General features: G+C 73.0%; 49 protein-coding genes and 1 tRNA gene (2 of these 50 running past the window's edge). 32 read left to right on the top strand and 18 right to left on the bottom strand.

The window, feature by feature from the left end:
- The 10 genes from ACFYSC_RS05340 to ACFYSC_RS05295 form a co-directional block, all read left to right on the top strand.
- Positions 1–862: the 3' portion of a ribose-phosphate diphosphokinase gene (locus ACFYSC_RS05340; RefSeq protein ID WP_362931030.1), read on the top strand. 116 nt of this gene lie to the left of the window's left edge; only the last 862 of its 978 coding nucleotides appear in the window; its start codon lies off the left edge, out of view; its stop codon occupies positions 860–862.
- Positions 863–1112: 250 nt separating this feature from the next.
- Positions 1113–1739 carry a 50S ribosomal protein L25/general stress protein Ctc gene (locus ACFYSC_RS05335; protein WP_389956975.1) on the top strand — a complete coding sequence of 209 codons (627 nt, stop codon included), beginning with the start codon at positions 1113–1115 and terminating at the stop codon, positions 1737–1739.
- Between the two features lie 74 nt (positions 1740–1813).
- Complete coding sequence (pth, locus tag ACFYSC_RS05330) at positions 1814–2410, top strand: aminoacyl-tRNA hydrolase (RefSeq protein WP_389956971.1); 597 nt, start codon at positions 1814–1816, stop codon at positions 2408–2410.
- Positions 2411–2513: 103 nt separating this feature from the next.
- Positions 2514–3962 (top strand): exopolysaccharide biosynthesis polyprenyl glycosylphosphotransferase, encoded by a 1449-nt coding sequence (locus tag ACFYSC_RS05325; protein WP_389956969.1) that lies wholly within the window; start codon positions 2514–2516, stop codon positions 3960–3962.
- Positions 3959–4726 (top strand): 3'(2'),5'-bisphosphate nucleotidase CysQ, encoded by a 768-nt coding sequence (locus tag ACFYSC_RS05320; protein ID WP_389956966.1) that lies wholly within the window; start codon positions 3959–3961, stop codon positions 4724–4726. Before ACFYSC_RS05325 ends, ACFYSC_RS05320 begins: the two co-directional genes overlap by 4 nt.
- Positions 4727–4745: 19 nt before the next feature.
- Entirely contained in the window at positions 4746–5660 is a 915-nt protein-coding gene (gene cysD, locus ACFYSC_RS05315; protein ID WP_389956963.1) for a sulfate adenylyltransferase subunit CysD, read from the top strand.
- A gap of 98 nt (positions 5661–5758) precedes the next feature.
- Positions 5759–7021, top strand: coding sequence for a sulfate adenylyltransferase subunit CysN (gene cysN, locus ACFYSC_RS05310; RefSeq protein ID WP_362931042.1), 1263 nt, complete (start codon positions 5759–5761; stop codon positions 7019–7021).
- Positions 7022–7384: 363 nt separating this feature from the next.
- Positions 7385–8407 (top strand): sulfotransferase, encoded by a 1023-nt coding sequence (locus tag ACFYSC_RS05305; protein ID WP_389956960.1) that lies wholly within the window; start codon positions 7385–7387, stop codon positions 8405–8407.
- Complete coding sequence (locus tag ACFYSC_RS05300) at positions 8404–9483, top strand: glycosyltransferase (RefSeq protein WP_389956958.1); 1080 nt, start codon at positions 8404–8406, stop codon at positions 9481–9483. The genes ACFYSC_RS05305 and ACFYSC_RS05300 overlap by 4 nt, the downstream gene beginning before the upstream one ends.
- Positions 9484–9572: 89 nt before the next feature.
- Positions 9573–10316, top strand: coding sequence for a WecB/TagA/CpsF family glycosyltransferase (locus ACFYSC_RS05295; RefSeq protein ID WP_389956955.1), 744 nt, complete (start codon positions 9573–9575; stop codon positions 10314–10316).
- Positions 10317–10480: 164 nt separating this feature from the next.
- On the opposite strand, the gene ACFYSC_RS05290 is transcribed toward ACFYSC_RS05295, so the two are convergent.
- The 8 genes from ACFYSC_RS05290 to ACFYSC_RS05255 form a co-directional block, all read right to left on the bottom strand.
- The gene (locus ACFYSC_RS05290) at positions 10481–12106 is read right to left on the bottom strand and encodes a sigma-70 family RNA polymerase sigma factor (protein WP_389956952.1); all 1626 of its coding nucleotides are present in this window, start codon (positions 12104–12106) and stop codon (positions 10481–10483) included.
- Complete coding sequence (locus tag ACFYSC_RS05285; protein WP_389956949.1) at positions 12107–13834, bottom strand: ricin-type beta-trefoil lectin domain protein; 1728 nt, start codon at positions 13832–13834, stop codon at positions 12107–12109. It abuts the gene before it with no gap.
- A 219-nt stretch (positions 13835–14053) separates the two neighbouring features.
- Positions 14054–14959, bottom strand: coding sequence for a sulfotransferase (locus ACFYSC_RS05280; RefSeq protein WP_389956946.1), 906 nt, complete (start codon positions 14957–14959; stop codon positions 14054–14056).
- Positions 14956–16524, bottom strand: coding sequence for a lipopolysaccharide biosynthesis protein (locus ACFYSC_RS05275; protein ID WP_389956943.1), 1569 nt, complete (start codon positions 16522–16524; stop codon positions 14956–14958). The genes ACFYSC_RS05280 and ACFYSC_RS05275 overlap by 4 nt, the downstream gene beginning before the upstream one ends.
- Positions 16512–17369 (bottom strand): sulfotransferase domain-containing protein, encoded by an 858-nt coding sequence (locus ACFYSC_RS05270; RefSeq protein WP_389956940.1) that lies wholly within the window; start codon positions 17367–17369, stop codon positions 16512–16514. The genes ACFYSC_RS05275 and ACFYSC_RS05270 overlap by 13 nt, the downstream gene beginning before the upstream one ends.
- A gap of 73 nt (positions 17370–17442) precedes the next feature.
- Entirely contained in the window at positions 17443–18516 is a 1074-nt protein-coding gene (locus ACFYSC_RS05265) for a hypothetical protein (RefSeq protein ID WP_389956937.1), read from the bottom strand.
- Positions 18513–19850 carry a hypothetical protein gene (locus ACFYSC_RS05260; protein WP_389956934.1) on the bottom strand — a complete coding sequence of 446 codons (1338 nt, stop codon included), beginning with the start codon at positions 19848–19850 and terminating at the stop codon, positions 18513–18515. The genes ACFYSC_RS05265 and ACFYSC_RS05260 overlap by 4 nt, the downstream gene beginning before the upstream one ends.
- Positions 19844–20788 (bottom strand): Wzz/FepE/Etk N-terminal domain-containing protein, encoded by a 945-nt coding sequence (locus ACFYSC_RS05255; protein WP_389956931.1) that lies wholly within the window; start codon positions 20786–20788, stop codon positions 19844–19846. Before ACFYSC_RS05255 ends, ACFYSC_RS05260 begins: the two co-directional genes overlap by 7 nt.
- 554 nt (positions 20789–21342) lie before the next feature.
- Between ACFYSC_RS05255 and ACFYSC_RS05250 the strand changes: the two genes are divergently transcribed.
- The gene (locus ACFYSC_RS05250; protein ID WP_389956928.1) at positions 21343–22437 is read left to right on the top strand and encodes a hypothetical protein; all 1095 of its coding nucleotides are present in this window, start codon (positions 21343–21345) and stop codon (positions 22435–22437) included.
- On the opposite strand, the gene ACFYSC_RS05245 is transcribed toward ACFYSC_RS05250, so the two are convergent.
- From ACFYSC_RS05245 to ACFYSC_RS05235, 3 genes are all read right to left on the bottom strand, one after another.
- Positions 22321–23274, bottom strand: coding sequence for a sulfite exporter TauE/SafE family protein (locus ACFYSC_RS05245; RefSeq protein ID WP_389956925.1), 954 nt, complete (start codon positions 23272–23274; stop codon positions 22321–22323). The genes ACFYSC_RS05250 and ACFYSC_RS05245 overlap by 117 nt on opposite strands.
- Before the next feature lie 30 nt (positions 23275–23304).
- Positions 23305–24552, bottom strand: coding sequence for an adenylyl-sulfate kinase (cysC, locus tag ACFYSC_RS05240; RefSeq protein WP_389956922.1), 1248 nt, complete (start codon positions 24550–24552; stop codon positions 23305–23307).
- 101 nt (positions 24553–24653) lie between these two features.
- Positions 24654–25382 (bottom strand): methyltransferase domain-containing protein, encoded by a 729-nt coding sequence (locus tag ACFYSC_RS05235; protein ID WP_362931072.1) that lies wholly within the window; start codon positions 25380–25382, stop codon positions 24654–24656.
- Positions 25383–25544: 162 nt separating this feature from the next.
- Between ACFYSC_RS05235 and mfd the strand changes: the two genes are divergently transcribed.
- From mfd to ACFYSC_RS05165, 14 genes are all read left to right on the top strand, one after another.
- Positions 25545–29114: a transcription-repair coupling factor gene (gene mfd, locus ACFYSC_RS05230; RefSeq protein ID WP_389956918.1), complete on the top strand. Its 3570-nt coding sequence runs from the start codon at positions 25545–25547 to the stop codon at positions 29112–29114.
- A gap of 122 nt (positions 29115–29236) precedes the next feature.
- The gene (locus tag ACFYSC_RS05225) at positions 29237–29857 is read left to right on the top strand and encodes a SurA N-terminal domain-containing protein (protein ID WP_389956915.1); all 621 of its coding nucleotides are present in this window, start codon (positions 29237–29239) and stop codon (positions 29855–29857) included.
- Between the two features lie 161 nt (positions 29858–30018).
- A complete protein-coding gene (locus ACFYSC_RS05220) occupies positions 30019–31047 on the top strand; it encodes a MazG family protein (protein WP_389956912.1) in 1029 nt (342 codons plus the stop codon).
- 77 nt (positions 31048–31124) lie between these two features.
- Positions 31125–32402 carry a phosphopyruvate hydratase gene (eno, locus tag ACFYSC_RS05215; RefSeq protein WP_389956909.1) on the top strand — a complete coding sequence of 426 codons (1278 nt, stop codon included), beginning with the start codon at positions 31125–31127 and terminating at the stop codon, positions 32400–32402.
- A 131-nt stretch (positions 32403–32533) separates the two neighbouring features.
- Entirely contained in the window at positions 32534–32950 is a 417-nt protein-coding gene (locus ACFYSC_RS05210) for a septum formation initiator family protein (RefSeq protein WP_389956907.1), read from the top strand.
- Positions 32947–33552 carry a DUF501 domain-containing protein gene (locus ACFYSC_RS05205; RefSeq protein ID WP_389956904.1) on the top strand — a complete coding sequence of 202 codons (606 nt, stop codon included), beginning with the start codon at positions 32947–32949 and terminating at the stop codon, positions 33550–33552. Before ACFYSC_RS05210 ends, ACFYSC_RS05205 begins: the two co-directional genes overlap by 4 nt.
- Complete coding sequence (locus ACFYSC_RS05200) at positions 33549–34520, top strand: exopolyphosphatase (protein ID WP_389956901.1); 972 nt, start codon at positions 33549–33551, stop codon at positions 34518–34520. The genes ACFYSC_RS05205 and ACFYSC_RS05200 overlap by 4 nt, the downstream gene beginning before the upstream one ends.
- Positions 34521–34696: 176 nt before the next feature.
- Positions 34697–36082 carry a hypothetical protein gene (locus tag ACFYSC_RS05195; protein WP_389956898.1) on the top strand — a complete coding sequence of 462 codons (1386 nt, stop codon included), beginning with the start codon at positions 34697–34699 and terminating at the stop codon, positions 36080–36082.
- Between the two features lie 241 nt (positions 36083–36323).
- The gene (locus tag ACFYSC_RS05190; RefSeq protein ID WP_389956895.1) at positions 36324–37121 is read left to right on the top strand and encodes a uracil-DNA glycosylase; all 798 of its coding nucleotides are present in this window, start codon (positions 36324–36326) and stop codon (positions 37119–37121) included.
- Positions 37122–37290: 169 nt separating this feature from the next.
- On the top strand, positions 37291–38607 hold the full coding sequence (locus tag ACFYSC_RS05185) for an NAD(P)/FAD-dependent oxidoreductase (protein ID WP_389956892.1): 1317 nt from the start codon (positions 37291–37293) through the stop codon (positions 38605–38607).
- A 169-nt stretch (positions 38608–38776) separates the two neighbouring features.
- Positions 38777–38849, top strand: a tRNA-Leu gene (locus ACFYSC_RS05180).
- Positions 38850–39112: 263 nt separating this feature from the next.
- The gene (locus ACFYSC_RS05175) at positions 39113–39895 is read left to right on the top strand and encodes a Bax inhibitor-1/YccA family protein (protein ID WP_389956889.1); all 783 of its coding nucleotides are present in this window, start codon (positions 39113–39115) and stop codon (positions 39893–39895) included.
- A gap of 287 nt (positions 39896–40182) precedes the next feature.
- Positions 40183–40410, top strand: coding sequence for a DUF4287 domain-containing protein (locus tag ACFYSC_RS05170; RefSeq protein WP_179826446.1), 228 nt, complete (start codon positions 40183–40185; stop codon positions 40408–40410).
- 68 nt (positions 40411–40478) lie between these two features.
- Positions 40479–40889, top strand: a complete 411-nt coding sequence (locus ACFYSC_RS05165) for a PPOX class F420-dependent oxidoreductase (RefSeq protein WP_389956886.1) — start codon at positions 40479–40481, stop codon at positions 40887–40889.
- A 54-nt stretch (positions 40890–40943) separates the two neighbouring features.
- On the opposite strand, the gene ACFYSC_RS05160 is transcribed toward ACFYSC_RS05165, so the two are convergent.
- The 3 genes from ACFYSC_RS05160 to ACFYSC_RS05150 form a co-directional block, all read right to left on the bottom strand.
- Complete coding sequence (locus ACFYSC_RS05160) at positions 40944–42164, bottom strand: acetyl-CoA C-acetyltransferase (RefSeq protein WP_389956883.1); 1221 nt, start codon at positions 42162–42164, stop codon at positions 40944–40946.
- A gap of 252 nt (positions 42165–42416) precedes the next feature.
- Positions 42417–43787 (bottom strand): PQQ-binding-like beta-propeller repeat protein, encoded by a 1371-nt coding sequence (locus tag ACFYSC_RS05155; RefSeq protein ID WP_389956880.1) that lies wholly within the window; start codon positions 43785–43787, stop codon positions 42417–42419.
- A gap of 52 nt (positions 43788–43839) precedes the next feature.
- Positions 43840–44811: an SGNH/GDSL hydrolase family protein gene (locus ACFYSC_RS05150; protein WP_389957933.1), complete on the bottom strand. Its 972-nt coding sequence runs from the start codon at positions 44809–44811 to the stop codon at positions 43840–43842.
- Positions 44812–44951: 140 nt separating this feature from the next.
- On the opposite strand from ACFYSC_RS05150, the gene ACFYSC_RS05145 reads away from it, so the two are divergent.
- On the top strand, positions 44952–46322 hold the full coding sequence (locus ACFYSC_RS05145; RefSeq protein ID WP_389957930.1) for a cystathionine beta-synthase: 1371 nt from the start codon (positions 44952–44954) through the stop codon (positions 46320–46322).
- A 34-nt stretch (positions 46323–46356) separates the two neighbouring features.
- Here ACFYSC_RS05145 and ACFYSC_RS05140 read toward each other — a convergent pair whose 3' ends face one another.
- Complete coding sequence (locus ACFYSC_RS05140; protein WP_389956877.1) at positions 46357–47616, bottom strand: sensor histidine kinase; 1260 nt, start codon at positions 47614–47616, stop codon at positions 46357–46359.
- Positions 47617–47752: 136 nt separating this feature from the next.
- Between ACFYSC_RS05140 and ACFYSC_RS05135 the strand changes: the two genes are divergently transcribed.
- Positions 47753–48016 carry a hypothetical protein gene (locus ACFYSC_RS05135; protein WP_389956874.1) on the top strand — a complete coding sequence of 88 codons (264 nt, stop codon included), beginning with the start codon at positions 47753–47755 and terminating at the stop codon, positions 48014–48016.
- A 139-nt stretch (positions 48017–48155) separates the two neighbouring features.
- Positions 48156–49295: a cystathionine gamma-synthase gene (locus tag ACFYSC_RS05130; RefSeq protein ID WP_362931107.1), complete on the top strand. Its 1140-nt coding sequence runs from the start codon at positions 48156–48158 to the stop codon at positions 49293–49295.
- A 190-nt stretch (positions 49296–49485) separates the two neighbouring features.
- Here ACFYSC_RS05130 and ACFYSC_RS05125 read toward each other — a convergent pair whose 3' ends face one another.
- A complete protein-coding gene (locus ACFYSC_RS05125; RefSeq protein WP_389956869.1) occupies positions 49486–49956 on the bottom strand; it encodes a hypothetical protein in 471 nt (156 codons plus the stop codon).
- Positions 49957–50363: 407 nt separating this feature from the next.
- Between ACFYSC_RS05125 and ACFYSC_RS05120 the strand changes: the two genes are divergently transcribed.
- Entirely contained in the window at positions 50364–50786 is a 423-nt protein-coding gene (locus tag ACFYSC_RS05120; RefSeq protein WP_362931111.1) for a DUF6292 family protein, read from the top strand.
- Positions 50787–50796: 10 nt separating this feature from the next.
- Here the strand turns inward: ACFYSC_RS05120 and ACFYSC_RS05115 are convergent, their stop codons facing one another.
- Both ACFYSC_RS05115 and ACFYSC_RS05110 read right to left on the bottom strand, forming a co-directional pair.
- Positions 50797–52746 carry a VWA domain-containing protein gene (locus ACFYSC_RS05115; protein ID WP_389956865.1) on the bottom strand — a complete coding sequence of 650 codons (1950 nt, stop codon included), beginning with the start codon at positions 52744–52746 and terminating at the stop codon, positions 50797–50799.
- Between the two features lie 132 nt (positions 52747–52878).
- Positions 52879–54276: a sigma 54-interacting transcriptional regulator gene (locus ACFYSC_RS05110; RefSeq protein WP_389956862.1), complete on the bottom strand. Its 1398-nt coding sequence runs from the start codon at positions 54274–54276 to the stop codon at positions 52879–52881.
- A 151-nt stretch (positions 54277–54427) separates the two neighbouring features.
- Here ACFYSC_RS05110 and ACFYSC_RS05105 point away from each other — a divergent pair, with 151 nt between their 5' ends.
- From ACFYSC_RS05105 to ACFYSC_RS05095, 3 genes are all read left to right on the top strand, one after another.
- On the top strand, positions 54428–55618 hold the full coding sequence (locus ACFYSC_RS05105; protein ID WP_362931117.1) for an FIST N-terminal domain-containing protein: 1191 nt from the start codon (positions 54428–54430) through the stop codon (positions 55616–55618).
- Positions 55619–55627: 9 nt separating this feature from the next.
- The gene (locus tag ACFYSC_RS05100; RefSeq protein WP_389956859.1) at positions 55628–56782 is read left to right on the top strand and encodes an ROK family protein; all 1155 of its coding nucleotides are present in this window, start codon (positions 55628–55630) and stop codon (positions 56780–56782) included.
- A 104-nt stretch (positions 56783–56886) separates the two neighbouring features.
- Positions 56887–57400, top strand: partial view of a LysE family translocator gene (locus tag ACFYSC_RS05095; RefSeq protein ID WP_389956856.1) — the 5' portion only. Its footprint extends 119 nt past the window's final position; the window shows 514 of its 633 coding nt (coding positions 1–514); its start codon is at positions 56887–56889; the stop codon falls past the right edge of the window.

Raw genomic sequence — 57400 nt, 5'->3', positions numbered from 1 at the left:
CCTGCGTGACTTCGCCAACGGCGAGATCTACGCCCGCTACCTGGAGTCGGTCCGGGGCTGCGACGCCTTCGTCATCCAGAGTCACACCGGTCCGATCAACCAGTGGATCATGGAGCAGCTGATCATGGTGGACGCGCTGAAGCGCGCCTCCGCCAAACGGATCACCGTGATCATGCCGTTCTTCGGCTACGCCCGCCAGGACAAGAAGGGCCGCGGCCGCGAGCCCATCACCGCCCGCCTCATGGCCGACCTGTTCAAGACCGCGGGCGCCGACCGGCTGATGTCCATCGACCTGCACACCTCGCAGATCCAGGGCTTCTTCGACGGCCCGGTCGACCACCTGTTCGCCATGCCGGTGCTGGTCGACTACCTCAAGGACAAGCTCGACCTGGAGACCACCACCGTCGTCTCGCCCGACACCGGCCGCGTCCGCCTGTCGGAGCGCTGGGCCGACACCCTCGGCACCCCGCTGGCCTTCATCCACAAGCGCCGCGACCTCGACGTGGCCAACCAGGTGAAGGTGAACGAGGTCGTCGGCAAGGTGCGGGGCCGTACCTGCGTGCTGATCGACGACATGATCGACACCGCGGGCACGATCTGCAAGGCCGCCGACGCGCTGTACGAGCAGGGCGCCACCGACGTGATCGTGGCCGCCACGCACGCGGTGTTCTCCGACCCCGCGGTGGACCGGCTGAAGAACTCCGGCATCTCCGAGGTGATCGTCACCAACACCCTCCCGCTGGAGGAGGAGAAGAGGTTCGACAAGCTCACGGTCCTGTCGATCGCCCCGCTGATCGCCCGCGCGATCAGCGAGGTGTTCAACGACGGCTCGGTGACCAGCCTCTTCGAGGGCGACACCTGATCCTCCCGGCACACCGCCGTCCCCGCGGTGCCTGATCGACCCTCCCCGGTACACCGCCGCACCCCCTGCGACACCCCCGTGAGACCCCCGCGAGACCCCGCCGAGGCGGCGACCCGAGCCTCGGCGGGCCGAACCCGGCCCGTGTGCCGGTAGGCTGTTCGGGTCGCGCGCGCTCGTAACGCCTTCCGCTAGGGCGGGTGAGGGGGAGCGCGCCCTTCAGAATCCATCGAAGATCCCTAGGAGATCCGTCGTGGCCGAAGTAGTCATCAACGCCGAGCCGCGCGCCCAGTTCGGCAAGGGCGCCGCTCGCAAGATCCGCCGTGAGAACAAGGTCCCCGTCGTCCTGTACGGGCACGGCACCGAGCCGCTGCACCTCACGCTCCCGGGCCACGAGCTCCTGCTCGCCCTGCGCACGCCGAACGTGCTGATCCGCCTCAAGGGCGCCGCCGACGAGCTGGCCCTGCCCAAGGGCGTCCAGCGCGACCCGATCAAGGGCTTCCTGGAGCACGTCGACCTCCTCCTCGTCAAGCGCGGCGAGAAGGTCACCGTCGAGATCCCGGTCACCACGGTGGGCGAGGTCGCCGACGGCGTCCTCGACCAGCAGCTCGTCTCCATCGCGATCGAGGCCGAGGCGACCCACATCCCGACCGGCGTCGAGGTCGACGTCGAGGGCATGGAGGTCGGCACCCAGGTCACCGCGGGCGACCTGAAGCTGCCCGAGGGCGCCACCCTCATCGCCGACCCGGAGACCCTGGTCCTGCACGTCACCACCGCCGCCGCCCCCATCGAGGAAGAGGCCGCCGAGGGCGAGGCCGAGGCCGCCGCCGAGGGCGAGGGCGAGACCGCCGAGGCCGCGCCGGCCGAGGCCGCCGAGTAGTTTCATCTGCTAGACCTTGTCAGGGCAGCCCGCGACCGGGCTGCCCTGACGCGCATGTGGAAGGGGCGCCGACCATGGACCGCTGGCTGGTCGTGGGTCTGGGGAATCCCGGGCCGGAGTACGCCGGTAACCGGCACAACGCGGGCTTCATGGTGGCCGACGAGCTCGCCGCCCGCATCGGAGGACGGTTCAAGGCGCACCGGTCGCGCGCCGAGGCCCTGGAGGGGCGCGTGGCGGGCGCCCCCGCCGTGCTGGCCAAGCCGCTGTCCTACATGAACCTCTCCGGCGGCCCGGTCAAGGCCCTCGCCGACTTCTACAAGGTCGACCCGGCCCGGGTGATCGCCGTCCACGACGAGCTCGACATCCCGTACGGCGCGCTCCGCGCCAAGCTCGGCGGCGGCGACAACGGCCACAACGGGCTGAAGTCGATCACCAAGTCGCTGGGCACCCGGGACTACCTGCGGCTGCGGTTCGGCATCGGCCGCCCGCCCGGCCGGATGGACCCCGCCGCCTTCGTCCTACGCGACTTCGCCACCGCCGAGCGCAAGGACCTGCCGTTCCTCGTCGACCGGGCCGCCGACATGGTCGAGTCGCTGATCACCTCCGGCCTGGAGGCCACCCAGAACGACTTCCACTCGGGTGACCTGAAGCTCTCGGGCCCGCCCAGATAGTCATCCGGGCGGCGCGCGTTTCGGCCTTCGGCCGCCGCGCCCCCTTCTCCCTCGGTAACATCCGGTGACCATCGGTCGCCGATCGACTACGCTGGGGGAGCGTGTGCGCGAGGTGAAAGCCGTCCCGACCGGTCCGGGATCGACGTCGGCGTCCCGCCCGCGGGCGCCCGCCTGGGCCCGCCGCCACCGGGCGTACACCGTCGCCACCGACCTCCTCTGCTCCTCCGTGGCCGGCCTCCTCGCGCTGTTCGCGCGCTCCGGGGAGAGCGGCCCGGACGTCACCCCGTACGTCGCGCTGAGCGCCGCGCTGCCGCCCGTCTGGGTGTGCGCGGCCGCGCTGAACCGCGCCTACGAGCCCCGCGTGGCCGGCCTGGGGCCCGAGGAGTACCGCCGGATCGCGCGGTGCGGGCTCGCCCTCGCCGTCGCCCTGGCCTCCGGCGCCTACCTCGCCCGCACCGAGACGGCCCGCGGCTACGTCGTCCTGGCCGTCCCACTGGCAACGGCGCTCGCACTCCTCGGCCGGTATGGCCTGCGCCGCCGTCTGCGGCGGATGCGCGAGCGGGGCCGGTGCGCGCGCCGGGTCGTCGCGGCCGGACGCCGGCCCGCCGTCGCCGAGCTGATCGGCCTGCTCCGCAGGGAGCGCCGCCACGGCATGGAGGTCGTGGCGGCGTGCGTGCCGTACGACGGAGGAGACGACGTCGAGGGCGTCCCCGTCCTCGGAGACCTGTCCGACGTGCCGCTCGCGGTCGGGCAGGCCGCGGCCGACACCGTGGCCGTGCTCGCCTGCCCGGAGCTGGACGGCACGGCGCTACGCAGACTCGCCTGGCGGCTGGAGCGGACCGGCGCCGACCTCGTCGCCGCCCCGGCGCTGCTGGAGCCCGCCGGGCCGCGCACCGGGATCCGCCTGGCGGCCGGGGTGCCGCTGCTGTACGCCGAGCACCCGCGGATCACCGGCTCCCGCCGGGTGCTCAAGGCCGCCTTCGACCGGGCCGCGGCCGCGGCGCTGCTCGCCGCACTGCTGCCGCTGCTCGCCGGGCTGGCGCTGGCCGTCCGGGCGTCGAGCCCCGGGCCCGTCCTCCTGCGGCGGCGCCGGGTGGGCCGCGACGGCGCGGAGTTCACCCTCTACACCTTCCGCACCATGGCCGGCGGCGCCGAGCGCGGACGGGTCGGCCTGCGAGGGGACGGCCGTGCCGTGCCGTACGCGATCCGGCACGACCCGCGCCTGACCCCGCTGGGCGCGCGGCTGCGCCGCCGCTCCCTGGACGAGCTGCCGCAGTTGCTCAACGTCCTGCTGGGCCACATGTCGCTGGTGGGACCGAGGCCGCCGCTGCCGGAGGAGGTCGCCCGGTACGACGACGACGTCCGCCGCAGGCTGCCGGTCAAGCCCGGGATGACCGGCCTGTGGCAGCTCACCGGGCGCCCTGACATTCCGTGGGAGGAATCAGTACGGTGGGAGCTGCGTTACGCAGAGAACTGGTCCCTCACGCTGGACCTGCAGATTCTCTGGAACACATGGGCAGCCGTCGCGCGAGGAACGGAGCTTGCTGAATGACGATCCGGGACGACCACGTTCTCGCGGCGGATCTGGCGGCCGAGGCGGGTGAGAGGCTGCTGGCCCTGCGCGCCGAGCGGGGGTTCGGCGACCCCGCGGTCCTGCGCAAGGAGGGCGACACCGCCTCCCACCTGTTCCTGATGGACGCCCTGGCCCGCTCGCGCCCCGGCGACGCCGTGCTGTCGGAGGAGGCGACCCGCGAGGAGCGCCTCGACCCCCGCCGCCTGGCGGCCGAGCGGGTGTGGATCGTCGACCCCCTCGACGGCACCCGCGAGTTCGCCGAGGAGGGCCGCTCCGACTGGGCGGTCCACGTGGCGCTGTGGGAGCGCGGCGTCCTGACGGCCGGCGCGGTCGCGCTGCCCGCGCAGGGCCGCACCCTGTCCACCCTCGAACCCCCCGTACGGCCGGCGCCCGCCGCCGGGGCCAGGCCGCGGATCGCGGTCAGCCGCACCCGCCCGCCGGAGTTCGTCCGGGCCCTCGCCGAGCTCGCCGGGGCCGACCTGGTGCCGATCGGCTCGGCCGGCGCGAAGATCTCCGCGGTGCTCACCGGTGAGGTCGAGGCGTACGTGCACGCCGGCGGGCAGTACGAATGGGACTCCGCCGCGCCGGTCGCCGTGGCCCTGGCCGCGGGGGCGCACGCCAGCCGGATCGACGGCTCGCCGCTCCGGTACAACCAGGGAGACCCCTCACTGCCGGATATCCTGGTTTCCCTACCGGAACTGGCGCCAGCGTTGCTTGCCGGCATCCGGGACCTGCACCGATAAGCACCGCTAGGAGAGTCTGATGCTCCAGTGCGACTACACCACGTCGCAGCTCGACGTCCTCGAGGCAGAGTCCATTCACATCATGCGTGAGGTGGCGGCCGAGTTCGAGCGTCCCTGTCTCCTCTTCTCAGGCGGTAAGGACTCCATCGTCATGCTCCGCATCGCGGAGAAGGCGTTCTGGCCGGCGCCGATCCCCTTCCCCCTGCTGCACGTCGACACCGGGCACAACTTCACCGAGGTCATCGAGTTCCGCGACCGCCGCGCCGCCGAGCTCGGCGCGCGACTGATCGTGGCCAGCGTCCAGGACTCGATCGACGCGGGCCGGGTGACCGAGGAGACCGGCCGCCGGGCCTCCCGCAACCGGCTGCAGACCACCACGCTGCTGGACGCCATCGAGGACGGCGAGTTCGACGCGGTCTTCGGCGGCGCCCGCCGGGACGAGGAGAAGGCCCGCGCCAAGGAGCGGGTGTTCTCCTTCCGCGACGACTTCGGCCAGTGGGACCCGAAGAACCAGCGCCCCGAGCTGTGGAACCTCTACAACGCGAAGATCCGCAAGGGTGAGCACATCCGGGTGTTCCCGCTGTCCAACTGGACCGAGCTGGACATCTGGGACTACATCCGGCGCGAGGGCATCGAGATCCCCTCGATCTACTACGCCCACACGCGCAAGGTGTTCGAGCGTGACGGCATGCTGCTGGCCGAGAGCGAGTTCATCACCCGCGACGAGGACGAGCAGATCTTCGAGGCCGTGGTCCGCTACCGCACGGTCGGCGACGTGACCTGCACCGGCGCCGTCCAGTCCACCGCCGCCACGGTCGAGGAGATCATCGACGAGATCGCCGCCACCCGGATCACCGAGCGCGGCGCCACCCGCGCCGACGACCGGGCCTCCGAGGCGTCGATGGAGGACCGCAAGCGGGAGGGGTACTTCTAAGTGAGCACGGTTCCTTCCCGGCCGGCCCGCGCGGCCCGGCAGTCCCTTCCCGCGCGGCCCTCCCGCGCACGCCGTACGACCTCTGGAGAGCGGTTCTGATGGACATCCTTCGCTTCGCCACGGCGGGCAGCGTCGACGACGGCAAGTCGACCCTCATCGGACGGCTGCTCTTCGACTCCAAGGCGATCTTCGAGGATCAGCTGGAGGCGGTCGAGCGCACCTCCCGCGACCGCGGCACCGAGTACACCGACCTGTCGCTGCTCACCGACGGCCTGCGCGCCGAGCGGGAGCAGGGCATCACGATCGACGTGGCCTACCGCTACTTCGCCACGCCCAAGCGGAAGTTCATCATCGCCGACACCCCGGGGCACATCCAGTACACCCGCAACATGGTGACCGGCGCCTCCACCGCCGACCTGGCGATCGTCCTCATCGACGCCCGCAAGGGCGTTCTGGAGCAGTCGCGGCGGCACGCGTTCCTCACCACGCTGTTGCGGGTGCCACACCTGGTGCTCGCGGTGAACAAGATGGACCTGGTCGACTACTCCCAGGAGCGGTTCGAGGAGATCCGCGAGGAGTTCACCGCGTTCGCCGCCAAGCTGAACGCCCCGGACCTGACGTTCATCCCGATCTCGGCGCTGCACGGCGACAACGTGGTGTCCCGCTCGGAGAACATGCCGTGGTACAACGGCTCCTCCCTGCTGCACCACCTGGAGAACGTGCACATCGCCTCCGACCGGAACCTCGTCGACGTGCGCTTCCCGGTCCAGTACGTCATCCGGCCGCAGCGCGCCACCGATCCGGCCCTGCACGACTACCGGGGATACGCCGGGCAGGTCGCGGGCGGCGTGCTGAAGCCCGGGGACGAGGTCGTGCACCTGCCGTCGGGGCTGAGCACCCGCATCGCCTCGATCGACACCTTCGACGGCCCGGTGCAGGAGGCGTTCGCGCCGATGTCGGTGACGCTCCGCCTGGAGGACGACATCGACATCTCCCGCGGCGACATGATCTGCCGGCCCAACAACCAGCCGCAGGTCACCCAGGAGCTGGAGGCGATGGTCTGCTGGATGACCGACGCCGTCAAGCTGGCGCCGCGTGCCAAGCTGGCCATAAAGCACACCACCCGCACCGCCAGGGCGCTGGTCAAGGACCTCCACTACCGGCTCGACGTCAACACCCTGCACCGCGACGAGGAGGCCGGCTCCCTCGGGCTGAACGAGATCGGGCGCGTCTCGCTCCGCGTCACCCAGCCCCTGTTCGTGGACGACTACGCGAGGAACCGCCTCACCGGCGGCTTCATCCTCGTGGACGAGGCCACCAACAACACCGTCGGCGCGGGGATGATCACCGACGCCCGTTAGGGCCTGTCCCGGACGCCCGTCAGGGGCCGCCCGGGTGGTCGCGACCGGAGAAACGATCCGCCGGACGGGATCCGGCGCCGTGACCGGGCGGGCACGGGGAGGCCACCGGGCCCGCCCGGTCACGGCGCCGGGTTCGAGGTGTCGGAGGATCAGAGGGCTTCCGGTCCCGGCACCGGGTTCCAGGGGTGCCGGGCGGTCGAGGTTTTTCCGGTTACGGCGCCGGGTCGCGTCCCGCGGATCATCCGTGGGACGCGACCCGGCCCGGCGCGTCCCAGGTAGATCCTTTGTCCTTTCCGCGATGGCGCGGTAACCCTCCGCATTATTATGTGCACGTTCCGTATCCGACGGGTAAGGATTCGTGCCGTGCCTGACAAGCCGCCTCCCGCCCGGGTCGTCTTCCTCGGCGGTCTCGGCCGCAGCGGGACCACCCTGCTGGAGCGCCTGCTCGGCGAGGTCCCCGGCGTCGCGCCGCTCGGCGAGGTCGTCCACCTCTGGGCCAGGGGCGTGCTCGCGGACGAGCCATGCGGCTGCCGGCGGCCGTTCAGCGCGTGCCCGTTCTGGCGGGAGGTCGGCGAGCGCGCGTTCGGCGGCTGGCCGGACGACCTCGCCCGCCGGATGCTCCGGCTCGGACGCCGGGTGGACCGCACCCGGCGCGTTCCCGAACTGGCCCGCCGTCTCGCCGGGTCCACGGGGTCCGCGGGACCGGCGACGTTCGCCCGGTCCGTGACGCCTCCGGTGTTCCCGGGATCCGTGCCGTTAGGGGAGTCCGCGGAGCTCACGGCGTCTCCGGAGCTCGCCGAGTACGCCGCGGCGCACCGTCGCCTGTACGACGCGGCGGCGGAGGTCTCCGGCCGGCCCGTCGTGGTCGACTCCAGCAAGCACGCCTCCACCGCCTTCTGCCTCGCGGCCGCCGGGCTCGACGTGCACGTGGTGCACGTCGTGCGCGATCCCCGCGCGGTCGCCCACTCCTGGCGCAGACGGGTGCCCCGCCCGGAGGACGGCCGGCCGATGACCCGCTGGTCGCCGGCCCGCACCTCGCTGCACTGGCTCGCCCAGAACCTCAGCCTGGAACTGCTGGCACGCGGCGGCGTCCGCGTCACCCGGGTCCGCTACGAGGACCTGCTCGACGCCCCCGCCGCCACCCTGGGCCGCGTGGCCGCGGAGGCCGGTCTCGCGCCCCGCCTCGACTTCCTCTCCACCTGCCGGGCCGATCTCTCTCCGGCCCACACGGTCTCCGGCAACCCCGTGCGCTTCACGGTCGGCCGGATCCGCCTGGATCCCGACGACGGCTGGCGCACCGCCGCCCCGCCGCGGCACCGGCGCCTGGTCGCAACGCTGACCTGGCCCCTCATGGTCAAGTACGGCTACGACAGGAGATCGGCGTGAGCCCATCGGTGGGCGTGGTCATCCCCACGCGGGGACATCGGCCCGACCGGCTGCGCGCCGCGATCCGTGCCGCGCTCGGCCAGGACCATCCCGGTCCCCTCGAAGTGGTCGTCGTCGTCGACGGCGGCGACCCGGCGGCGGTCGCCGACCGTACGGCCGACCTCCTGGCCGCCCGGAACCCGGCCACCCTGGTAGGGGACACCCGGCCTCCGGCAGGGGCCGTCCGCTGTCCGGCCGCCTCGGAAGGAGATGCCTGGCGTCCGGCCGTCTCGGGAGAGAGTGTCCGGCGTCCGGCCCCCACGGGAGGGGACGCCCGGGATCCCGCCGTTTCCGCCGAGGAGGCGCCGCGCCGGGTGCGGGTGACGGCCAACCGCCTCAGCCCCGGCCTTCCGGGGGCCCGCAACACCGGCATCGCGGCGCTCGGCACCGACCTGGTGGCCTTCTGCGACGACGACGACGAGTGGGCGCCCGGCAAGGTCGCCGCCCAGGTCGGCGCCCTGGAGGCGTGGCCCGGCGCGGAGTTCTCCAGCTGCGCCATCGAGGTCGAGTACGGCTCGCGCCGCGTCACCCGGCTGGCCGGGACGGCCGCCGTCACCCGGGCGCACCTGCTGCGCTCGCGGATGGTGATGGTCCACTCCTCGACGTTCCTGTTCCGCCGGGGCGCGTTCTGGGCCGACGAGAGCGCCCCGGGGGGCCAGAACGAAGACTGGGACCTCGCGCTGCGCGCGGCCGCGCGTCACCCGATCGCGCATGTGGACCGTCCCCTGGTGCGGGTGCGCTGGGGCGGTTCCGCGTACGCGACCCGCTGGGCCGACCGAATCGCCGGGCTGGAGTGGATGCTCGCCCGGCACCCCGATCTGGTCGTGGATCCGCGCGGCGCGGCGCGGGTCTACGGCCAGCTCGCCTTCCACCACGCGGCCCTCGGCCGGCGGAGGGAGGCGGGCCGCTGGGCCCGGCGGGCGTTCACCGCGCACCGCGGTGAACCCCGGGTGCCTCTCGCACTCGCCGTGGCCGCGGGCCTGGTGTCGGCCGCGAGCGTCCTCGGGGCGCTCCACCACCTCGGGCGCGGCATCTGATGGCGCTCCGGACCGTCCAGGAGGCGACGCGCGTCCCGGGGCGTCCATGGCCCGGCGACGACCACGGACGGACCCGTCACAGGGTGCGCGTGGCGGGCCTCCCTCTCGACCCGATGACCGAGGGGGAGGTCGTCGACCACGTGGTCGGCGCGCTGAAACGCGGAGAGGGCGGCCACCTCGTCACCCCCAACACGGACATCGCCTGGACCGCCGCGCGCGACCCCGGGGCGCACGAGATCGTCGAGCGGGCCGACCTGTCGGTCGCCGACGGCATGCCGCTGGTGTGGGCGGCCAGGCTGCTCGGCACGCCCCTGCCGGCGAGGGTCGCCGGGGCCGACCTGATCTGGTCGCTGTCGGAGGCGGCCGCCTTCTACCGCTACCCCGTCTACCTCCTCGGCGGCCCGCCGGGGGCGGCCCGGCAGGCGGCCGACCGGCTGGTCCGCCGTCATCCCGCGCTCGTCGTCGCGGGCACGCAGGCTCCGCCGTACGGGTTCGAGGCGGATCCCGGCGGCCACGACGGGATCAGGGAGGCGCTGGTGGCCGCCGCGCCCCGGCTGGTCTTCGTCGGGCTCGGCTTCCCCAAGCAGGACCGGCTCATCGCGCGGCTCCGGGACGACCTTCCCGGCACCTGGTTCGTGGGGTGCGGCTCCGCCATCGCGTTCACGGCCGGTACGGTCCCCCGGGCGCCGGTGTGGATGCGGGAAGCGGGTCTGGAGTGGTTCTTCCGCCTGGTCCACGAGCCCGGCCGGCTGGCCCGCCGCTACCTCCGCAACGACCTGCCCTTCACACTCCGGCTCCTGGGCTCCTGCCTCCTGCGCCGCCTCTTCTCCTGAAGGGCCCGCCCACCGGACGGTCGCGACGTCCGGTTGCCGGTGGACGGCCGGACCCGAACCGCTCCGGAGCGCCGTGGGCGCCGCCCGGCGCGCCCACGGCGCTCAGCAGTCCACGAGGGTGACGCGCTGATCGGCGGAGCCGCGCCGCCCCGCACTTGCACGGCTCAGCCATCCACGAGGGTGACGCGCTGATCGGCTGAGCCGGTGTAGGGGCCGTAGAGAATGAACGCCGTCGGCGGACGCTTGCCGGCGAACTCCTCGCCGAGGGACAGCGCCTTGCCGGAAGGGACGCTCACCAGACGGCGCACGCCGTCGCTGAAGGCCGGGCGGTGCCAGAGCTGGGCCGGCGCGGAGGCACACGGCCTGATCCGGACCGCGAGCATGCCGCCGCCGTTGAAGGCGACGGTGTCGTACCGCTCGCCGGCGGACAGGCAGCGTCCGCTGACGAGGTTGACGAGCTGGAACCGCTGGGTCCCGCCCCGCGTACGCCAGGCCGTACGTGGGTCGGCGCACGGCAGCGCCGCCACCAGTCCGCTCGCCACGCCGACGCATCGGCCCGCGTGGGCGATCCGGGTGCCCGGCTGGGAAGTGGGCTCGCGGGGAGACGGCGACGCGGATCCCTGTGTCGTCACCCGGGCGGTGGGGGTTCTCTCATGAGCGGGTGCCCGGGTCCTCGCGCGGGTGGATTCGGGCGGCCGGGTCCTCAGGCGGGTGGGTTCCGGGGTGGATGACGAGCCCGGCGCGGGAGCGGTGATCCGCGTGGGCGGGGAGGGGGCCGGGTCCGCAGGCGAGCCGAACACGGCCACGGTCACGGCCACGGCGGCGGCGATCGCCGTCACCCCCGACACGGGGATCACCCAGCCCGGCGCCCCGGCTCCCTTCGACGCGGCGACCGGCGTCCCGGTCGGTGTCCCGGTCCCCAGCCCGGCTTCCGTCCCGGTCGGTGTCCCGGTCCCCACCGCGCTCGATGTCCCGGCCTCCGCCGCGCCCGGCACCCCTGTGCCCGCCGCGCCCGGCACCCCTGTTCCCGCCGCGGTCCACCTACCCGCCCCCGCTCCCAGGGCGAGCGGAAACAGGGCGATCGGCAACGCAGCGCGGAGTGTGGTGTTGAGGTCGAGCAGCTCCGCGTGCGCCCGGGCGCAGCTCGCGCAGGACTCCAGATGCGCGCGCAGCGCCCGCGGAGGGCGGCCGTTCCCCCTGCGCACCACCGCCGCCAGCGGCTCGGCGTACTCCTGGCAGCGGGGCGACGCGCCGGACACGTACGCGGCCAGATACGCCTTGCGCAGTCCCTCGCGGGCGCGGAAGGCCAGCACGCCGACGTTGCCGGGGGTGACGCCGAGGATCTTCGCGACCCGATCGGGCTCCTCGTCCTCGATCAGGGTGTGCCAGAGCACGGTCCGCCAGCGTGAAGGCAGCGAGCGGTAGGCGCGGGTCACGAGATCGTCCGGCGGCTCCGGCGCGTTCGTCGTGAGATCGTTCTCGCGGAACTCGTCGGTCAGGACGAACCGCTGATCGGAACGCGCCCATTCCGCCGCCGTGTTGCGGACCACCGCGTACAGGTAGGGACGCCAGTCGCCGGTCGGACCGGCCGGGCCGTTCCGGACGGTTCGCAGAGTCCGCGCGAACGCCTCGCTGGCCAGGTCCTCGGCGGTGTGCGGGTCCCGGCACAGGCGGCGGGCGAAGGCGATGACGGCCGGGTGGTGCCGCTCGTACAACTCGGAGACGGCACGGTCGTCACCGGCCCTGACCATTCGCGTCAGGGCCGGGTCGTCAGTGTCCGGTTCGATCACTTACTTGAGTGTAAATTTGGCGGAATTCTTCTGGTACGCAGCCTTGGCGTAGACGCCGGTGTGCTTGGCGGAGAGGGCGACGAGCCGGGTGGCCCTCGTGGTCGCACTCCTCAGCGTGACCGAGCCGCCTGCCTTCTCCAGCGACCAGCGCTGCCCCTTGGCGGCCCCGCTGCACCTGACCAGGACGACCGGACGCTTGCCGCCGCTGACCTCGCCGAGCGCCATGCAGCGGTTCTGGCGGCGCAGCTGCACGTGCTCGCCGACCGTCACGACGTTCCACGTGGCGCCGCAGGCGCCGAGGCGTACCCTGGTGCCGGACGAGGTCAGGCAGGTGCCGTACGTGCTCCTGAACCGGACGCTCCGGCCCCGCACGGGAGTCTCGGCGGGGACGGGGGTGGGATCGATCGACTCGACCGGTCCCGATGTGACGGCCGGCTCCGGAGCGGAGGTCGGTGTCGCGGTCGGCCTGGTGGTCGGCGTCCCGGTCGGGCCGGTGGTCGGCCGCGACGTGGCCGTCGGGGCCGGGGAGCCCGGCCTGGTGGGCGAGGAGGCCAGGCCGCCCAGCAGTTCGGCCACGAACTCGCCCTTGCCGTCACGTACCACCGCTCCGCCGTCACGGTCGTCCTTGACGGTCAGTTTCCCGCCGGCGCGAGCGGCGAAATTGGTCCTGTCCTGACCGGCCTCCGGCAGCCACTGCTGCGCCCTGTCCTTCTTCGCGCACGGACCGGTCACGACGGTGTCCGCCATGGTGAGACAGCGGCCGTTCGCCGCGTTGCGGATCGTGAGGTACCCGTCGTCGTCGATGCCGCGCTGCCACGTCTGCGCGGCGCCGTCCGTGCACGCGCGCTGCACGACCTGCGTCGCGCTCCCGTCGAGGCATCTGCCGCCGTCCACCACCCTGATGCGGAACCGCCACACCGGGCTCGGCTGGTCCTGGATCAGGTACGGGCTGAACGCGACGTTCCTGATCTTTTCCAGTTCCGGCTGCCGTACGGGCGTCGGCTCGAAGTACCGGAAGTCGTCGATCCGGCACGAGTCGAGGTGGTAGTTGGACGCGGGGTCGCTCGTGCACTCCTTCCGGGTGCCCATGTTCCGGCAGACCGGGTCGTTGCCGTTCACGCCGCCCCCGTCGCAGTGCGAGAGCCCGAAGCTGTGGATCAACTCGTGGGTGAGCCCGGCCTCGCTCCAGCACCAACGCGGAAGGATGACGTTCCCGGTGCTCAGACCGGCGTTGGCGCCGCCGCCCGTGCAGGAGTCCGTGATCTCGTTGTCCCTGACGAGGTACAGCGGCTTGACCCGGTTGGTCTGCCAGAGCGTCCGCACCAGGGCCGGCTGGGAGGCGAGGTTCTCCGCCATCGCCTTGCCCATCTCCGCCCGGTTGCGGCCCTTGGTGAACGGCAGCTTCGCCACCACCGGACGGCAGTCGCCGTCCTGCACGAACCGGATCCGCCGGGAGACCCCGAACCGCTCCGCGCTGGAGTCGACCGTCTGGTCGGTCTCCCAGATGGTGTTCAGCAGGGCGGCGCTGTCGGCCTCCCAGGCGTCCTGCCCGGGTTGGTGGACGTAGATCGGCAGCACCCAGCCCTTGTCCTTGGTGTCCACCCCGTCGCAGGCGAATCGCGACTGGGCCGCCGGAGCCGCTGCCACCGCGGGCGACGGCACGGCCAGACCCGCTCCGCCCATCGACGACAGCAGCACCGCTATGAGGATGAATCTCAACCTGCTCAATCCGAACTCCTTTCGTTCACAGAGGAAGGAGTCCGGCCGCTCGCCCCGATTACGCGGTTTCAGAAATTTCCCGGCCTCGTCGTGGTTTCGTGGCGTCCGAGGCGGCCGCACGCGTGACGCGGGAGCCGGTAGGGGCGTCGCCACCCGGGACGACGACCGCGCTCTCCGGCTGACCGGTCGCGCCGGTCATGACCGGCTGTACGGCCGGCCGTGCGCGGATCAGTGGGCGGCCAGCCGCCTGACCCGGTGGGCCTCCTCGCGGCTCAGCCGCGCCTCGGCCGCGGACGCCGCCCGCCGGGAGTCCATCGGGCGGTATGCGGTACGGGACAGGCCGCTCCAGGCGAAGCCGCCGCCCGGCCGTCCGGCGGGTGCGGTGCAGGCACGGGAGATGCGACGCTCGGCGCGGGGGGACCAGGTCAGGCCCGCCCAGTCGTACAGGCCGCGGAAGCCCCGCACCGGGTCGGCGGCCAGCTCCTCATAGCTCACCAGCAGGATGCCGGGATGCCGCGCGGCGAGGGCGGCGGCGACGTCCCGGGCCGCCCGCCACAGGGCGACGGTCGTGGTCACGGGGTCCCGGCAGTCCGCCAGCGGGCGCAGCTCCGCCAGGCACGGATGGTCGCGGACCAGCAGTGGCTGCCCGAGCAGCTCGCGGGGACTGACGGCCCAGCCGAGCCGCCGCCAGCTCCCCACCAGTCCCACCGGGTCGCGGAGCAACAGGATCACCCGGCAGCTCAGCCGCTCGGCGAACCAGCCGGCCGAGAACAACGCGAAGGGGTCGTCCAGCAGCGCCCGCCGTCCGGCCAGCCTGCCCAGCGTGAACGCCGTGCCGTACCGGACCAGCCGCGCCAGGTCGTACGGCGAGCGGTTGCGGCGCAGCTCGGCCAGGAAGCGGTAGCGCAGCGCGACGGTGCCGGAGAAGGCGCGCAGCCAGGCCGCCTCGTTGTCCGGGCAGATGTACTGGAAGCGGTGGGTCACGCGGGCGTCGAGCACGCCGGGGCAGCCGCCGGGCGGATGCTCGGGGTTCAGCGGCTCGTTGACGTAGACCAGCTCGCCCCCGGCGGCGAGCATCTTGCCCGTCCAGCTCGTGCCGCTCCTCGGTAACCCGGTCACCAGCACCGGCGTCATCGGCCGCCTCCGGCCCGGAGGCGCGGTGATCGCCGCGGTGACCGCCATGGTGACCGCCACGGTGTCAGCGCGGCGACGCTGTGCGCGCCGAAGGGGCGCAGGCCGTAGAGGCGGTTGATCCGCCACAGCGGGAGGAGGTTCTTGACCAGCGTTCCCCCGGACCAGCCGAGGGCGGCGCCGAGCACGCCCTCGGACGGGACCAGCAGCGCGTCCAGCGCCACGGTCGTCGCGACGGCCGCCACCAGGTTGACCAGGCCGGCGCGGGTGTGCCCGGCCGCGGACAACGCCACGTCGGCCATGCCGCAGGCGGTGGCGGCCATCATCGTCCCGGCCAGCACGAGCGCCACCGGAACGCCGGAGGCGTAGCCGTCGCCGAACACGCCGAGCAGCCACGGCGCGAGCACGGCGTAGCCCAGCCAGATCGGCCAGGTCGGCGCGACCAGCCACATCGTGGCCGACTGGTACAGCGCGCGGGCGCGCGGCAGGTCTCCCTCGGACAGCGCGCGCACCAGCCTGGGCTGCACCGCGTGGGCCAGCCCCTGCCCGGCGAGCTGTCCCACGACCTTGAACCTGGTCGCCGCGGTGTAGACGGCCGCCTCCGCCGGGCCGGCGAGCGCCGCGACGACCAGGACGTCCAGCCGCTGGAAGACCGACTGGAGGGCGGCGGCGGCCGATCGGGGCCAGGTGTCGCGCCACAGGTCGAGCGCGGCGCCCGGCGTGCGCGGCCCGCGCGGCAGCCGCCGGCGCAGCCAGAGCGCGGCCGGCGCCAGGACCGCCGCGTATGGCCAGACCCAGGCCACCGCGAGCGCCGTGAGCGTGGCGGCGTCCACGGCGGCCGGTGCGATGCCCGGTGCGGTGTCCGGTGCGATGGCCGACGGCGATCCGGCGTCGACGATGGCCGGTACGGCGGGCGGCATCCCGGCGCCCCCCGCGCCGCCGCTCAGAGCGGTCGGATCGGTCATGCCGATCCACGCGCCCGGTGCGGGGCCTCCCGCGCCGGTGCGCGCGGTCCAGAGGACCAACGCCACCCCGGCGAGCTGGGCTGCCGGCAGGAACAGGCCGGTGAGCAGGACGGTGGGCCGCATCGCGCCGAACCCGCGCGTCGCGGCCACCGCGACCTCGGCGCACACCACCGCCGGCAGCGCGAAGGCCAGCACGCGCGAGGCGGGGTCGGCCGGACGGAGGGCGGCGGCGGTGGCGGCGGTCAGCGAGAGCGCCGCGACCGGGACGAACGCCGCGCGGACGTAGCCGCGGGCGGGGCCGTAGCCCAGGGGACGCGACCGGGCGATGAGACGGATCAGCCCGTTTCCGGCGTCCAGGCGCAGGATCCCGGCGACGGTCAGGCACAGCGCCGTCGCGGTGAAGAACGCCCCGGCCGTCTGCCGGTCCGTCTCCCGGGTGACCAGCACGACCGTCGCGAACTGCGCGGCGGCGCCCGCCCCCGCCCCGGCGAGGCCGGCCAGACCGGCCCGTGCCGTCCCGCCCAATGAGACCGGTGAGACCGGTGAGACCGGTGAGGCCGGTGCGGTGCGGTCGGACGGACGCGGGGAGATCAGCGCCGCCATGACGGCTCCGTGCCGAGCCACGGTGAGAGCCGGGCGTCGGACTCCTCGAAGCGTCCGGCCAGCTCACGGCGGAGCGGCTCGGGCATCGGGGCGGGCCGCGGCCGGGCGTTGTGCCGCTCGAACCGGGGGTCGCCGAGGTGCGGCAGGCCGAGGAACTCCAGCACCCGGTCGTAGACGACCTCCGGCTCCGCGAAGAACCGCCCGCTGTCCAGGACGAGCAGCCGGTCCCGGCCGAACAGGGGCTCCAGCCGGGCGAGCTGCTCGGCGTAGCGGCCCCTGGCGAGGTAGGCGTGGTGGCGGTGGGCATGGCTCAGCGAGTGGGGGCGGGCGCGCAGGGCGTCCTCCGCTCCGGCCAGCCGCTCCTCCTCCAGCTCCACCGCGCGGGCGAAGTCGGGCTCGGTCTCGAACCCCCGGGCCAGTTCGTGGGCGTGCGCGGAGAAGGCGCGTTCGACGGGGTCGCGGACCAGCACGACCAGCTTCACCCCGGGCAGGTCCTGGGCGATCCGGGGGCCGGTGAGCGGATGGAAGAGGTAGTAGGGGGACGACTCGAACGCCCGGGGGCGGTGGCCGTACCGACGGGCGAGGCGCGCGGAGCGGACCTGGAGGGGGAAGTGGGCGCGGTACCACGGGAGACCCCGGTCGTAGGCCACGTCGAAGTAGTGGACGCCCTTGTGGAGCACCGGTTTGAGGATCAGCGGATGCTGTGCCAGCGCCCGGTACAGCGAGGTGGTGCCGCACCGCTGCGCCCCGATGACCAGGAAGGACGGCAGGAGCCGGTGCCCGGCGGTCAGCCGTCCCGCGGCGCGGGACACGGCATGGACCGGGCGCTTCACCCCGGGGGTCATGTGAACTCCTCTCCGCGTGGGGATCAGGTCGTCAGGTCGGGGACCCCCTCTCCTTCGGAGAGGGGGAGGGGCCTCAGACGAGGGCCTCCTCGAAGTCGACGGCGGGGCCGAGCCACCGGGCGGGCGGGCCCAGAGGGGAGTGCCCGTCGGCGGCGTGCCGGTCGGCCAGGGCGATGAGGTAACGGGCGGCCGTCAGCCTGGCCTCGGCGGCGGTCAGCCCGAACGGCGCCAGGACGCGCAGCGCCCGGGTCACGCAGGCGCGGGCCGCGGTGGCGGGATCCGTACGGCGCAGCGCGCGCTGGAAGAAGTGGTGGACGGCGTCGAAGCCGAGCGGCACCCCGGTGGCGAACCGCTCCCAGTCCCACACCAGCAGCCGCCCGTCCGGGCCGCGCGCGATGTTCCACGGTGAGAAGTCACCGTGCCAGGCGAACCCGTCCGGTCCGTCGGCCGGGCCGTTCGGGAAGGCCGGGCCCCCTCCACCCACCGGGCCGTTTCCACCGACCGGATCCCCTTCGCCGGTCGGACCTCTCCCGCCGGACCCGGCCAGGTCGCCGGGCGGGCCGTTCCTGCGGGTCCGGCCGAGGCGGCCGATCTCGCCGACCGCCTCGGCGACCAGGTCCTCGGGCACCGGGCCGCGCCGTACGGGCAGCGGGGACAGCGCGAGCACCGACAGGCCGCGCCATGTCCCGTGGTGCAGCACGACCGGAGGGACGACGGTCTTCAGCGGCACGTCCGCCAGCAGGCCGAGCGCTCGGGCCTCGTTCGCGACGAGGGCGCGGGTGCGGCCGGTGTCTCCGATCTTCACGAAGGCGGCCAGGCCGTCCGGGGTGTGGGCCTCCAGGATCGGCTTGCGGTTGGCACGCCGGGCCGGGCGGACGTGCAGCACGACCCGGACCGGCGCGCTCAGCGCCTCGCCGAGGTAGGTCTCGATGGTGTCCTCCCCGGAGGGGACCATGATCCTTCTGCCGGGGTGCCACCACCGCCGTGGCACGAGCCTGCGGGGGAGCACGGGGTGCGGGAGCAGGCTGTGGGGGCGGGCCTCGCCGTCGTCGGGGAACAGCAGGCGGACGGTCCGGTCGAGGTAGCGCAGCCGGGCCTGCGCGTCGCCGGCGCGGCTCGCTCGGTACTCGGTCCAGGGGCTGGTCAATCGAACGCGCCTCCTCCATGGACGGCCGGTCGGGGGCGGGCGGGGAACGGCGTGCCCTTCTGGTTGCGCCACAGGAGTGCGAAGGAGATCAGGTACAGGCCGAGCGGTGTGACCAGCCCGTCGTAGACGAACATGTAGAGCAGGGTGAGGATCATCACCAGGACCCCGGCCATTCCGATCGGGCTCCGGTCGCGCCAGTGGCGGCGGACGGCCCCGGCGAAGAAGGCCACGTACAGCGCGGCCCCGGTGAACCCCTGCGTGATCATCAGGTGCCAGAGCTGGCCGTCGCTGCCCAGCGGCGGGTGGCCGCAGGTGTCGCACCAGTCGGTCTTCCCGGTGGTGATCGTGCGGTGGTTGCCGGTGGCGTTGCGGGTGTTGCCGTAGCCGATCACCGGGGAGGTGCGTGCGGCGGCGACGGTGGCCGAGACGGTGAAGGCGCGGATGTCGTTGCTGTGCGGGTTGTCCAGACGCTGGGCGACCATCGTCCGCAACGGGGAGAGCAGGAACGCCAGCGCCGCCGCGGCGACGGCCGCGCAGAGCGCGGCGCGGGTCCGGCCGCGCAGGCGCAGCAGTAGGTACGCGACGCCGACGCCCAGGCCGATCCACAGCCCCCGGTTGAGGGAGTAGACGATCGGCACGGCGGCGAGCGCGAGCAGCGGCGGCACGGCCGGACGCCGGCGCGGCCCGCCGTACACCCACCAGCCGATCACGAACCAGACCAGCAGCACCGAGACGTTGCTGCCCCAGGCGTTGGCCCACTCGAAGGGCGCCTCCGGGCGCGGGGACGCGTGGCCGAGCACCTTCTGCACCTGCGCCGCGGTGGGGTGGATCAGGTTGTGGACGAAGGAGTTGCCGCTGACCGCCGCGGGCAGCAGCCGCTCGACCGGTGAGGTGAAGTCGGCGTGCGGGGCGACGACCCCCAGCAGGCCGCCCGCGACGGTCGTGACGAACAGCGCGCCCAGCATGCGGACCAGGGTGAGCTGGGGGAGCTCCCGCTCGGTCAGGTTGCCGAGATAGAGGACCATGATCGTCAGTGAGACGTAGAGGGCCAGGCGCATGAGGTATCCCGCGACCCGCCCGGGGCCGAACTCGCCGTAGGTGCCCGGGGGCATCTCGCCGAGCATGAGCGCGCTGACGAGGTATCCGGCCAGCAGCAGCAGCCAGAGCCCGAAGCCGCGCGGCGTCCTGATCGGCCGCCGCCGCCACAGGACCAGTGCCATCGCCGGGGCGAGCGCGACCACCGACAGCCCGCCGAGACCCAGAGCCCACCACAGCGGGTATCCCACCAGCAGCGCGGCGATCGGCCAGGCCGCGCGGTGCGGCACTTTCACCATCGGGCGGGCGCCTCTCCGGGCGCTTCTCCGAGCGCGACCGGGCGCCGGGCATCGGGGCGGGCGCCGGGACGGGGACGCAGACGGGGACGGGAACTCAGGCGGGGGCGGGGACGCAGGCGGGGACGGGCGACCGGGCGCTCGGGCAGCCATCGGGCGAGGCCCGCCCCGGCGAGCAGGCCGGTCATCAGGCCGCTGCCGAGGTACAGGGGAGGACTGGGCGCGCTGGGCCCGGCCGGTGGCACGGCGTCGCTGATCACGGACCCGGGGGTGACGGCGACGGTCCGCAGCGCGTCGTACCGGAGGGTCAGGCTCGCGGACTGGCGGCCCAGGACGCTCTGCCGGTGGGCGGCCAGGGTGCGCTCCGCGGTGCCCCTGGCCAGGCGGGGCAGCGCCGCCGCGCCCGACGCCAGGCTCGTGTTGACCTGGCGCAGCTTGGCCAGCAGCGCCCGCAGCTGCGCGTCTCGCGTCTGCTCCGCCGACTCGCCGCGGTTGGCGAGGTACGCCCTGGCGTAGGCGGAGGCCCCGGCCGCGGCCGCACGTGGGTCGGCGGCGGTGCAGGAGAGGTCGAGGACCGAGGTGTTGGGCGGGACGGAGACCTCGACGGGCCCGGGGGCGTGGCCGAGCAGGGCGCGGACCCGGGCCGCCACGACCGCGGACTTGGCGATCTGGGCCTCGGTGTCGAGGTTGAGCGCCTCTCGCTGGCGGCCGGTGACCTGGTTGACCTGCTCGGGGAGGCCGGTGGGGGAGACGAGCACCTGCGCGGAGGCGGTGTAGGAGGGTGGGACCACCCGGAGCAGGAGGCCGCCGCAGCCGAGACCGGCGGTGATGAAGATCAGCAGGATCGGCCACCTGCGGCGGAGCAGGGAGGCGTGGTCCGTGAGGTCTCCGCCGGGGTGGACGGGCGCGTCCGGGGACGGGCCCGGGTGGAACGCCGTCAATCGAACGCACCTCCTTCACGAGGATCGACGCGGGCCGGTCGGCGCGGGGCTTCCGGGACGCGTCGCCGCACCCTGGAACACCCTTCGCGAGGGGGCGTTCGGCATGCGCCCCTCTCGGGCGGGTCGACGCCTTGAGAACCCTAGGAACTATAGGTCGGCTTTCCGGTTTACCGGACCGATACACAAGATTTTCTTTAGATTGTTCTCGTCTATCGAGGTGTGATGACCAGCGTTTATCGGACATTTCTCATTCGTCGCCCTCGTGCGGTTCGGGTGCGCCGGAACCCGCGTCGTCCCGTCGTTTTCGCAGGCCGTACGGCCCGCGTTCGACGGCGGAGCCGATCGGCGGCCGGTGGCGGAACGGTTCGCCGCCGACGGCGGCGCGGCTCGGGGTGAGGTTCGGAGGAAAGGACCGTGGATGTGGCGGTACGGCCGGCGTGAAACCCGAAGGAAAGGACGGAGCGGTGGGCCGTAGAACAAATAGGGAGGCTGATTTGCCGCGAATATCGGGTTGTCCGGAAGTTTTCCGGAGAAAGGCAGTATTCGCCGTCTCCATGGTCTTGGCCCTCGCGCTGCTTCCGGCCCTCGGCGCCTGCGGCCCCGCCCCGGCCGGGGCCATCGGCCCGCCGTACCCGCCTCCGCCCGCGACGTCCTGCGCGGCCACCGCCATCCTCGTCCCGACCTGCGGGGCGTGGTGGGGCATCGCGCCGGAGGTCTTCACCGGGAGGTCCCCGGCGCGGGCGCTGGAGCGGGCCGAGGCCCGCGTGGGCCGCCGGGCCGGCATCGTGCACGTCTACCACCGGGGCGCGGAGCTGTTCCCCACCGCCGGGGAACGCTCGATCGCCGCCGGTCCCGGTGGCCCGCGGCTGCTGCTGGTCAACTGGAAGCCGTCCTTCGACCGCACCTGGGCCGAGATCGCCCGGGGCGCGCTGGACCGGCGGATCGACCGGCTGGCCGGGCACATCAGGCGGACCTTCCCCGGCAGGTTCTTCCTGACCGTCCATCACGAGCCGGAGAACGACGTGCGCGAGGAGCCCGGTTCGGGGATGACCGCCGCCGACTACGCGGCGATGTTCCGGCACGTGGTGACGCGCCTGCGTGAGCGGGGGGTGCGCAACGCGGTCACCGTCATGACCTACATGGGCGCGCCCAACTGGGCCGTCGCGCCGTGGTTCACGCGGCTCTACCCCGGCGACGACGTGGTCGACTGGGTCGCCCTGGACCCCTACCTGGACCCCTCGGCCGGGAGCCGGACGGGCTCTCCCGCCGGACCGGACCCCTTCCCTGGAACGGGCCCTTCCCCCGGGACGGGCGGCTTCGCCGGGCTGGTGGACCGGACGCGCCCGGACGCCGCCGGCTGGCCCGGGTTCCACCGCTGGATGCGGTGGCGCTTCCCGGACAAGCCGATCATGCTCGCCGAGTGGGGCGTGTTCGAGCGTCCCGGCAGGCCCGGCGCCAAGGCGGCGTTCTTCGCCGCGGTCCGCCGGGAGATGCGGCTCTATCCGCAGATCAAGGCGCTGGTGTACTTCGACTCACCGCGTGCGCCGCGCGGCGACACCCGCTTCGACGCCACCGCCGACGCGGCCCGCGCCTTCGCCGGCCTCGTCCACGACCCCTACCTCGGCGCCACCCCGGTGCCGCAGGAGTGACCAGCCCACGGCCCCGGCGGCCACCGCCGCGGCGAGGATCCACAGCAGGGCGGCGTTGCCCACGCCGAGGAGCTTCAGCGCCGAGGCCAGCAGCACCACCGCGAGGATCGCCCGGATCACCCCGCCGGGGGCCCGGGAGGAGATCCGCGCGCCGAGATAGACGCCGGGGATCGAGCCGGCCAGCAGCGAGGTGGTGAGGTCGAGCTGGAAGTCGCCGAACAGCAGGTGGCCCAGGGCGGCCGAGGCGACCAGCGGCACGGCCTGGACGAGGTCGGTGCCGACGAGCTGGTTGGACTTCAGCGCCGGGTAGAGGGCGAGCAGCGCCACGATGATCAGCGAGCCGGATCCCACGGAGGAGATGCCGACCACGATTCCACCGATCGTACCGACCAGTAAGGTCGGGATTGGGCGCACGACGATGGACCTCAGGTCCGCCGAGACGGGCCCTTCGCGCCGCGCCAGCCACGCCTTGGCGACCAGGCCCGCGACGGCCAGCAGCAGAGCGACGCCCAGGGCGTACTTGATCGTCTGCTGGATCGCCTCGCCGCCTGAGAACGCGCGGGCCACCAGCACCCCGCAGAACGCGCCCGGCACCGACCCGGCGCACAGCCAGCCGACGAGCCGCAGGCTGACCGTGCCGCGCCGCAGGTGGACGATCCCGCCCACCGGCTTCATCACGGCCGAGGCGACGAGGTCGCTGGAGACGGCGGCCAGCGGCGGGACGTTGAAGAACAGCATCATCATCGGCGTCATCAGCGCGCCGCCGCCCATGCCGGTCAGGCCGACGATGATCGCGACGAGGAAGGACCCGAGGGCCAGGGGGATGTCGATGTCCATGAGTCGCTCACCACTCCTCGGTAGGGGCCCTCAGCGGACCCACCCTCCACGGACCAGCGGATCGAGCACCCGGCCGACGGCGTCCTCGACGGAGACCCCGGTGGTGTCGATGACCAGGTCGGCGTCGTCGGGCTCCTCGTAGGGGTCGGAGACGCCGGTGAACTCGGGGATCAGCCCGGCGCGCGCCCTGGCGTACAGCCCCTTGCGGTCGCGCCGCTCGCACTCCTCCAGCGGCGTCGCCACGTGGACGAGCAGGAAGTCGGCGCCGACGTCCTCGACCATGGCGCGGACCTCGGCGCGGGTCGCGGCGTACGGCGCGATGGGGGCGCAGATCGCCAGCCCGCCGTGCCGGGCGACCTCGGCGGCGACGAACCCGATCCGGCGGATGTTGAGGTCGCGGTCCTGCCGGGAGAAGCTCAGCCCCGCCGACAGCAGGCGGCGCACCACGTCGCCGTCGAGGTAGGTCACCGTACGGCTGCCGCGCTCCAGCAGCGCGTCGCGCAGCCCCCGGGCGACGGTGGACTTGCCCGATCCGGACAGGCCGGTGAAGAAGACCACGAGTCCGCGGCGGTGCGGCGGGCCGGGGATGGTCACCGGCTCGGGACCGGCCAGGTGCTCGGCGGCGCCGTACGCCTCGGCCACCCGCTCGCGCAGCTCCAGGTCGACGGCCGCCTCCTCGCGGGGCGCGAGCGGCACCGCGGCCACGAGCGTGCCCTCCGGCAGCAGGTCGCGGGCGCGCAGCGCGGCGCGGACCACCGCGGGCCCGCCCTCGCCGAACACCAGGGGCAGCAGCAGGACGACCGCGTCCAGCTCCCGGGCGACGGCCCGGACCTCCTCCAGGTCGTCGAGCGGGCCGCGCATGGTGACGGCCAGCGCCGGCCGTCCGGCCAGCTCCTTGCGGACCTCCTCCGGCGTACGGCGCAGCCGGGCGAACGGCCCGTGCTCGGCCGCGCCCAGCGCCTCCACCGGTCCGGCGGCCAGGCCGTCGCGCCGCTCGGTGACGGTCAGCGCGGCCAGCGCGGCGCCCTCGGGGTCGCGGAGCGTGACGCGGTCGCCGGGGGCGGCCGGGTGGTCGCCGGGAAGGGCGAGTGTGACGGGCGCCGGCCACGGCGTGCCGTCGGTCAGCGTGCCGTGCCCGGCCACCGCGTGCGCGTCGGCCGGTCCCATGAAGCCGGTGAGCGGGTGGAACGCGCCCGAGAGCAGCAGCTCCAGGTCGGCCAGCTCGCGGGCGTCGGGGGTGTGCTCGTGCGCCGCCGTCTCCGCTGTCTCCGCCGTCATCTCCCCGCCATCCCCACGGCCTTGCTCCCTAATCCCGATCGACTTAGTCGGATTTCATCAGCTTACTCACAACCCGAGCGCCCGCACCAGCCCGCGGCCGGTCAGATCACCCGGGCGAAGTGGCTGTGCGGGTTGCGGATGACCATGATGATCTCATCGTGCGAGGCCGGGAACCTGCCCCTTGAGAGCTTCTCCACCGCGGAGCAGGCGAAGGCCGCCAGGCCCGCCATCCGTCCCCGCAGCGCCGGGCCGCTCCGCTGCGAGGCGTCGTCGGTGACCATCAGCCCCCGCGTCAGGCAGAAGGAGTGCATCCCCTGGCGGGACGTGACCGGCCGGTAGCGGGCCGGCAGCGGCCCCACGGCGTCCTTCGGGGCGAACCTGCGCCACAGCAGCCGCCGTAGCGGCGCGGGCAGCAGCCGGTCGCACGCGCCGTAGGCCGAGGACCGGTCGCGCATCCGCACCAGCAGCAGCCCGCCCGGGCGCAGGCCGGTCAGCAACCGGTCGAGCACCAGCTCGGGATGGTCCAGCCGTTCCAGCAGGAAGGGCACGTGCACGACGTCGAACGCCCGCGGCGGCACCGGCACCGTCCGCAGGTCGCCGAGCGTCCAGGAATCGAGATCCTTGCGGGCGGAGGTGCTCTCGCGCAGCACCGGAAGATCCTCGTCGATCCCGGTGACGCGCGCCTCGACCCGCTCCAGATCCAGCGGCTCTGGCCGGCCGCACCCGGCCACCAGGACGTCGAGCCGCCGCCCCGGCAGCCCCGCCCACTGCTCGCGGATGCGCCGACCGAACATGTCGTCGTGACCGACGACCGACCGTACCTCAGACATGTCACCGAGAGTAGTCAACACATGACGATTCGCCGTGCATTTACCACTCTCGACGAGGGACCGGCGTGTGCAAGTAGCCTTGGGACATCACCCCCGCGCCCGCCGGCCGGGGGCAGTCGTGTTTTCCATCGTGTTGCCATCGTGGGGCTGTGGGCGAAACTGATGAGCCTTTCCGGACTGCTTGACCTCGTCGTCTCCGAGCCGAAGCTGACCTCCGCGCTGGAGGGCGTGCGCGCGGGGGACCTCTCCGACGTGCCGCTGGTCGCTCCGCCGGCGCTGCGGCCGTTCGCGGTGGCCGCGCTGGCCCGCGACGGCGCCGAGGGGGGCGGACGCGCCGTGCTCGCGGTGACCGCCACCGGCCGCGAGGCCGAGGACCTCGCCGCCGCCGTCGCGAGCCTCCTCGACCCGGCCACGGTCGCGGTCTTCCCGGCCTGGGAGACGCTGCCGCACGAGCGGCTGTCGCCGCGCAGCGACACGGTGGGCCAGCGGCTGGCCGTACTGCGCAGGCTGGCGCACCCGGTCGAGGGCGACCCCGCCGCGGGCCCGCTGCGCGTGATCGTCGCGCCGGTCCGCGCGGTGCTCCAGCCGATCGTGCGCGGCCTGGGCGACCTCTCACCGGTACGGCTGCGCGCCGGTGACGACGCCGACCTCGACCAGGTCGTCGCCCGGCTCGTGGAGAACGGCTACAACCGCGTCGACATGGTCGAGAAGCGCGGCGAGGTGGCCGTCAGGGGCGGCCTGCTGGACGTCTTCCCGCCGACCGAGGAGCACCCGCTGCGGCTGGAGTTCTGGGGCGACTCGGTGGAGGAGATCCGCTGGTTCAAGGTCGCCGACCAGCGGTCGCTGGAGGTGGCCGAGGAGGGACTGTTCGCCGCGCCCTGCCGAGAGCTGCTGCTGACCGCCGACGTGCGCGACCGCGCCCGTGAGCTGGCGGAGAGCCACCCGGCGCTCGCGGAGATCCTCGACCAGCTCGCCGACGGCGTCGCCATGGAGGGCATGGAGGCGTTCGCGCCGGTCCTGGCCGGGGAGATGGATCTGCTGGTGGACCACCTGCCGGCCCGGTCGGCGGTGTTCGTCTGCGACCCGGAGCGCATCCGGGGCCGCGCCGACGACCTGGTGCGCACCAGCCAGGAGTTCCTGGAGGCCTCCTGGATCAACGCCGCCTCCGGCGGCGAGGCGCCGATCGACCTGGGGGCGGCGGCGTTCCGCACCCTGGAGGACGTCCGCGAGCGGGCCGGGCAGCTCGGCCAGCCGTGGTGGTCGATCGCGCCGTTCGGCGCCGGCGCGGACGGCGGGCCGGAGGACCCGGCGGGGGCCGTCCCGGACGGCGGGGCGGTGGTCCTGCCCGCGCGCGAGGCCGAGTCCTACCGCGGCGACACCCAGCGGGCGCTGAGCGACATCAAGGGCTGGCTGGACCAGGACAAGGTCGTCGTGCTGCTCAGCGAGGGGTACGGCCCCGCCGAGCGGATGGCCGAGCTGCTGCGCGGCGCGGACATGCCCGCCCGCCTGGAGCGCGACCTGGGCCACCGGCCGGAGCCGGGGGTCGTGCACATCAGCACCGGCCTGGTCGAGCACGGCTTCGTCAACTCCTTCCTGGCCGTGCTGACCCACCTGGACCTGGTCGGCCAGAAGGCGTCCACCAAGGACATGCGGCGCCTGCCGTCCAAGCGCCGCAACATGGTCGACCCGTTGCAGCTCAAGGTCGGCGACCACGTCGTGCACGAGCAGCACGGCGTGGGCCGCTACGTGGAGATGGTGCAGCGGACCGTGCAGGGCGCCACCCGCGAGTACCTCGTCATCGAGTACGCCAAGGGCGACCGCCTCTACGTCCCCACCGACCAGCTCGACGAGGTCACCCGCTACGTCGGCGGCGAGTCGCCCACCCTGAACCGGATGGGCGGCGCCGACTGGGCCAAGGCCAAGACCAAGGCGAAGAAGGCCGTCAAGGAGATCGCCGGGGAGCTGATCCGCCTCTACTCGGCCCGGATGGCCTCGCCCGGCCACGCGTTCGGCTCCGACACGCCCTGGCAGCGCGAGATGGAGGACGCCTTCCCCTACGCCGAGACCGGCGACCAGCTCGAAGCCATCGACGAGGTCAAGCGCGACATGGAGCGCGGCGTCCCCATGGACCGGCTGATCTGCGGCGACGTCGGCTACGGCAAGACCGAGATCGCGGTGCGCGCGGCGTTCAAGGCCGTGCAGGACGGCAAGCAGGTGGCGGTGCTGGTGCCCACCACGCTGCTGGTCCAGCAGCATCTGTCCACCTTCGCCGAGCGCTTCTCCGGCTTCCCGCTGAACGTGCGGCCGATGTCGCGCTTCCAGACCGACTCGGAGATCTCCGCGACCGTCGAGGGCATGCGCGACGGCACGGTGGACGTGGTGATCGGCACCCACCGGCTGTTCTCCCCGGAGGTCAGGTTCAAGGACCTCGGCCTGATCATCATCGACGAGGAGCAGCGGTTCGGCGTCGAGCACAAGGAGGCCATGAAGCACCTGCGGACCCAGGTCGACGTGCTGGCCATGTCCGCCACGCCGATCCCGCGCACCCTGGAGATGGGCCTGACCGGCATCCGCGAGATGTCGACGATCCTCACCCCGCCGGAGGAGCGCCACCCCATCCTGACCTTCGTCGGCCCCTACGACGAGCGGCAGATCGGCGCGGCGATCCGGCGCGAGCTGATGCGCGACGGCCAGGTCTTCTTCGTGCACAACCGCGTCTCCAGCATCGGCAAGGTCGCCGCGAGGCTGCGCGAGCTGGTGCCCGAGGCCAGGGTCGCCGTCGCCCACGGCCAGATGCAGGAGCACCAGCTTGAGAAGATCATGGTGGGCTTCTGGGAGCGTGAGTTCGACGTGCTCGTCTGCACCACGATCGTCGAGTCCGGGCTCGACGTGCCCAACGCCAACACGCTGATCGTGGACCGGGCCGACAACTACGGCCTGTCCCAGCTGCACCAGCTGCGCGGCCGGGTCGGCCGGGGCCGTGAGCGCGGCTACGCCTACTTCCTGTACCCGCCGGAGAAGCCGCTCACCGAGACCGCCCACGAGCGGCTGGCCACCATCTCCCAGCACACCGAGATGGGCGCGGGCATGTACGTGGCGATGAAGGACCTGGAGCTGCGCGGCGCGGGCAACATCCTCGGCGCCGAGCAGTCCGGATTCATCGCCGGCGTCGGCTTCGACCTCTACGTCCGGATGATGGCCGAGGCCGTCCAGGAGCAGAAGGCCAAGCTGTCCGGCGTGCCGGCCGAGGAGGCCGAGCGGCCGGAGGTCAAGGTCGAGCTGCCCGTCAACGCCCACATCCCGCACGACTACGTCACCTCCGAGCGGCTGCGCCTGGAGGCGTACAAGCGGATCGCCGCCGTCGCCTCCGACGCCCAGATCGCCGCGGTGCGCGACGAGCTCGTCGACCGGTACGGCAGGCCGCCCCAGCCGGTGGAGAACCTGCTGGAGGTCGCCCGCTTCCGGATCCGCGCCCGTACGGCCGGCCTGACCGAGGTCGCCCTGCAGGGCCAGAACATCAGGTTCGCCCCGGTGGACCTGAGGGACTCCCAGCAGGTGCGGCTGCAGCGCCTCTACCCCAAGGCGCTGCTGAAGCAGGCGGCCGGCACGCTGCTGGTGCCCGTCCCCAAGACCCGGCCGCTCGGCGGGCAGCCGCTGCGCGACCTGGACCTGCTGAAGTGGTGCGGCGACCTGGTCCAGGCGATGTTCCTGGAGGGCGCTCCGAAGTCGTAGCGGGTTCCTGGAGGGCGCTCCGGAGCCGTGGCGGCGGCGGACCCCCGGGGGAGCACCCGCCGGGGACGTCCCGGGGGCGCGTAGCGGTAAGGTAAGCGACGTTTGTCGTGAAGGGATCGCATGTGAAGTCGACTCGAGTTCGCGTCATCCTGGCGGTCATCGCCACCGGTGTCGCTCTGACGGCCTGCTCCCCCTCGCAGGTCGGCGCCGCCGCCGTCGTGGGCGGTGACCGGATCAGCTCCGGTGAGCTGGAGCGCAACGTCCGGGAGTACGAGGCCGCGCTGACCAAGGCGGGCCTGTCCCCGGCGCAGCTGCAGTTCCCCGGCAGCGTCCCGCAGGTGGTGCTCTACCAGCTCGCCACCGCCAGGCAGTACACCAAGGTCGCCGAGAAGAACGGCGTCACGGTCACCGACGGCGAGGTCGACCAGGCGATCAACACCCAGGGCGGCGCCGACCAGTACGGGCAGCAGCTCCTGCAGCAGGCCGTGGCGCCCTCGCAGGCGCGCGCCTACACCCGGGCGAGGCTGATGATCACCAAGCTCATGGCCAAGTACGGCGGCGGCGCCGACCAGGAGGCCCTGCAGCGCGGCCAGCAGCGGGTGGTCGAGGACCTGAAGTCCGTGCGGATCGAGTGGAACCCGCGGTACGGCAAGATCAACGCGCAGCCGAGCCAGGAGCAGCCGCAGATCTTCACGGCCGAGGACCGCTTCGGCAAGGCGCCGGAGGCCGCGCCCCTCCAGTGAGGTGGCCCCGCCGGGCTCCGGCTCGGCGGGATGAGCCCCGCCCCGGGGCCCGGACACGCGGGCGCCCCGCGCCGGGGCTCGTGACCGCGGTCCGCGGCGGTCCCGCCCGGGGCCCGGTGGCGGTGCGGGCCGCGCCGTGGACGCCGGATAACCTCGGGGACATGCCCCTGATCGTCGTCACCACCTCGCCCCGGGTCGCGCCGGGGCTGCTCAGCCGGCGCGCCTGGCAGGTCCTCCAGGAGGGCCCGGTGCTCACCCAGGCGGCCGGCCACCCGCTCCTGCCCTACCTCGCCGAGGTCGGGATCGCCGTCGAGGTCGTGACCGCCGACCCCGCCGCCCTGGTCAGGAGGGCGCAGGGCGAGAACGTCGTGTGGCTGGAGGCCGACGAGGCGCTGATGCGCTCGGTCGGCCACGCCGCGCTGGCGCTCGACGAGCCGCCGCTGATCGAGGTCGTCCCGGGCTCCTACGACCTGCCGGGGGCCCGGCTGCTGGACCTGGTGTCGGTGATGGACCGGCTGCGGACCGGCTGCCCGTGGGACGCGAAGCAGACCCACGAGTCGCTGGTGCCGTACCTCCTCGAAGAGGCGTACGAGGTGCTGGAGACCATCGAGGAGGGCGACCACGCGGCCCTGCGCGAGGAGCTGGGCGACCTGATGCTCCAGGTGGTGTTCCACGCCCGCGTCGCCCGCGACCGCCCGGACGCCGAGGGCGGCTTCGACATCGACGACGTGGCCGACGCGATCGTCGCGAAGCTGGTCCGGCGCCACCCGCACGTCTTCGCCGACGTCAAGGTCGAGGGCGCCGAGGACGTCAGCGACAACTGGGAGGTCATCAAGGCCGCCGAGCGCGCGGCGAAGAACGCCGGCGACGCGGGGTCGGTCCTGGACGGCGTCCCGATGGGCCAGCCCGCGCTCTCCCTCGCCGCCCAGCTCCTGCGACGCGCCGACCGCGCCGGCGCCCCCGCCGCCCTCGCCTCCCCGGTCCGGGACGAGGCCGCCGAAGCCGGAGCCGCGCCCGCCGCGGCCGGAGGCGACCTCGGGGCCCGGCTCTTCGCACTGGTGCGGCAGGCGCACGAGGCGGGTCTCGACCCGGAGGCCGAGCTGCGCGCCGCGGCCCGCGCCTACCGCGACCGGGTCCGCACCTGGGAGACGAGGGAGACGGGTGACGAGGGCCGCCGTACCGGTGGGTAGGACGGCGGTCGCCGTGTCGCGGGGCGGGTCTCGGTAGGCTTCTGCGGCAAACTGTCCTGCGACTTTAGGAGTGCTTCGTGGCTTCCATCGAGGGCGTCACCGCTCGCGAGATCCTTGACTCCCGGGGCAACCCGACGGTCGAGGTCGACATCCTGCTGGACGACGGCAGCCAGGGCCGGGCCGCGGTGCCGAGCGGCGCGTCCACCGGCCAGTTCGAGGCCGTGGAGCTGCGCGACGGCGACGAGCGCTTCGGCGGTAAGGGCGTCGAGAAGGCCGTCCTCGGCGTGACCGACGAGATCGCCGACGAGATCGTCGGGTTCGACGCCGCCGAGCAGCGCACCATCGACCAGGTCATGATCGACCTGGACGGCACGCCGAACAAGTCCCGTCTGGGCGCCAACGCGATCCTGGGCGTCTCCCTGGCCGTGGCCAAGGCCGCCGCCGACAGCGCCGAGCTGCCGCTGTTCCGCTACCTCGGCGGTCCCAACGCGCACCTGCTGCCCGTGCCGATGATGAACATCCTCAACGGCGGCGCGCACGCCGACACGAACGTGGACATCCAGGAGTTCATGATCGCGCCGATCGGGGCGGAGACGTTCCGCGAGGCCGTGCGGATGGGCACCGAGGTCTACCACGCGCTCAAGGCGGTGCTGAAGGAGAAGGGCTACGCCACCGGCCTGGGCGACGAGGGCGGCTTCGCGCCGAACCTGCCGTCCAACCGCGACGCGCTGGACCTCATCCTGGTCGCGATCGAGAAGGCCGGCTACACGCCGGGCGAGGACGTCGCGCTGGCCCTCGACGTGGCCGCCTCGGAGTTCCACGAGAACGGCGTCTACACCATCGACGGCAAGGGGATGTCGGCCACCGAGCTGATCGCCTTCTACGAGGACCTCGTCACGAACTACCCGCTGGTCTCCATCGAGGACCCGCTGGACGAGAGCGACTGGGAGGGCTGGAACGCCATCACGAAGGCCCTCGGCGACAAGGTGCAGCTCGTCGGCGACGACCTGTTCGTCACCAACCCCGAGCGGCTGGCCCGCGGCATCGCCGAGGGCACCGCCAACGCGCTGCTGGTCAAGGTCAACCAGATCGGCACCCTGACCGAGACCCTCGACGCGGTGGACCTGGCCCACCGCAGCGGCTACCGCTGCATGATGAGCCACCGCTCCGGCGAGACCGAGGACACCACCATCGCCGACCTCGCCGTGGCGACCAACTGCGGCCAGATCAAGACGGGCGCCCCGGCCCGCTCCGACCGCGTGGCCAAATACAACCAGCTCCTGCGCATCGAGGAGCTTCTCGACGACGCCGCCCGCTACGCGGGTCGCGCCGCTTTCCCGAGGTTCCAGGGGTAGGTTCGCCTGTACGGCTTGCGCCCGGTTTGCCGGGGCACTGGCCGTACGCGAGGCAGGCCGGCCCCGCGGTCCTCACGCGAGGCCGGCCGTACGGACCCCGAGGGGCCCGGGGTGACGAGAGGCGGGTGGGTGTGTTGGCGAGACGGCCGCAGCTGACGGGGCGGGCCGCGGTGCTGGCGGTCGTGGTGTGCGCGATCGCGATGAGCCTCGCCTACCCGATCAGGGAGTACGTCGCGCAGCGCCGCCAGATCGCCCAGCTGGAGCAGGAGCAGGCCAGGGAGCAGGCCGCGATCAAGGCTCTGGACGACCGTCACCGGCGGCTCCTGGACCCCGGTTACATCAAGAAGGCGGCCAGGGAGCGGCTCTTCTACTGCGACCCCGGGCAGAAGTGCTACGTCGTGATGGGCGACGACCGCGCGGAGGAACGGCGGAAGAGCGCGGCGGGGACGAAGAAGGACGTGAAGGCGCCCTGGTACGAGACCCTGTGGCAGTCGGTCGAGGCGGCCGACACCGGCCGGGGCCGGAAGGCGGCCGGGGCCGGGGGATGACCCCGATACCCTTGGTGTCGTCTTTCTCAGGGGGTGTCACGGTGGTGGACGATCGCGATGTGGCGGCGGTGGAGCGGCAGCTCGGCCGGACGCCGCGTGGCCTGCGGGCGGTGGCGCACCGCTGCCCGTGCGGGCTGCCCGACGTGGTGGAGACCGCGCCGCGGCTGCCCGACGGGTCGCCGTTCCCGACGCTGTTCTACCTCACCTGCCCGAAGGCGGCATCCGCCATCGGGCGGCTGGAGACCTCCGGCCTGATGCGCGACATGCAGGCCAGGCTCGCCGATGACCCCGAGCTCGCCCGCGCCTACCAGGCCGCCCACGACGACTACGTCGCGCGCCGCGACGAGGCCGCCGTCGCGGACGGCCTCGATCCGCTGCCCAGGGACATGCAGAGCACCGGGGGCATGCCCGCCCGGGTCAAGTGCCTGCACGCCCTGGTCGCGCACGAGCTGGCGGTGCCGGGGAGCAACCCCTTCGGCCGCGAGGCGCTCGACGCGCTCGAAGCGCTCGGCGGGTGGTGGGCCGACGGGCCGTGCTGCCCCGCCCCCGAGTCCGGGCACGGAGCGGCCCCCGCCCCGACCACCGAACAGGAGACCCCTTGACCCGCGTCGCCGCGATCGACTGTGGCACCAACTCCGTCCGCCTGCTGGTCGCGGACGTCGCCCACGACACCCTGACCGACGTGGACCGGCGGATGGAGATCGTCCGGCTCGGGCAGGGCGTGGACGAGACCGGCCGGCTCGCCCCCGAGGCGCTGGAGCGCACGTTCGCCGCGATGCGCGGTTACGCCGGGCTCATCGAGCGGCACGGCGCGTCGGCGGTCCGCGTGGTGGCCACCAGTGCGACGAGGGACGCCGCCAACCGGCAGGACTTCGTGGACGGCGTGCGCGACATCTTCGGGGTGGAGCCCGAGGTGATCACGGGCGCCGAGGAGGCGCAGCTCTCCTTCGACGGCGCCACCCATGACCTCTCACGCCTCTCGCCCGAGACGGGACTGCCGTGCCCGGAGGGCACCCGCCCGCCGTACCTGGTGGTGGACATCGGCGGCGGCTCGACCGAGTTCGTGGTCGGCTCGACGCATGTGGAGGCCGCGCTGTCGGTGGACGTCGGCTGCGTGCGGCTGACCGAGCGGCACCTGCGCGGCGCGGGTGACCCGCCGTCCGCCGGGGTGGTCGAGGCGCTGGCGGCCGACGTCGACGACGCGCTCGACCGGGTGTCCGGTGAGGTACCGGTCGAGCGGGCGCTCACACTGGTGGGGCTCGCCGGGTCGGTGACGACGGTGGCGGGAATGGCGCTCGGCCTTCCGGAATACGACCCGCGGAAAATTCATCATTCGCGTATTCCGGCGACGCGGGTTCACGAGGTCTCCGCGCGACTGCTGGAGATGACGCACGACGAGCGGGCGGCGGTCCCGGTCATGCATCCCGGCAGGGTCGACGTCATCGTCGCCGGCGCGCTCATCCTCGACCGCGTGATGGAGCGGTACGGGTTCGCGGAGGTCGTGGTCAGCGAACACGACATTCTGGACGGAATCGCCTGGTCTATCGCCAAACCTGACAGAAGTATGTGAAACCACTACAGACTCTGGACAATTCTCCTATTGATGGGGTATTGAGGGGCCTTTCCGTTTATGGTTAGGTAAAGAAGCTTTAGTGAGGCTTTGCCGTGGGGCCCGGCACAGCTGTGCCGGGGCGGCAACCGTCTCCGAAGCGCTCTTCATGTTCCTAACGAACGGAGCAACCCCTCATGTCCGGACTAGCACGCAAGCTAGCCGTCCTGAGCGCCGGTACGGCCATGCTGGCGACCATGACGGCCGGACTGCTGGCCTCGCCCGCAGCGGCGGCCAGCGGTTCCACTCAGGCGCGGGCCTCGGCGGCCCACAGCGCCCCGAAGGCCGCGGTGTCGGTCGGCAGGCCCAAGGCCTCCCCGTCGAAGACCACCGACTGCCCCGTCAAGGTGACCTTCTCCTCGAAGATCAAGGTGAAGGCCTACGGCGGCAGGACGACCGTCGCCTACCGCTGGCTGCGCGGTGACGGCTCCAAGAGCGGCATCAAGAAGATCTCCATCAAGGGCAAGGGCGTCAAGTACATCGGCGTCAAGGAGTCCGCCACCTTCAAGGGCGGTGACCTCAAGAGCTGGAACTCGGTCCAGGTCCTGTCGCCGCGCAAGGTCACCTCGGCCAAGGGCTACTTCACCGTCGCCTGCGGTGAGGACAACGGCGACGGCGGCAAGGAAGAGGTCGTCAAGCCTCGTCCCCGTCACTGGACCTCCGCCCGCGTCTGGGTGGACGAGGGCGACTGCAAGGCCGTCGCGATCGGCCGGATCAGCACCTCCGGCAAGCGCTGGGTGCGCTACCAGTGGGTCGTCAACGGTCACGTCGTCGACCGCGACTCGGTCTACGTGAACGGCTCGCGCCGCGTCTACCAGGTGATCAAGCCGGGTCACGACCTTCGCGGCCAGGTGCGGCTGGAGATCCTCGGCTACCGCGGCGCGTCGGACGGCGCCTACTTCAGGATCCACTGTGAGGACCACTCGCCGCAGGTGAGCGCCTCCGTGAACGCCCCGGCCGACTACTCCGGCAGCTGCCCGGTCACCCGTACCTTCTCCGGCACCATCCGCGTCTCCGACGCCGACGGTCCGGTGCGGTACCGCTGGATCCGCGACGGCGTCGCCGGCTCCTGGGAGACCGTCTCCTTCTACGGCCACGGCGCGCAGAGCCGTACCGTGACCGACTCCTGGAAGGCGTCGGAGTCCGGCACCGCCCGGCGCGCGATCGACATCGCGGGCGGCCCGACCTCCGGCACCGTCTCGGCCAAGGTCGCCTGTGAGGCGGCCCCCGAGGCCAAGGCGTACATCTCCGGCGTCTCGGCCGAGCAGAAGGCGGGCACCTGCCCGGCGGCCACGGTCAGCGGCACCGGCAAGATCTACGCGACCGGTGCGATCACGGTCAAGTACGTCTGGAGCGTCAACGGCTCCGACGTGAAGTCGGGTGAGCTGACCTTCACCGGCGCCGGCGAGCAGACGGTGTCCTTCGACACCGGCTCCAACGGCACCAAGGCCGGCAGCGCCCGGCTGTCGATCGTCGGCGGCGGCAACTCGTCGGCCGAGTACAAGGCGGTCTGCGAGGCGTAGTCACGCGCCCGGCCGGATCCGGGCGGGCGGCGTGGGAACCTGACGCCCGTCCGGACGGGTCCGAGTGAGAACGAGAAGAGGAAGGCGGCGTCCGCGCTCAGCGGACGCCGCCTTTCCGTGTCCGCCTTCCGCGCCTGGTCTCCCGTTCCCACGCCCGTCCCCCCGTTCCCGTGCTCGTCTCTCGTGTCCCGTCCGCCGTTCCGGTCCTGGGCACCCCCTTCCGTCGGGCACCATCGAAGGCATGACCTGTGTTCCTCCGGGATCCGGCTGGCCGGGCGACCCGGCCCTGCCCGGCACCCCCGTCGCCCACGACGCCGCCGAGGTGGCCGAGCTGGCCCGGACGAGCGGCACGCTCGCCGAGCTGACGGCCCGGCAGTCGGTCTGCCGGGCCTGCCCGCGTCTGGTGGACTGGCGGGAGGAGGTCGCGACGGTCAAGCGGCGGGCGTTCGCCGGGGAGACCTACTGGGGCAGGCCCATCGCGGGCTGGGGCGAGGAGAAGCCCGGGATCCTCATCGTCGGGCTGGCGCCGGCGGCGCACGGCGGCAACCGCACCGGCCGGATCTTCACCGGCGACCGCAGCGGCGACTGGCTGTTCGCCTCGCTGTACCGCAACGGCCTCGCCGCCCAGGAGACCAGCGTCCACGCCGGTGACGGGCAGCGGCTCATCGGGGCGCGCATGGTGGCCGCCGTACGGTGCGCCCCGCCCGCGAACAAGCCCGACCCGGCGGAGCGGGCGGCGTGCTTCCCGTGGCTGGCCGAGGAGATCGCGATGGTCGCCGGCAGCGTGCGGGTGGTGGTCGCGCTGGGCGGTTTCGCCTGGCAGGCGGTCTGGCCGGCGCTGCGGGAGGCCGGGTACGACCTGCCGCGTCCGCGGCCGGCCTTCGGGCACGGCGCCGAGGTGGAGATCTCCCGGGACGGCGCCCCCGCCCACCTGCTGGGGTGCTACCACCCGAGCCAGCAGAACACCTTCACCGGCAGGGTCACCGCGGCCATGCTCGACGCCCTCTTCGCCCGGGCGGCTGCGCTGAGTAAGTTGTGAAGTCAATCACAAACGGATAATTTCTCGCCCTCATGGGCGAGATGCGCAGTTTTTCCGGGTCGATCTGAGAAGATCCTCAAGTTTTGCTCCGCCCGCAGTGGCATCATCCCACGAATCGACGTAAGCTTGTGAAAGCTTTCACAAAGCCAAGGATAAGGATGGCGCCGAAGTGAACCGCAACTCCAAGCACATCGTGGTCGTCGGTGGGGGCTACGTCGGCCTCTACACCGTGCTGCGCCTGCAGCACACGCTCCGCAAGGAACTGCGCGACGGCAGCGTGCGGATCACCGTCCTCACCCCCGAGTCGTACATGACCTACCAGCCGTTCCTCCCCGAGGCCGCCGCCGGGAACATCTCGCCCCGCCACGTGGTGGTCCCGCTCCGCCGCGTCCTGAACAGGGCGACGATCCTCAACGGCAAGGTCACCAAGATCGACCACGCCTCCAAGAAGGTCACTTTCGCGCCGAACGTCGGCACCGGGCACGAGATCGGCTACGACATCATCGTCATGGCCGCCGGCTCGATCTCCCGCACGCTCCCCATCCCCGGCCTCGCCGACGCCGCCATCGGCTTCAAGACGATCGGCGAGGCGACCGCGCTGCGCAACCGCGTCCTCGGCCTCCTCGACCGGGCCGAGTCCGACGACGACGAGGAGCTGCGCCGCCGGGCGCTGACGTTCGTCGTGGTCGGCGGCGGCTTCGCGGGCGTCGAAGCACTGGCCGAACTGGAGGACATGTCGCTGGACGCGGTGCGCTACTACCGCAACATCACCCGCGACGACCTCCGCTGGGTCCTGGTCGAGGCGACCGACCGCATCCTTCCCGAGGTCGGCCCCGAGATGGGCAGGTGGACCGCCGAGCAGCTCCGCGAGCGCGGCATCGAGGTCAAGCTCGGCACCCGCCTGGAGTCCTGCGTCGGCGGCCACGTCAAGCTCTCCGACGGCGACGAGTTCGAGTCGGCCACCATCGTCTGGACCGCGGGCGTCAAGCCCAGCCCGGTCGCGAACGCCGGAGACCTGCCGCTGGACGAGCGCGGCCGGATCAAGACCACCACCCGCCTGACGGTGGCCGGCGTCCAGGACGCCTACTCCGCCGGTGACGTGGCGGGCGTTCCCGACGTGACCAATCCCGGCCAGTACTGCGCGCCCAACGCCCAGCACGCCGTACGGCAGGCCAAGGTCCTCGCCGACAACATCACCCGTCAGCTCCACGGGCGGCAGCTCGTCGACTACCGGCACAAGTACGTCGGCTCGGTCGCCGGCCTCGGTCTGCACAAGGGCGTGGCCAACGTCTACGGGCTCAAGCTCCGCGGGCTGCCCGCCTGGTTCATGCACCGGACGTACCACATGTCGCGGATCCCCACCTTCAACCGCAAGGTCCGCGTGGTGGCCGACTGGACCCTGGCGCTGTTCTTCAAGCGGGAGACCGTCTCACTCGGGGAGATCCACGAGCCCCGCACCGAGTTCCGTCAGGCCGCGACGACCTGATCGCCGAGGCCCGGACCGCCCCCGCGCGGCGTGCCGGACCACGCGACCCGAACCCCCGGCAGGCCCTGTCCCGCCGGGGGTTCTATCGCATACATCGATCATGGTTTGTGTGACGCCTGATACAAAGCTGTGCTCCTCGGATGAGTGGTCCGTTACGTATGATTGCGGCGTCCCCGTAGCCCAACGGCAGAGGCAAACCCCTTAAAAGGGTTGTAGTGAGGGTTCGAGTCCCTCCGGGGGCACTTGCCGATCTTGCCCGCTGCCGTCCCCGGGGCTCCCTGACCGGCCGAGAGGCCACCGGCCCGCCGTCCGGAGATCCGGCGGGGAGGACGGGAACCGCACGGACGACCCGTGCGTTGAGATCTACGGCGGTAGCCGTACGGCCTGCCCGGCGGCGAACGCCGGTCCCGCGCCCGCGGGGCCGGTCCAACGGAGATCAACGTGACACGGCCGGGTGACGGCCGGTCCGATCACTCATCGTGCAGGTCGCAGCGTGGAGGCAGCGATGGAGAGCAGGAACCCGGTATTCCGGCAGGCGAACGCGCAACAGCGAGGCTGGAGCGCGCCGACGCCGACCCCTGACCAGCTTCAGGGGATGTACGACAGGCCGTCGTACGCACCGCCCGCCCAGCGGGCCATGACGATCGACGACGTGGTCGTGCGCGGGTTCATCACGCTCGGCACGCTGGTCGTCTCCGCCGCGGCGGCCTGGGCCCTGAACCTCGGCACCGCCGCCATGCTGATCGGCATGATCGTCGGTCTGGTGCTCGCCCTGATCGTCTCGTTCAAGCAGAGCACCAACCCCGTGCTGATCCTCGGCTACGCCGTCGGCTACGGCGTGGCCGTCGGCGTGGCGAGCCACCTCTACAACGACCTGTACAACGGCATCGTCCTGCAGGCGGTGCTCGGCACTGCCCTGGCCTTCGGCGGCACCCTCGCGGTGTACGCGCTGCGGATCGTCCGGGTGACGCCGAAGTTCACCAAGTTCGTCGTGGCCGCGGGCCTGGCGCTGATGGGCCTCATGCTCGTCAACTGGATCGCCGGTTACTTCATCGCGGGCGGCCTCGGGCTGCGCACCGGCGACGGCCTGATGTCCTACGCCTTCAGCGTCGCCGCCATCCTGATCGGCTGCTTCTTCCTGCTGCTCGACTTCAACTCGGTGGAGGAGGGCGTGCGGGCCGGCGTCCCCGAGCGGTACTCCTGGCTGATGGCCTTCGGCCTGACGGTCACCCTGGTCTGGCTCTACCTGGAGATCCTGCGCCTGATCAGCTACTTCTCAAGGGACTAGCGCCGCGCCGCCGTCCGCCCGAACCCCCGCCGGAGCCCCTCCGGCGGGGGTTCGCGCTTCCCGGGGCCGGGATTCCGGCGGGGATCCACGCCTCCCGGGGACTCTCCCGAACGAGGGTTCTTTCCTGCCGGGAAGGGTGATTCTCCTTACGAAGGCTGGGCATGACGGTGAATGACGAGCGAGCAGTGGATGACGAAACGCGGCGGGGCCTTTGCCTGTGAGGGCTTGCCATCCGATGGATCGTGATGCACTGTCGAGCAAAGGAAGCCCTATTCCTGGAGGTGTCCATGTCGTTGAACCACTCACCGGAGACGCAGAGCAAGCTGATCGCAAGGGTCCCTGACATCACGGGACGCGCACTCCCAGAGTGGTTCCAGGCCATCGACAACGGCCCGTCCTTCCTCCGTTGCGACGAGCGGGCCAACTGGCTCGCAACAGAGCACGGGCTGACCCACGGCTACGCCGCCGCCATCGTCCACGAGCACGAGCGTCACCGCCGCAGCCGTTACCTGTAGGCCGTCTACCCCAAGCCCGTACCCCGCCCGGGGGTGCGGGCTTGTGCGTGTCCCCGCATGATGGGGGCATGGATCTTGACAGCGCACGCGACTTCATCCGCGACAACCACCGGGCCGTCATGCTCACCCGGCACGCCGACGGCCGCCCGCAGATGTCCCCGGTCATCGTGGGCCTCGACACCGACGGCCGGGCCGTCGTCAGCAGCCGGGAGACCGCGGCGAAGGTCCGCAACGCCCGCAGGGACCCGAACGTCGCGCTCTGCGTGACGACCGACGCCTTCTTCGGCCCGTGGATCCAGATCGAGGGGACCGCGGAGATCGTCTCGCTGCCCGAGGCGATGGAGCACCTCATCTCCTACTACCGCGAGATCTCCGGCGAGCACCCCGACTGGGACGACTACCGGACGGCCATGGAACGCGAGCGCCGGGTCGTCATGCGGATCGACCTCACCCGCGCCGGGCCGGACGTGCACGGCTGAGCAGCCGGCTCCGTACGGCCCGGCTCACGCCTTCACGGCCTCGTCGGCCGGAGGTCAGCTGAGGCGCTCCAGGACCATGGCCATGCCCTGGCCGCCGCCCACGCACATGGTCTCCAGGCCGATCGAGCGGTCGTGGAACCGCAGGCTGTTGATCAGCGTGGAGGTGATCCGGGCGCCGGTCATGCCGAACGGGTGGCCCACCGCGATGGCGCCGCCGTTGACGTTGAGCCGGTCGAGGTCGATGCCGAGCTCCTGGTAGGACGGGATGACCTGTGCCGCGAACGCCTCGTTGATCTCGACGAGGTCGACGTCGCCGACGGACATGCCCGCCCGCGCCAGGGCCTGCCGGGACGCCTCGACCGGCCCGAGACCCATGATCTCCGGGGACAGGCCGGTGACGCCGGTGGAGACGACCCGGGCCAGGGGGGTGATGCCCAGCTCGGCGGCCTTGGTGTCGCTCATCACGATCACCGCGGCGGCGCCGTCGTTCAGCGGGCAGCAGTTGCCCGCGGTGACCGTGCCGTCGGGGCGGAAGACCGGCTTGAGCTGCGAGACCGCCTCGTAGGTGGTGCCCGCCCTGGGGCCGTCGTCCTTGCTGACCACGGTCCCGTCGGGCAGCGTCACCGGGGTGATGTCGGTCTCCCAGAAGCCGTTGGCGATGGCCTTCTCGGCGAGGTTCTGCGAGCGGACGCCGAACTCGTCCTGCTCCTGGCGGGACACGCCCCGCAGCGCGGCGACGTTCTCGGCGGTCTGGCCCATCGCGATGTAGACGTCGGGCAGCGCGTCGTCCTCACGCGGGTCGTGCCAGACGCCGCCCCCGCCCTCGGCGGCCCGCGCCGTACGGGCCTTGGCCTCGTCGAACAGGGGGTTCGCCGTGTCGGGCAGCGAGTCGGAGTTGCCCTTGGCGAAGCGGGAGACGCACTCCACGCCCGCGGAGACGAACACGTCGCCCTCGCCCGCCCTGATGGCGTGCAGAGCCATCCGGGTGGTCTGCAGCGAGGACGAGCAGTAGCGGGTGATCGTGGTGCCGGGCACGCCGTCCAGTCCGAGGAGGGTGGCGACCACCCGGCCCATGTTGTACCCCTGCTCGCCGCCGGGCAGTCCGCAGCCGAGCATCAGGTCGTCGATGGCGGCCGGGTCGAGCTGCGGCACCTTCGCCAGCGCGGCCCTGATGATCTGCGCGGTCAGGTCGTCGGGACGGATGTCCTTGAGGGACCCCTTGAAGGCGCGGCCGATCGGCGAGCGTGCGGTCGCGACGATGACTGCCTCGGGCATGTGGCTCTCCTGGGTTCGTGTGCCTCTCCTCCTGCGGAGGTTACCGCGCGGTAGCCCGAATGCCACGCCCCGGGGCCGCAGAAAACAGAACTTTGTACGGCAGGCGAGCCGCCGGGGCGCGGAACCGGCCGGCCGTACGCACCGGGGACGGCGCCGGACGGCTCGGTCGTCCGTTCCGGAGCCGGGCCGCCGGTCGCACACACCGGAGGCCCGGCCGTACGTGACGGCGGCTCAGCCGTACATGCCGGGGGCTCAGCCGTACATGCCGGGGGCGGTGCCCGTGCCGTCCTCGACGCCGTGCAGGCCGCCCTTCTCGTCACGCCAGATCCGCCAGCCACCCTGGCTGCCGGTGAACCACGCGGGCGGCGCGCCCGGCCCCCGCGGCGTGACCTTCTCGCCCCTGGCGAGATCGAACTCGCACAGCGATGCCACCGAGTAGAAGCCGGGGACCTGGTTCCGCAACGCGAGCGGCTTGGGATCGGTGACGCAGAAGGACCAGCCGCGCCGCCCGGTGATCTCGCCGGGACGGCCGGTGGCGAGGTCGAAGACCGTGCCCGCCTTGCCGTGCTTGAGGAAGCCGAGCGTGTCCATCCGCTCGGGGAAGGCGAGCCACCAGCCGGAGCCGGGGATCCGGTCGGACGGGATCTGGCCGAGGACCCGGCCGCTCTCGGCGTCGAGCCGGGCGAACCCGCCGTACCGGCCCTGCTCGTCGACGGGGCGGACCACCGGCGCGAAACCGGGGTTGCCGCTGGGGTAGACCCGCACCACCGAGGGACGGATCCAGTTGACCGTGCCGTCGGCGATCCTCACGGAGAAGAACCCGAAGGCGGAGAGCTTCTTCGTCGAGGGGACGGTGTACGGCGCGACGTAACCGACGAGGTTGCCGGAGGTCGCCCCGAACGACCAGCCGCCGGAGAGGTCCACCCCCGCGCCGAGCGGTTGCTCCACCGGCAGCTTCCAGACGAGCTTCCCGGTCCGCAGGTCACGCGACTCCAGGACGGGGTGCCGGGCCAGGCGCAGCACCACGGCGCGGGAGGCGTCGGACCACTCCACCTCGGCGATCCCGGGCAGCTTCCACAGCACCTTGCCGGTGGCCGGGTCGAGCACGACCATCCGGGCCGTCTCCAGGGCGGTGTTCTCCGGGACGCACACCAGCGCCCCGCACCGCTGCGGCCCGAACGTGGAGTTCAGCGGGCGGGTCCACCGCCGCGCGCCGGTGCGGGCGTCGCGGGCGACGAGCAGGGCGTTCCACCGGCCGCGCCGGAACGGATCGACGGTCACCGCGACGGTCTGCCCGCCGCCGGTATCGACGAGCGCCGGGGCCGGGACGCCCATCCCCGGCAGCCGGCCCGCCATTGTCGCCGGCTGGGCCCACAGCTTCCGGCCCGACGCGAGGTCGAAGGCGACCGTCTCCAGCGTGCCGCCGGGCAGCAAGGAGGTCGTCGCGGCGACGCCCCCGGCGGAGACGGTACGGCTGACCGCGTTCACCCCGGGGTTGTGCCAGGTGGGGTAGGCGGGGGTGGCCGCTTCGCTGCCGGAGCAGCCGGACAGGGCGCAACCGGACAGGGCCAGGGCTCCGGCGAGCGCCAGGATCGGTTTCGCGGGGGGCCGGATGGCGGGCATTCCACTCCAATGCGTCGAGGCGTGACGGCTTCGACGCGGAGGGTGACCGGAATCAGGCGTCGCGAGGCTGGACCCAGGGACGCCGGCGGAGCATCGTCACCCATCGTCCGTGGGGTCCGGTGGCCCGGCCGGCGACGCGGGTCGCGGAGACCTCGGCGCCGGGCTCCTCCGCGGCCATGGCCGCCGCGAGGTAGATCGACTCGCTGCGCCGCGGCCGCGGCTCGGGCCACAGTCCCAGCGCATTGCCTACAGACGGTAGCACCGCGTAAGCGACCTGTAGGTAGCCTTGGGCAGATGGGTGGTACCGATCGGGCCCGAACATCTCATCCGGGTTCGTGTCGAACTCCGCGCCGAGCATGTCGGCGAAGGCGACCGTCCGCCCGCCGGCCTCGACCACCGCGACCGTCTGCGCGGCGGCGAGCTGACGGCTCCACCGCCGGGTCACCCAGCGCAGCGGCTGGGCGATCGGCCGGACCGTGCCGAGGTCCGGGCAGGTGCCCACGACCACCTCGGCCCCGGCCTCCCGCAGCCGCCGCACCGCCTTCTGCAGGTGCCGTACGGCCTTCGCGGGCGGCGTCTGCGTGGTGACGTCGTTGGCGCCGACGAAGATGACCGCGACGTCGGGCAGCGCCCGCAGCGCCCGGTCCACCTGGTCGCCCAGATCGACGGAGGCCGCCCCCGACCTCCCCACCACGGTCAGCCGGACCGGCCGCTCGGCGACGCCCGCCAGACCGGAGGCGATCAGCACCGCCGGGGTGTCCGCGGGGTCGGTGGTGCCGAGCCCCACCGAGGTGGAGTCGCCGAGCATCACCATGCGGATCGGCTCGCCGTCGAAGTCGCCGTAGATCCCGTCGGACGGCGGGCCCTCCATGCCGTGCGGCCGGCCGACGAGGCGCCGGGCCACGGCCGCCTCGGTGAACAGCAGCCCGTAGGTGGCCGCGCCGAGCACGGTCAGCCCCCCTCCGCCCACGGCGGCGGCGGCCGCGATGCGCCGCGCGGCCCGTGCGGCTCCCGGTGTCCACATCACGTGGCGTTGCTCCCTCGATACGACACGACGGTAGCGTTGGCCTTGTAAGCAGCCGGCCGAGCCCCGACCACCCATGGGGACCACGGCGTTCCGCACAACAGCTGACAAAGCTATGGTATTTCGAGGTGATCTTCACCGTGCGCGTATACGACTCGCTCGTCGAACTGATGGGCAACACGCCGCTCGTCCGGCTGAACAAGGTGACGGCGGGGGTCCAGGCCCAGGTGCTCGCCAAGGTCGAGTATTTCAACCCGGGCGGTTCGGTCAAGGACCGGATCGCGGTGCGGATGATCGACGCCGCCGAGAAGTCGGGCGAGCTGCGCCCCGGCGGCACCATCGTGGAGCCCACCTCGGGCAACACGGGCGTCGGCCTGGCCATCGTGGCCCAGCAGCGCGGCTACAAATGCCTGTTCGTCGTGCCGGACAAGGTCGCCCAGGACAAGATCTCGGTGCTCCGCGCCTACGGCGCCGAGGTCGTGGTCTGCCCGACGGCGGTCTCGCCCGACCACCCGAACTCCTACTACTCGGTCTCCGACCGCCTGGCCAGGGAGACCCCGGGCGCCTGGAAGCCCGACCAGTACTCCAACGTCAACAACCCCGAGAGCCACTACCACTCCACCGGCCCGGAGATCTGGGAGCAGACCGAGGGACGGATCACCCACTTCGTGGCGGGCGTCGGCACCGGCGGCACGATCAGCGGCACCGGCCGCTACCTCAAGGAGGTCTCCGGCGGCCGCGTGAAGATCATCGGCGCCGACCCGGAGGGCTCCGTCTACTCCGGCGGCACCGGCCGGCCGTACCTGGTGGAGGGCGTCGGCGAGGACATCTGGCCGGCCACCTACGACACCACGATCTGCGACGAGATCATCGCGGTCTCCGACAAGGACTCCTTCGGCATGACCCGCCGTCTGGCCCGCGAGGAGGCGCTGCTGGTCGGCGGCTCCTGCGGGATGGCGACGGTCGCCGCGCTGCGCGTCGCCCAGCAGGCCGGCCCGGACGACGTGGTCGTCGTACTGCTGCCCGACGGCGGCCGGGGCTACCTCTCGAAGATCTTCAACGACGACTGGATGGAAGACTACGGTTTCCTGACCACCTCCAGTGAGGAGGGCCTGGTCAAGGACGTGCTGACCCGTAAGGGCTCCGGCATGCCGGAGTTCGTGCACACCCACCCGCACGAGTCGGTGGACACCGCCATCTCGATCATGCGCGAGTACGGCGTGTCGCAGCTCCCCGTGATGAAGGAGGAGCCGCCGGTCATGGCCGCAGAGGTGGTCGGCTCGATCCTGGAGCGCGATCTGCTCGACGCCCTCTACCGGGGCAAGGTCTCGCCGAACGACCCGCTGGCCGCCCACATGTCGCAGCCGCTGCCGATGATCGGCGCGGGTGAGCCCGTCTCCATCGCGGTCGAGGCGCTGGAGAAGGCCGACGCGGCGGTCGTGCTCGACGACGGCAAGCCGGTCGGCCTGCTCACCCGCCACGACCTGCTGGCCTTCCTCGCCAACCACTGATCCAGGCGTCTTCCGTGGCCTCTCTCCCGGCGGGTCAGCCGGGGGAGGAGGCCGGTCGTGCCAGCGGGCACTCCGCCGTCACCTCCCAGGCGCCCTCGGGGGTGGGGCCCGCGGTCAGCCGGCCGCCCAGCGCCTCGACGCGCTCGGCCATGCCCACGAGGCCGAACCCGCCGCCCAGCCGGGAGAACCGGCCGTCGGACGCCGAGCCGTAGTTGCGGACGCGCAGCACCACGATCCCGGGCGTCCCCCGGAGGCCGGGGCCGTCCGGCCGGCCGTCACGCGGGCCGGGCGGGCTCTCCGCGCCGCCCGCGCCGTACGGTCCGGCGGGGACGCCGGTCAGTCTCAGGTTCGCCTCCACCCAGCCCGCGTCCGGGGCGTGGCGGCGGACGTTGGTCAGCGACTCCTGCAGCACCCGGTGAAGGGTCGTCAGCACCTCCGGGGGGAGGGTGCCGTCGTCGATGCCCTGGCCGATGTCGAAGGCGACCGTGGGGCCGCCGGCGGAGAACCGCTCGACCAGCAGCCGCAGGTCCCGCAGGGTGCTGCCCGGGGAGCGGGCCGCCTCGTCCTCGGCGCGCAGCACGCTGACCAGGCGGCGCATCGAGGTCAGCGCGTCGGCCCCGGCGCCGGCGATCGCGTCGAGGGCGGGGACCACGGCGTCGGGTTTCTGCTCGGCGACGACGCGGGCGGCCTGCGCCTGCACGACGATCCCGGTGATGTGGTGGGCGACCAGGTCGTGCAGTTCCCTGGCCAGTTCCAGCCGCTCGGACCGCCGTACCGCGGACACCGCCTCCCGGCGGCGTTCCAGCTGGAAGCGGAGGTAGGCGCCCGCCCCGGCCGCGAACGCCCAGGGCACGAAGAGGGAGAACGCGGTGGCCACGATCTGCGGGGCCGACCGCAGGCGCCAGGCCGAGAACTCCAGCACGACCATCGCCGCCAGGGAGAACAGCGCCGCGCGCCGGACCGGCTCGATCGAGCGCAGCGCGCTGACGGTGAGGATCAGCAGCGCCCCGATCTCGGCGAACCCCGGCCTGCCGTCACCGCCGGTGACCAGGATGATCAGGGTGACGCCGGACGACAGCGCCAGGAAGGCGCGGAGGCCGCTCACCCGGCGGGTGCGCCGCCACAGTACGGCGAGGAGGCCGGCCGCGCCGCACAGCAGGTTGGGCCAGACCGGCCAGGTGTGGAGGCCCACCGCCAGCGCGACGTCGATCAGGAACAGCAGCGTCAGCCAGCCGATCAGCGCGATCTCGCTGAGCCGCCTGATCCAGTGAACGACGCGATGTGACTCACCCACGCTCACCGAGCCTAGGCCCCGGGTCGGTATGGCAGATCGGCCGTTCGGCCGACCGGCGTCCGGCGGGACCGGTCCTTCAGCGGAGGCGCGGGGGCGGGGCGGCGGGCGATGCTCGATGTGTCGAAGGGGAGGAACCATGACCGTCATCGGGATCGTGCTGCTGGCCATCGGGTTCGCGGTCGGGCTCTGCCTGGCCATGGCGGATCCGGTCCTGTTGTCGCGCGCCGCCGCCCAGGGCAGGGAGGCGGCCGGGCGCGGGAAGACCGGGAAGGGCGCCGGTGCGCCGCCGAAGGACGGCGGGACCCCGGAGAGGGCCGCCGGGGGCGCGGAGGAGGCGGACGGCGAGCTCATCCGGCTGCCGCGGACGGGCGCCGGGGGGCACCGGGCCAGGGCGGCCTGAGCCGGAGGGTCCGGTGGCCCGGAACGGCGGGCGCCGCAGACCCCGACGACTCGGGGCGGTCTGCACGGGTGGGGCGGCGGGTGGCGGAACGGGACCGTGCGGGACGGGCCGCCCGTCTCTTCCGAGTAGCGTTGGCCCCATGAGTGAAGGATTCGAAACACTGGCGATCCACGCAGGCCAGGAGCCCGACCCGGTCACCGGGGCGGTCGTCCCGCCGATCTACGCCGTCTCCACCTACAAGCAGGACGGCGTCGGGGGCCTGCGCTCCGGATATGAGTACAGCCGGTCGGCCAACCCGACCAGGACCGCCCTGGAGGAGGCCGTCGCGGCCATCGAGGGCGGCGCGAGGGGCCTGGCGTTCGCGTCCGGCCTGGCGGCCGAGGACGCCGTGCTGCGCGCCCTGTGCCGGCCGGGTGACCACGTCATCATCCCGAACGACGCCTACGGCGGCACCTACCGGCTCTTCGCCAAGGTGCACGAGCCCTGGTCGCTCCACTACGACCCGGTGCCGCTCGGCGACCTGGACGCGGTGGCGTCCGCCATGACCACGAAGACGAAGATCGTCTGGGTCGAGACGCCGACCAACCCGCTGCTGAGCGTCTTCGACATCGAGGCGCTGGCCCACCTCGCGCACGAGAACGGCGCGCTGCTGGTGGTGGACAACACCTTCGCCTCGCCGTACCTTCAGCAGCCGCTGTCGCTGGGCGCGGACATCGTGGTGCACTCCACCACCAAGTACGTGGGCGGTCACTCCGACGTGGTCGGCGGGGCGCTCGTCGCGCGCGACGCCGAGGTGGGCGAGAAGCTCGCCTACCACCAGAACGCCATGGGCGCGGTGGCCGGTCCGTTCGACGCGTGGCTGACCCTGCGGGGCATCAAGACGCTGGCGGTTCGGATGGAGCGCCACTGCGACAACGCCGAACGGGTCGTGGACCTGCTGCTGGCCCACCCGAAGGTGTCGTCGGTGCTCTACCCGGGCCTGCCCGAGCACCCCGGCCACGAGGTGGCCGCCAAGCAGATGAGGCGCTTCGGCGGCATGGTCTCCTTCCGGGTCGCCGGCGGCGAGGCCGAGGCGGTCGAGATCTGCAACCGGACGAAGCTGTTCACCCTCGGCGAGTCGCTCGGCGGGGTGGAGTCGCTGGTCGAGCACCCGGGCCGGATGACCCACGCCTCGGCGGTGGGCTCGCCGCTGGAGGTGCCCTCCGACCTCGTCCGGCTGTCGGTCGGCATCGAGACGATCGACGACCTGCTCGCCGACCTGACGCGGGCGCTGGGCTGACGGTCTGACGGGCGGGACCGGCCGTACGGCCCGGCGCGTACGGCGCGGCCGGGCCGGACGCGCGGACGCGCCGGACCGCGACCGCTCCGGACGGGCCGCGACCGCTCCGGACGGGCCGCATCACCGGGCCGCACCGCCGGGCAGGGTCCGTGCGGAGTCCCGCCGCGGGCGGCCGGGCCGGAGCGGCCGGTCAGGACGGATTGCCCCAGACCATCAGCACCAGGATGACGAGCCAGATCACGCCGATCACGCCGGAGAGCGCGGCGACCCGTCCGACCTGGACCTTCGCGTCGCCCTTGCGGCCCTCGGCGGTCCCGCCGTCCTTGCCGTCCTTGACGTCCTTGCCGTGATCGCCGGAGAGGATCCGCAGGGCGACGCCCTGGTCGCGGACCACCAGGGCGAGGAGCGCCAGGGCGACGATGAACAGCGTCATCGAGACCGAAAGGTACGGCCTGCCGAGATACTCGCGGCCCAGCAGCGCGCCGAACAGGAACACCCCCAGGGCCGCGATGCCGTATATGCGGGTGGTCCGGTGCAGGTAACGCAGGACGTTGACGTCTCCGGCGCGGATGAACCTCGGGGTGGACATGGTGGCGGCGGTGAGCGGCCCCAGCGCGAAGATCGCGAAGCCGATGTGGAGCCAGAGCAGCAGGTCTGTCATGCGCCAGACACTAACCCGCGGTGATCCCGCCCGCATACGGCTCGCTCGGGCCTTACCCACACTTCCGTCGCCGATGATCGTTCTCGGAACGTGGCCCGACGCGGGCCGGGCCGCCGGGGCCGGTTTCCGGGGAGGACCCGGGCGGAAACCCGCCGGCGGACCGCCCGGGTTTCCGGGCGATGAGCGGTTTCCGGGCGGTGAGCAGGGGCCGGGCGGGCGGCGGAGGGCCGGTTCCGGCATCACGCGAGGGTAGATCTTCGCATTTCGCCACTGAGCACTCCGTCGGGGTGAGTAGGATCACAGGCGAACTCGTTCCCGTGTGTGAGGTCCCAGACGGCTCCGGCCGTGGCCGTTCCGGGCGGGTGGTGAGAACCGATCGTGGACGACGGCACAAGGGAGTGCCCCCAGTGGGTGTGAGACATGTCGAGCCGTACACCGAGGAGTGGCGGCGTCAGCCGGCCTTCTACGTGAGCCGCGTCGCCGAGGCGCTGGGCGCCGAGGTCGCCGACTGGTGGGAGGGGCCGTGCGATCCGCGTGCCGCCACGATCCTGCTGACCGGCGGTGAGGCGCTGGTGTGGGACGAGGAGAGCGGCTGGCGGCGGGGCCGCTACGTCTCCGGCGACCGTGAGACCTGCACGGCCCTGGCCGACGCCCGCTATCTCGGCGGCGGTCTGCTGCTCCGCCCGGAGCGGGTGCCCGAGGCCGTGGCGGACGCGCGGGCCGGGGTGGGCAACAGCACGGCCTGGCGGCCCTGCTACCGCTCCTACCGCCACTACCGCGACGGCTTCGACCTGGCGCTCGACTCCTACCCGGCCTACGTCGGCGCCTGAGCCCGGCGGGTCAGCGGGACCGGCGGGTCCGCAGGAAGTCGCTGACGACGTACTCCCCGAGGCGGTCGGCCTCGGAGGAGAAGACCCGGCCGCCGTTGCGGCGGGCCACCTCGTTCACGAAGTCCCGCAGCCGCTCGTCGTCGGCGAGCATGAAGACGTTGAGCGTCGCCCGGCGGCGCGTCATCTTGTCCACCTCGGCGAGCGTCAGCTCCAGCGTCTCGTTCGTGGGCGGCCACTCGAAGGCCGCCGAGCCGTTGCGCCGCAGGTGGGCGGTGGGCTCGCCGTCGGTGACCACGAGCACGACCGGCTCGAAGTCGGGGTGGCGGTCCAGGTGACGTCCCGCGATCAGCAGGGCGTGGTGCAGGTTGGTGCCCTGGACCATGTCCCACTCCAGCCCGGCCAGCTCGTCGGGCGCGAGGACCCGGGCGTAGTTGGAGAAGCCGATGATCTGCACCGAGTCCTGCGGGAACTTCGAGCTGACCAGTGCCTGCAGGGCCAGCGCGGTCTGCTTGGCCGCCGCCCACGTGCCGCGCAGGGCCATCGAGTAGGAGAGGTCCACCAGCAGGCAGACGGCCGCGGCCGTGCGCCGCTCGGTCTCGGCGACCTCGAAGTCGTCGACCGACAGGGTCACCGCTCCGCCGCCCCCGCCGCCGCGCCGTACGGAGTTGACGACGGTGCGGACCACGTCGATGGGCTGCTCGTCGCCGAACCGCCACGGCCGGGAGGAACCGGTCAGTTCCCCGGCCGAGCCGGCGTCGGTCTGGTCGTGGTCGCCGCGGCGTCCGGCGTCGAGGGAGGCGAAGACGCGGCGCAGGGCGGTCTCGCCCAGGCGGCGGACGGCCTTAGGGGTCAGCTCCAGCTTGCCGCGCTGGCGGCGGAGGTAGCCCTGCTGCTCCAGCTCGCGCTCGACCTGCCTGAGCGCCTCCAGGTCGTCGACCGCGGAGCGGCCCAGGGCGCGGCGGACCGCGGCCTCGTCGATGTCGTCGAGGCGGGCGCCCGGGTAGTCCTGGCGCAGCGCCGCCTCCAGCTGGGTCAGGTCGGCGAGCTCGTCCAGGGCGGTGACCGCGTCGCCCATCCCCATCGGCTCCTCGCCGGACAACCGCTCGGGGGTGTTCCAGGCGAGGTCGGGGCGGCGGTTGTAGAGGGACTCGCCCAGGCGGCGCATCTCCTCGTCCAGGCCGGCCTGCTCCAGCGTCTGGTTCATCAGGTCGGCCAGTTCCTCGCGCTGCTCCGGGGTGAGCGAGGCCAGGAGGCGCTGGGTGGCGGCGGCCCGCCGGGCGAGGATGTCGACCAGCTCCTCCAGGTTGCGCGGCGCCTCCGGGAACATGTCCCCATATTTCGACATGAAGCCGTCGAAGTCGGCTTGGGTGTGCTCGCCCCGGGAGTCCCGGTCGAGCATGTCGTTCAGCTCCGACATCATCCGCCGGACCCGCTCCATCGCCTCGGGATCGGGACTGGCCAGCGCCTGCTTCATGCCGCGGAACTGGCTGTCGAGCACCTCCCTGCGCAGCAGGTCGCGCAGCTCCTCGAAGGTCCGCCGCGCCTCCTGCGACCGCCACCGGTAGTCCGTCAGCTCCCGGATCGCGCCCGCGGTGTCCTCCGGCAGCCCGTCCAGCTCGGCCTCGCGCAGCCGGGCCTCATCGGACGGGTCGGGGAACAGCGCGGCCCGCTCCTGTTCGAGGGCCCGGTCCAGCAGGGCGCGGGCCCGCTCCAGCGTCCCGTCGAGGCGGCCGCGCTCACGCAGCTCGCGCCGGCGACGCCGTACCTCGCGGAGCAGGTCGTCCAGCCCCCGCCGGTCCCGCGCGCCGGGCAGGCCCTCCCGTAGCAGGTCGCGCAGCGCGTGGGCGGGGTTGGAGCCGGACAGCACCGAGTCGCCCATCCGGTCCAGCGCCGAACGCACGTCGTACGGCGGGGCCAGCGGGTCCGGGCCGTCCCGGTACTCGCCATAGCGGTAGGACATGGTGCCCCTTCCCGATGCGATGGGCCCGATGGGCCGGCGGCTCCTGCCGGAGGGCCGGAGGGCCGCCGGTGTTCCCGCGGTTCCACCGGTTCTCCTACGGTGTCCCCGCGAGGTCCCCGCGGGGCGGGTGGATCAGGTGCGGTAGACCGCCCCGCCGTCCGTCTCGTCCTTGGACAGCCGGCGCAGGAGGTAGAGGCCCTCCAGGGCGAACTCCAGCGCCGCCGCGGCGTGCCCCGGGGACTCGTCGCCGATGCCGAGCCGTTCCATGATCTTCGCCAGTCCGGTCACCGGGCCGATCCTGCCCAGCAGCTCCGAGGCCGGGACCAGCGGCCCGGACTCGACCTGGACGCCCTGGGAGAACTTCTCCAGCAGCGCGCTGAGGTCCATGCCGCCCAGGGTGCCGCGGAACGTCTCGGCCACCGCCCGGCGCAGCAGGTGGGCCAGCACCTCGGTCTCCCGGCCCTCCTCGCTGACCTCGAACTCCACCTTGCCGCGCAGCGTGTGCACGATGCCCGGCAGGTCGGCCACCCGGGCCACCGCGCGCTCCTCACCGGTCAGCGCGGCCCGCCGTACGGCCGAGGCCGCGGCGGTCTCGGCGGCGGCGATGGAGAAGCGGGCCGACACGCCCGACCGCGAGTCCACCGCGGTGGACTCGCGGACCAGCCGGGTGAAGCGCGCGATCGTCTCGACCAGGTGGTCGGGCAGGTCCGCGCCGACGTGGCCGAGGTCGGCCTCCTGCCGGATGAGGGAGAGCTCGGTCTCGATCGACAGCGGGTAGTGGGTGCGGATCTCCGCGCCGAAGCGGTCCTTCAGCGGGGTGATGATCCGGCCGCGGTTGGTGTAGTCCTCGGGGTTGGCGCTGGCGATCAGCAGGAGGTCCAGCGGCAGCCGCAGGTTGTAGCCGCGCACCTGGATGTCGCGCTCCTCCAGCACGTTGAGCAGTGCCACCTGGATGCGCTCGGCGAGGTCGGGCAGCTCGTTGACGGAGAAGACCCCCCGGTTGCTCCGCGGCACCAGGCCGTAGTGGACGGTCTCCGGATCGCCGAGCGTGCGCCCCTCGGCGATCTTGATGGGGTCGACGTCGCCGATCAGGTCGCCCACGGAGGTGTCGGGCGTGGCGAGCTTCTCGCCGTAGCGCTCGTCCCGGTGCCGCCAGGAGACCGGAAGCTCCTCGCCCAGCTCACCGGCCAGGCGGCGGCAGCGCACGCAGGAGGGCGCGTAGGGGTGGTCGTTGATCTCGCAGCCGTCCACCACCGGCGTCCACTCGTCGAGCAGGCCGGTGACGGTGCGGATCAGCCGGGTCTTGCCCTGGCCGCGCTCGCCCAGCAGGACCAGGTCGTGCCCGGCGAGCAGGGCCCGCTCCAGCTGGGGCAGGACGGTGTCGTCGAATCCCACGATGCCGGGGAACCGCGGCTCCCCCGATCTGAGCCGGGCCAGGAGGTTCTCGCGGATCTCGGCCTTGGTGGTCCGGTGGATATGGCCGCTCGCGCGAAGCTCGCGCAGAGTTCGTGGCTCTGGAGTGTGAGGCACGCAACGAGCCTACGTCGCCCGCTCCGGAACCGGCACTCTTATCCCGGTTTCGGATCTTCGCCATTGTTGGCCGCCGGTGGGCGTGCCTGGTCCATCAGTGGGGAGAATCGCTCCAGGACAAGATTTCGGGCAAGAAGGAGAGGCGAGGCGCGTGGCGCTGTTGACGAGCCGTTTCGCCGATGGTCTCGCCGTCGGATCCGACCTGGTCGGGGCGACCGAGAACGCGGTCCGCCAGGCCCTGGGCGGCCTCAGCGGATCACCCGACCTGCTCTGCTTCTTCATCTGCGGCGACGACCCCGACGAGGTCGCCCGCGCGGGGCTGCGGGCGATGCGGATGGCCGAGGGCGCCGCGGTGATCGGATGCAGCGCCACGGGGGTGATCGGCGACGGTCAGGGCGTGGAGACCACGCCGTCGGTGAGCGCCTGGGCCGCGACCCTCGACGGGGCGCGGCTGACGACCTTCGCCCTGGACACGCTGCGCACCGACGACCGCTTCGTCGTGGTCGGCCTGCCGGAGAACACCCCGGACGACCACGCGGCCATCCTGCTCGCCGACCCCTACAGCTTCCCCACCGACGGCTTCGTCGAGCGCTCCCACGAGGTGCTGGGCGCCCTCCCGCTGGTCGGCGGCATGGCCAACGCGACCGGGGGCCGCGGGGCGGTGCGGCTGTTCGCCGACGGGCAGGTCTACACCGAGGGCGCCGTCGGGGTGCTGCTCGGCGGCTCGCTCAGCGTCAGCACCCTGGTCAGCCAGGGGTGCAGGCCGATCGGCCCCACGATGGCCGTCACCGCCGTCGAGGAGAACCTCCTGCTGGAGCTCGCCGGCCAGCCCGCCCTCGCCCGGCTGGAGGAGATCGTCAGCGCGCTGGACGAGGACGACCGGGAGCTGGTCGCCTCCGGGCTGCAGATCGGCGTCGCCATGGACGAGTACGCCGAGCGGCACGAGCGCGGCGACTTCCTGATCCGGGGCGTGCTCGGCATCGACCCCGAGCGGGAGGCGGTGGCCATCGGCGACGTCGTCGAGGTCGGCCGTACCGTGCGCTTCCAGGTGCGCGACGCCGCCACCGCCGACGAGGACCTCTACGAGCTGCTCGACGCCCACCGGGAGGAGTTCGGCGACGTGGACGGCGCGCTGCTGTTCTCCTGCAACGGCCGGGGCTCGGCCATGTTCGGCAGCTCCGACCACGACGCCGCCGCGGTCCGCGACACCCTCGGCCCGGTCAGCGTGGCCGGGTTCTTCGCGGCGGGGGAGGTCGGCCCGGTGGCCGGGCAGAACCACGTGCACGGGTTCACCGCGTCCGTCCTGGTCTTCTCCTCCCGGCCGTCCGCGGAGGGGCCGTAGGATCGGCGGATGCCCCAGTCGGTGCTCGCCGTGGACGTCGGGGGGACGAAGTTCGCCGTCGCCCTCGTGGACCACACCGGAAACGTCCAGGAGGCCCGCCGGGTCGCGACGCCGCCCGGCGGTGACGCGGCGGCCCTGTGGGAGACGCTCGTCGGCCTCGTCGGCTCCGTGCTGCGTGCGGCGGGCTGCGACGACCGCGGCAGCGGCGCGGTCACCGGGGTCGGGGTGGGCTGCGGCGGCCCGATGACCTGGCCCGAGGGCGAGGTCTCGCCGCTGAACATGCCCGGCTGGCGCGGCTTCCCGCTGCGGGCCCGGCTCGCCGCGCGGTTCCCCGGGGTCCCCGTGCGCGTCCACAACGACGCGGTCTGCCTGGCCGCCGCCGAGCACTGGTACGGCGCGGGCCGGGGCAGCGCCAACATGCTCGGCATGGTCGTCTCCACGGGCGTGGGCGGCGGGCTGATCCTCGGTGGCCGGCTGATCGACGGCGGCAGCGGCAACGCCGGGCACATCGGGCACGTCGTGGTCGACCCGGACGGGCCCGAGTGCCGGTGCGGCGGCCGGGGCTGCCTGGAGGCGATCGCCCGCGGCCCGGGGCTGGCGGCCTGGGCGGTCGAGCAGGGCTGGGTCCCGGGCGCCGCCTCCCGATCCGGGCGGCCCGGACGGGCCGGCACAGGGCCGGCCGCTCCGCCGTACGGCGAGACGACCGGCGGGGGCGCTCCGCCGTACGGCGAGACGACCGGCGGGGGCGCTCCGCCGTACGGCGAGACGGCCACGGCACCGGACACCGGCTCCGGCGACGCGGGGGAGCCGGGCGCCGGGCCCGGCTACGTGGAGGAGACGGCGGCCAGCGGGAGACGGCTCGCCCTGGACGCCGCGGCGGGCGACGAGATCGCCCTCGCCGCGATGGGCCGCGCGGGCCGGGCGCTGGGCGTGGCCATCGCCTCCGCGGTGAACCTCTGCGACCTCGACGTGGTCACCGTCGGCGGGGGCCTCTCCCAGGCCGGACCGCTGCTGTTCGATCCGCTGCGGGCGGCGCTGCGGGAGCACACGCGGATGGGCTTCGCCCGGCGGGTCAGGGTCGTCCCGGCCGCCCTGGGCCAGGACGCGGGCCTGGTCGGCGCCGCCGCCCTCATCCTCGCCTCCGACCGCTACTGGTCCCGCTGAACGGTCCCAGCCGACCTTGAGCCGCCCGTCCCCTGGCGTGTTACCTTTTGGGGCAGCCGGGTCCCGGCCTCCGGGGCCCGTCCCCCAGGTCCGTGGAGGCAGCCATGACGTCCATGCCGCACCTGCTCGCGTTCGGCGGTGTGGTGCTGCTCGGGGCGATGTCGCCGGGGCCCGACTTCGCCGTGGTCGTCCGGCGCTCCGCCGTCTCGGGCAGGCACCGGGGCATGGCCGCGGCGCTGGGGATCGCGGCCGGCGTGTTCGTCTGGGCGGTGGCCGCGGCGGCCGGGGTGGCGGCGCTGGTGGCCGCGTCGGCGCTCGCCTACACGATCGTCAAGATCGCGGGAGCCGTCTACCTGATCTGTCTGGGCGTCCGGATGTTCGTCGCGGCGGTACGTGGCGGAGACGCCGGGCCGGACACCCGACGGGCCGATCAGACGGGCCTCTGGACGGCGTTCCGCGAGGGCCTGCTGTGCAACGTGCTGAATCCCAAGGCCGCGGTGTTCTTCGTGGCGTTGATGCCGCAGTTCCTGCCCGACGGGGCGTCGCCGGGGGACACGCTGGCGCTGTCGGTGATCGCTCTCGTCATCACCATGGCGTGGTTCCTCGGAGTGGCCAACT

This window comes from Streptosporangium sp. NPDC004379, from assembly GCF_042873875.1.
Lineage (GTDB): Bacteria > Actinomycetota > Actinomycetes > Streptosporangiales > Streptosporangiaceae > Streptosporangium.
The sequence above is the reverse complement of the archived record's forward strand: the minus strand, read 5'-3'. Positions and strand labels throughout refer to the sequence as shown.

What these genes read in the sequence shown, in the direction of transcription:
- ACFYSC_RS05270 (WP_389956940.1), bottom strand. Translation starts at nt 17,369, where the DNA reads ATGACCCCCGGGGTGAAGCGCCCGGTCCATGCCGTGTCCCGCGCCGCG.
- pth (WP_389956971.1), top strand. Translation starts at nt 1,814, where the DNA reads ATGGACCGCTGGCTGGTCGTGGGTCTGGGGAATCCCGGGCCGGAGTAC.
- ACFYSC_RS05155 (WP_389956880.1), bottom strand. Translation starts at nt 43,787, where the DNA reads ATGCCCGCCATCCGGCCCCCCGCGAAACCGATCCTGGCGCTCGCCGGA.
- ACFYSC_RS05190 (WP_389956895.1), top strand. Translation starts at nt 36,324, where the DNA reads ATGACCTGTGTTCCTCCGGGATCCGGCTGGCCGGGCGACCCGGCCCTG.
- ACFYSC_RS05175 (WP_389956889.1), top strand. Translation starts at nt 39,113, where the DNA reads ATGGAGAGCAGGAACCCGGTATTCCGGCAGGCGAACGCGCAACAGCGA.
- ACFYSC_RS05250 (WP_389956928.1), top strand. Translation starts at nt 21,343, where the DNA reads ATGGTCTTGGCCCTCGCGCTGCTTCCGGCCCTCGGCGCCTGCGGCCCC.
- ACFYSC_RS05245 (WP_389956925.1), bottom strand. Translation starts at nt 23,274, where the DNA reads ATGGACATCGACATCCCCCTGGCCCTCGGGTCCTTCCTCGTCGCGATC.
- ACFYSC_RS05275 (WP_389956943.1), bottom strand. Translation starts at nt 16,524, where the DNA reads ATGGCGGCGCTGATCTCCCCGCGTCCGTCCGACCGCACCGCACCGGCC.
- cysC (WP_389956922.1), bottom strand. Translation starts at nt 24,552, where the DNA reads ATGACGGCGGAGACAGCGGAGACGGCGGCGCACGAGCACACCCCCGAC.
- ACFYSC_RS05320 (WP_389956966.1), top strand. Translation starts at nt 3,959, where the DNA reads ATGACGATCCGGGACGACCACGTTCTCGCGGCGGATCTGGCGGCCGAG.
- ACFYSC_RS05125 (WP_389956869.1), bottom strand. Translation starts at nt 49,956, where the DNA reads ATGACAGACCTGCTGCTCTGGCTCCACATCGGCTTCGCGATCTTCGCG.
- ACFYSC_RS05100 (WP_389956859.1), top strand. Translation starts at nt 55,628, where the DNA reads ATGCCCCAGTCGGTGCTCGCCGTGGACGTCGGGGGGACGAAGTTCGCC.
- ACFYSC_RS05205 (WP_389956904.1), top strand. Translation starts at nt 32,947, where the DNA reads ATGACCCCGATACCCTTGGTGTCGTCTTTCTCAGGGGGTGTCACGGTG.
- ACFYSC_RS05260 (WP_389956934.1), bottom strand. Translation starts at nt 19,850, where the DNA reads ATGGTGAAAGTGCCGCACCGCGCGGCCTGGCCGATCGCCGCGCTGCTG.
- ACFYSC_RS05170 (WP_179826446.1), top strand. Translation starts at nt 40,183, where the DNA reads ATGTCGTTGAACCACTCACCGGAGACGCAGAGCAAGCTGATCGCAAGG.
- ACFYSC_RS05115 (WP_389956865.1), bottom strand. Translation starts at nt 52,746, where the DNA reads ATGTCCTACCGCTATGGCGAGTACCGGGACGGCCCGGACCCGCTGGCC.
- ACFYSC_RS05150 (WP_389957933.1), bottom strand. Translation starts at nt 44,811, where the DNA reads ATGTGGACACCGGGAGCCGCACGGGCCGCGCGGCGCATCGCGGCCGCC.
- ACFYSC_RS05220 (WP_389956912.1), top strand. Translation starts at nt 30,019, where the DNA reads ATGCCCCTGATCGTCGTCACCACCTCGCCCCGGGTCGCGCCGGGGCTG.
- ACFYSC_RS05160 (WP_389956883.1), bottom strand. Translation starts at nt 42,164, where the DNA reads ATGCCCGAGGCAGTCATCGTCGCGACCGCACGCTCGCCGATCGGCCGC.
- ACFYSC_RS05235 (WP_362931072.1), bottom strand. Translation starts at nt 25,382, where the DNA reads ATGTCTGAGGTACGGTCGGTCGTCGGTCACGACGACATGTTCGGTCGG.
- ACFYSC_RS05135 (WP_389956874.1), top strand. Translation starts at nt 47,753, where the DNA reads ATGACCGTCATCGGGATCGTGCTGCTGGCCATCGGGTTCGCGGTCGGG.
- ACFYSC_RS05195 (WP_389956898.1), top strand. Translation starts at nt 34,697, where the DNA reads ATGTCCGGACTAGCACGCAAGCTAGCCGTCCTGAGCGCCGGTACGGCC.
- ACFYSC_RS05130 (WP_362931107.1), top strand. Translation starts at nt 48,156, where the DNA reads ATGAGTGAAGGATTCGAAACACTGGCGATCCACGCAGGCCAGGAGCCC.
- cysD (WP_389956963.1), top strand. Translation starts at nt 4,746, where the DNA reads ATGCTCCAGTGCGACTACACCACGTCGCAGCTCGACGTCCTCGAGGCA.
- cysN (WP_362931042.1), top strand. Translation starts at nt 5,759, where the DNA reads ATGGACATCCTTCGCTTCGCCACGGCGGGCAGCGTCGACGACGGCAAG.
- ACFYSC_RS05280 (WP_389956946.1), bottom strand. Translation starts at nt 14,959, where the DNA reads ATGACGCCGGTGCTGGTGACCGGGTTACCGAGGAGCGGCACGAGCTGG.
- ACFYSC_RS05165 (WP_389956886.1), top strand. Translation starts at nt 40,479, where the DNA reads ATGGATCTTGACAGCGCACGCGACTTCATCCGCGACAACCACCGGGCC.
- mfd (WP_389956918.1), top strand. Translation starts at nt 25,545, where the DNA reads ATGAGCCTTTCCGGACTGCTTGACCTCGTCGTCTCCGAGCCGAAGCTG.